General features: G+C 58.4%; 50 protein-coding genes (1 of these 50 running past the window's edge). 16 read left to right on the top strand and 34 right to left on the bottom strand.

Translation table 11 applies throughout. The features are described 5' to 3' along the window. The 4 genes from J5441_08185 to J5441_08170 form a co-directional block, all read left to right on the top strand. Positions 1-663, top strand: partial view of a spore germination protein gene (locus J5441_08185; protein MBO4935124.1) — the 3' portion only. It extends 753 nt beyond the left edge of the window; the window shows 663 of its 1,416 coding nt (coding positions 754-1,416); its start codon lies beyond the left edge, outside the window; the stop codon is at positions 661-663. Then, positions 660-1,775: a GerAB/ArcD/ProY family transporter gene (locus tag J5441_08180; GenBank protein MBO4935123.1), complete on the top strand. Its 1,116-nt coding sequence runs from the start codon at positions 660-662 to the stop codon at positions 1,773-1,775. Before J5441_08185 ends, J5441_08180 begins: the two co-directional genes overlap by 4 nt. Further along, a complete protein-coding gene (locus J5441_08175) occupies positions 1,757-2,872 on the top strand; it encodes a hypothetical protein (GenBank protein MBO4935122.1) in 1,116 nt (371 codons plus the stop codon). Before J5441_08180 ends, J5441_08175 begins: the two co-directional genes overlap by 19 nt. A gap of 89 nt (positions 2,873-2,961) precedes the next feature. Continuing rightward, positions 2,962-3,153 carry an alpha/beta-type small acid-soluble spore protein gene (locus J5441_08170; GenBank protein ID MBO4935121.1) on the top strand — a complete coding sequence of 64 codons (192 nt, stop codon included), beginning with the start codon at positions 2,962-2,964 and terminating at the stop codon, positions 3,151-3,153. A gap of 111 nt (positions 3,154-3,264) precedes the next feature. On the opposite strand, the gene acpP is transcribed toward J5441_08170, so the two are convergent. Beyond that, positions 3,265-3,492: an acyl carrier protein gene (gene acpP / locus J5441_08165; GenBank protein MBO4935120.1), complete on the bottom strand. Its 228-nt coding sequence runs from the start codon at positions 3,490-3,492 to the stop codon at positions 3,265-3,267. 82 nt (positions 3,493-3,574) lie between these two features. Beyond that, positions 3,575-4,063: a LemA family protein gene (locus J5441_08160; protein ID MBO4935119.1), complete on the bottom strand. Its 489-nt coding sequence runs from the start codon at positions 4,061-4,063 to the stop codon at positions 3,575-3,577. Between the two features lie 392 nt (positions 4,064-4,455). Here J5441_08160 and J5441_08155 point away from each other — a divergent pair, with 392 nt between their 5' ends. The 3 genes from J5441_08155 to J5441_08145 all read left to right on the top strand — a co-directional run bounded on the left by J5441_08155 (position 4,456) and on the right by J5441_08145 (position 9,161). Beyond that, a complete protein-coding gene (locus J5441_08155) occupies positions 4,456-6,099 on the top strand; it encodes an AMP-binding protein (GenBank protein MBO4935118.1) in 1,644 nt (547 codons plus the stop codon). A gap of 118 nt (positions 6,100-6,217) precedes the next feature. Further along, on the top strand, positions 6,218-8,377 hold the full coding sequence (locus J5441_08150) for a pyruvate formate-lyase (GenBank protein MBO4935117.1): 2,160 nt from the start codon (positions 6,218-6,220) through the stop codon (positions 8,375-8,377). Next, positions 8,361-9,161: a glycyl-radical enzyme activating protein gene (locus J5441_08145; GenBank protein MBO4935116.1), complete on the top strand. Its 801-nt coding sequence runs from the start codon at positions 8,361-8,363 to the stop codon at positions 9,159-9,161. The genes J5441_08150 and J5441_08145 overlap by 17 nt, the downstream gene beginning before the upstream one ends. Before the next feature lie 399 nt (positions 9,162-9,560). Here the strand turns inward: J5441_08145 and J5441_08140 are convergent, their stop codons facing one another. The 9 genes from J5441_08140 to J5441_08100 form a co-directional block, all read right to left on the bottom strand. After that, positions 9,561-10,103 (bottom strand): hypothetical protein, encoded by a 543-nt coding sequence (locus J5441_08140; protein MBO4935115.1) that lies wholly within the window; start codon positions 10,101-10,103, stop codon positions 9,561-9,563. A 43-nt stretch (positions 10,104-10,146) separates the two neighbouring features. Beyond that, positions 10,147-10,758 (bottom strand): hypothetical protein, encoded by a 612-nt coding sequence (locus J5441_08135; protein ID MBO4935114.1) that lies wholly within the window; start codon positions 10,756-10,758, stop codon positions 10,147-10,149. Positions 10,759-10,944: 186 nt separating this feature from the next. Further along, positions 10,945-11,574: an SIS domain-containing protein gene (locus tag J5441_08130; protein MBO4935113.1), complete on the bottom strand. Its 630-nt coding sequence runs from the start codon at positions 11,572-11,574 to the stop codon at positions 10,945-10,947. Then, positions 11,571-12,497: an ROK family protein gene (locus tag J5441_08125; GenBank protein ID MBO4935112.1), complete on the bottom strand. Its 927-nt coding sequence runs from the start codon at positions 12,495-12,497 to the stop codon at positions 11,571-11,573. The genes J5441_08130 and J5441_08125 overlap by 4 nt, the downstream gene beginning before the upstream one ends. A gap of 1 nt (position 12,498) precedes the next feature. Further along, positions 12,499-14,745, bottom strand: coding sequence for a hypothetical protein (locus J5441_08120; GenBank protein ID MBO4935111.1), 2,247 nt, complete (start codon positions 14,743-14,745; stop codon positions 12,499-12,501). A 52-nt stretch (positions 14,746-14,797) separates the two neighbouring features. Beyond that, positions 14,798-16,045, bottom strand: a complete 1,248-nt coding sequence (locus tag J5441_08115) for an adenosylhomocysteinase (GenBank protein MBO4935110.1) — start codon at positions 16,043-16,045, stop codon at positions 14,798-14,800. 15 nt (positions 16,046-16,060) lie between these two features. Beyond that, positions 16,061-16,879, bottom strand: coding sequence for a purine-nucleoside phosphorylase (locus J5441_08110; GenBank protein ID MBO4935109.1), 819 nt, complete (start codon positions 16,877-16,879; stop codon positions 16,061-16,063). Between the two features lie 120 nt (positions 16,880-16,999). Further along, complete coding sequence (locus J5441_08105) at positions 17,000-17,806, bottom strand: sugar phosphate isomerase/epimerase (protein MBO4935108.1); 807 nt, start codon at positions 17,804-17,806, stop codon at positions 17,000-17,002. A 19-nt stretch (positions 17,807-17,825) separates the two neighbouring features. Further along, complete coding sequence (locus tag J5441_08100; protein MBO4935107.1) at positions 17,826-20,894, bottom strand: N-acetylmuramoyl-L-alanine amidase; 3,069 nt, start codon at positions 20,892-20,894, stop codon at positions 17,826-17,828. A gap of 202 nt (positions 20,895-21,096) precedes the next feature. Here J5441_08100 and J5441_08095 point away from each other — a divergent pair, with 202 nt between their 5' ends. Then, positions 21,097-21,714, top strand: coding sequence for an SGNH/GDSL hydrolase family protein (locus J5441_08095; protein ID MBO4935106.1), 618 nt, complete (start codon positions 21,097-21,099; stop codon positions 21,712-21,714). A 317-nt stretch (positions 21,715-22,031) separates the two neighbouring features. Here J5441_08095 and J5441_08090 read toward each other — a convergent pair whose 3' ends face one another. From J5441_08090 to J5441_08070, 5 genes are all read right to left on the bottom strand, one after another. After that, entirely contained in the window at positions 22,032-24,620 is a 2,589-nt protein-coding gene (locus J5441_08090) for a hypothetical protein (GenBank protein ID MBO4935105.1), read from the bottom strand. Between the two features lie 181 nt (positions 24,621-24,801). Beyond that, positions 24,802-25,077: a sporulation transcriptional regulator SpoIIID gene (gene spoIIID, locus J5441_08085; protein ID MBO4935104.1), complete on the bottom strand. Its 276-nt coding sequence runs from the start codon at positions 25,075-25,077 to the stop codon at positions 24,802-24,804. 69 nt (positions 25,078-25,146) lie between these two features. After that, on the bottom strand, positions 25,147-25,659 hold the full coding sequence (locus J5441_08080) for a hypothetical protein (protein MBO4935103.1): 513 nt from the start codon (positions 25,657-25,659) through the stop codon (positions 25,147-25,149). 4 nt (positions 25,660-25,663) lie between these two features. Next, entirely contained in the window at positions 25,664-26,191 is a 528-nt protein-coding gene (locus J5441_08075; protein MBO4935102.1) for a hypothetical protein, read from the bottom strand. A 191-nt stretch (positions 26,192-26,382) separates the two neighbouring features. Then, positions 26,383-30,837: a metallophosphoesterase gene (locus J5441_08070; protein MBO4935101.1), complete on the bottom strand. Its 4,455-nt coding sequence runs from the start codon at positions 30,835-30,837 to the stop codon at positions 26,383-26,385. A 200-nt stretch (positions 30,838-31,037) separates the two neighbouring features. Here J5441_08070 and J5441_08065 point away from each other — a divergent pair, with 200 nt between their 5' ends. From J5441_08065 to J5441_08055, 3 genes are all read left to right on the top strand, one after another. Then, positions 31,038-32,087, top strand: a complete 1,050-nt coding sequence (locus J5441_08065) for an efflux RND transporter periplasmic adaptor subunit (protein ID MBO4935100.1) — start codon at positions 31,038-31,040, stop codon at positions 32,085-32,087. Positions 32,088-32,101: 14 nt separating this feature from the next. Further along, positions 32,102-33,262 carry an ABC transporter permease gene (locus tag J5441_08060; protein MBO4935099.1) on the top strand — a complete coding sequence of 387 codons (1,161 nt, stop codon included), beginning with the start codon at positions 32,102-32,104 and terminating at the stop codon, positions 33,260-33,262. Between the two features lie 116 nt (positions 33,263-33,378). Continuing rightward, a complete protein-coding gene (locus J5441_08055; GenBank protein ID MBO4935098.1) occupies positions 33,379-34,923 on the top strand; it encodes a cobalamin-dependent protein in 1,545 nt (514 codons plus the stop codon). 393 nt (positions 34,924-35,316) lie between these two features. Here J5441_08055 and acpS read toward each other — a convergent pair whose 3' ends face one another. The 4 genes from acpS to maf are packed head-to-tail and all read right to left on the bottom strand — an operon-like array spanning position 35,317 to position 37,607. After that, positions 35,317-35,688, bottom strand: a complete 372-nt coding sequence (gene acpS, locus J5441_08050) for a holo-ACP synthase (protein MBO4935097.1) — start codon at positions 35,686-35,688, stop codon at positions 35,317-35,319. Positions 35,689-35,736: 48 nt separating this feature from the next. After that, complete coding sequence (locus J5441_08045) at positions 35,737-36,261, bottom strand: hypothetical protein (protein MBO4935096.1); 525 nt, start codon at positions 36,259-36,261, stop codon at positions 35,737-35,739. Between the two features lie 25 nt (positions 36,262-36,286). Further along, entirely contained in the window at positions 36,287-37,063 is a 777-nt protein-coding gene (locus J5441_08040) for a TIGR00282 family metallophosphoesterase (protein MBO4935095.1), read from the bottom strand. After that, a complete protein-coding gene (gene maf, locus J5441_08035) occupies positions 37,041-37,607 on the bottom strand; it encodes a septum formation protein Maf (protein MBO4935094.1) in 567 nt (188 codons plus the stop codon). Before maf ends, J5441_08040 begins: the two co-directional genes overlap by 23 nt. Positions 37,608-37,705: 98 nt before the next feature. On the opposite strand from maf, the gene J5441_08030 reads away from it, so the two are divergent. After that, complete coding sequence (locus J5441_08030; protein MBO4935093.1) at positions 37,706-38,383, top strand: hypothetical protein; 678 nt, start codon at positions 37,706-37,708, stop codon at positions 38,381-38,383. Positions 38,384-38,635: 252 nt separating this feature from the next. On the opposite strand, the gene rpoD is transcribed toward J5441_08030, so the two are convergent. The 6 genes from rpoD to J5441_08000 form a co-directional block, all read right to left on the bottom strand. Next, positions 38,636-39,748, bottom strand: coding sequence for an RNA polymerase sigma factor RpoD (gene rpoD, locus J5441_08025; GenBank protein MBO4935092.1), 1,113 nt, complete (start codon positions 39,746-39,748; stop codon positions 38,636-38,638). Between the two features lie 14 nt (positions 39,749-39,762). Further along, positions 39,763-41,538 (bottom strand): DNA primase, encoded by a 1,776-nt coding sequence (locus J5441_08020; protein ID MBO4935091.1) that lies wholly within the window; start codon positions 41,536-41,538, stop codon positions 39,763-39,765. A gap of 13 nt (positions 41,539-41,551) precedes the next feature. Then, positions 41,552-42,550, bottom strand: a complete 999-nt coding sequence (locus J5441_08015; GenBank protein MBO4935090.1) for a deoxyguanosinetriphosphate triphosphohydrolase — start codon at positions 42,548-42,550, stop codon at positions 41,552-41,554. A gap of 15 nt (positions 42,551-42,565) precedes the next feature. Next, a complete protein-coding gene (locus J5441_08010; protein ID MBO4935089.1) occupies positions 42,566-43,183 on the bottom strand; it encodes a YigZ family protein in 618 nt (205 codons plus the stop codon). A gap of 165 nt (positions 43,184-43,348) precedes the next feature. Continuing rightward, positions 43,349-43,558 carry a 50S ribosomal protein L31 gene (gene rpmE / locus J5441_08005; protein MBO4935088.1) on the bottom strand — a complete coding sequence of 70 codons (210 nt, stop codon included), beginning with the start codon at positions 43,556-43,558 and terminating at the stop codon, positions 43,349-43,351. Positions 43,559-43,702: 144 nt separating this feature from the next. Then, positions 43,703-47,146: a discoidin domain-containing protein gene (locus tag J5441_08000; protein ID MBO4935087.1), complete on the bottom strand. Its 3,444-nt coding sequence runs from the start codon at positions 47,144-47,146 to the stop codon at positions 43,703-43,705. Positions 47,147-47,397: 251 nt separating this feature from the next. Here J5441_08000 and rplU point away from each other — a divergent pair, with 251 nt between their 5' ends. Genes rplU through rpmA form a run of 3 tightly spaced genes read left to right on the top strand, consistent with a single transcriptional unit; the run spans position 47,398 to position 48,331 of the window. Continuing rightward, the gene (gene rplU, locus J5441_07995; GenBank protein MBO4935086.1) at positions 47,398-47,748 is read left to right on the top strand and encodes a 50S ribosomal protein L21; all 351 of its coding nucleotides are present in this window, start codon (positions 47,398-47,400) and stop codon (positions 47,746-47,748) included. Further along, entirely contained in the window at positions 47,748-48,056 is a 309-nt protein-coding gene (locus J5441_07990; protein ID MBO4935085.1) for a ribosomal-processing cysteine protease Prp, read from the top strand. Before rplU ends, J5441_07990 begins: the two co-directional genes overlap by 1 nt. Continuing rightward, positions 48,053-48,331: a 50S ribosomal protein L27 gene (gene rpmA, locus J5441_07985; GenBank protein ID MBO4935084.1), complete on the top strand. Its 279-nt coding sequence runs from the start codon at positions 48,053-48,055 to the stop codon at positions 48,329-48,331. Before J5441_07990 ends, rpmA begins: the two co-directional genes overlap by 4 nt. A 186-nt stretch (positions 48,332-48,517) precedes the next feature. Here the strand turns inward: rpmA and J5441_07980 are convergent, their stop codons facing one another. The 8 genes from J5441_07980 to J5441_07945 all read right to left on the bottom strand — a co-directional run bounded on the left by J5441_07980 (position 48,518) and on the right by J5441_07945 (position 56,737). Beyond that, positions 48,518-50,788 (bottom strand): bifunctional 4-hydroxy-3-methylbut-2-enyl diphosphate reductase/30S ribosomal protein S1, encoded by a 2,271-nt coding sequence (locus J5441_07980; protein ID MBO4935083.1) that lies wholly within the window; start codon positions 50,786-50,788, stop codon positions 48,518-48,520. After that, on the bottom strand, positions 50,779-51,393 hold the full coding sequence (locus J5441_07975) for a 1-acyl-sn-glycerol-3-phosphate acyltransferase (GenBank protein MBO4935082.1): 615 nt from the start codon (positions 51,391-51,393) through the stop codon (positions 50,779-50,781). The genes J5441_07980 and J5441_07975 overlap by 10 nt, the downstream gene beginning before the upstream one ends. Continuing rightward, positions 51,393-52,055: a (d)CMP kinase gene (locus tag J5441_07970; GenBank protein ID MBO4935081.1), complete on the bottom strand. Its 663-nt coding sequence runs from the start codon at positions 52,053-52,055 to the stop codon at positions 51,393-51,395. The genes J5441_07975 and J5441_07970 overlap by 1 nt, the downstream gene beginning before the upstream one ends. Continuing rightward, a complete protein-coding gene (locus J5441_07965) occupies positions 52,055-52,528 on the bottom strand; it encodes an ATPase (GenBank protein MBO4935080.1) in 474 nt (157 codons plus the stop codon). The genes J5441_07970 and J5441_07965 overlap by 1 nt, the downstream gene beginning before the upstream one ends. A gap of 19 nt (positions 52,529-52,547) precedes the next feature. Beyond that, positions 52,548-53,027: a pantetheine-phosphate adenylyltransferase gene (gene coaD, locus J5441_07960; GenBank protein ID MBO4935079.1), complete on the bottom strand. Its 480-nt coding sequence runs from the start codon at positions 53,025-53,027 to the stop codon at positions 52,548-52,550. Then, the gene (gene rsmD, locus J5441_07955; GenBank protein ID MBO4935078.1) at positions 52,996-53,577 is read right to left on the bottom strand and encodes a 16S rRNA (guanine(966)-N(2))-methyltransferase RsmD; all 582 of its coding nucleotides are present in this window, start codon (positions 53,575-53,577) and stop codon (positions 52,996-52,998) included. The genes coaD and rsmD overlap by 32 nt, the downstream gene beginning before the upstream one ends. A gap of 138 nt (positions 53,578-53,715) precedes the next feature. Beyond that, entirely contained in the window at positions 53,716-55,548 is a 1,833-nt protein-coding gene (gene uvrC, locus J5441_07950; GenBank protein MBO4935077.1) for an excinuclease ABC subunit UvrC, read from the bottom strand. After that, positions 55,538-56,737: a CapA family protein gene (locus J5441_07945; GenBank protein MBO4935076.1), complete on the bottom strand. Its 1,200-nt coding sequence runs from the start codon at positions 56,735-56,737 to the stop codon at positions 55,538-55,540. Before J5441_07945 ends, uvrC begins: the two co-directional genes overlap by 11 nt. Before the next feature lie 127 nt (positions 56,738-56,864). Between J5441_07945 and upp the strand changes: the two genes are divergently transcribed. Continuing rightward, positions 56,865-57,500, top strand: a complete 636-nt coding sequence (gene upp / locus J5441_07940) for a uracil phosphoribosyltransferase (GenBank protein ID MBO4935075.1) — start codon at positions 56,865-56,867, stop codon at positions 57,498-57,500. The last annotated feature ends 171 nt before the right edge of the window (positions 57,501-57,671 follow it).

Below are 57,671 nucleotides of genomic sequence, written 5' to 3'. Positions count from 1 at the left end.
TGGGCGATAATCGCTCCGGTCAGCTTCACCGACTTCCTGAAAAGCCCCGAGGACAGCCACTCGCCGTGGATATACACGAGCCTGATACGGCTGCTCCGGCTCGTCAGCGTCGCGATAACTATAATCACTCCCGCGCTATACGTCGCGGTGATGTCCTTTCACCCGCGTATGCTTCCGGTCAAGCTGATGCTTTCGGCTGCGAGCGGACGCGCGGCGGTACCGCTGCCGGCGATAGCGGAGGTGGTGATAATGGAGATATTCATCGAGCTGCTCCGCGAAGCGTCGACCTCGATGCCGCCCAACGTCGGCTCCACGATAAGCATCGTAGGCGGAATCGTCATCGGCGAAGCCGCGATCTCCGCAGGGCTCGCAAGCCCCCTGCTCGTCGTGATAATCGCGATATCGGCGGTGACTTCGTTCACGATACCCGTCTACTCTATGGTCGTCTCGCTGCGGACGGTGCGCTTCTTCTCGCTGCTGCTCGCGAGCATATTCGGGTTTTACGGGCTGGTGATGTCGCTGATCTTTATGGCGATACACATGGCGTCGCTGAAAAGTATGGGACGGGATTACCTCTTCCCCGTCGCGCCTATGCGGCTGAAGCGCTGGAAACGCGATCTCGTGCGCTTTCCGCTGCGGTGGGTACGGGGTGACGGCAGATGAGAAGCTTGACGAAAAACGACGGGCTGTCCGTCTTCCAGCTATGCGCGCTGACCGCGATGGGCATGGGAATGGGCATGCCGAACGTGAACGTGACGTATATGTCACCCTATCGGCAGGGCTTTATCGCAAACAGCGCTGCCGCCGTCGCGCTGGCGCTCATCGCGCTCGTTCCGGTGCTGCTGCTTGCGCGGGCGTTTCCCGGGCGGACGCTTTACGAGTATTCGCCCGAACTGCTCGGAAAATACGGCGGCGCGGCGCTGAACGGCGCGGTCGTTCTCGTCGCGGTGTGGACCGCGGCGAGCGAGATACGCCCGACGATGAACGTTCTGCGCTCCTATCTGCTGCCGCACACGCCGGTAGCGGTGACGACGGCGCTGATAATCGCCGCCGCGTGCTACGCGCTGCGCGGAGGCGTCAACTCAGTAGCGCGATGCGGCGAGTTTTTCTTCGTAACGGCGGCGTTCTGTCTCGCGGTGGTGGCCGTAATGTCCGCTCCCTATCTCGATTTCACGTACTTTTCGCGCCACCTGCGGTTTGGCGGGATCGCGGAAAGCGCGTCCGCGGCGTTCTCGGTCTTTTCCGGTTTCTTCCCTACGTGGATGCTGCTGTTTTTCGCGCCGTTCGCGCGGCGCGGACGGTTGTTTGTCCCGGTCGGACTCACCGTCGCGGCCGCGGGCGCGGCGTTCCTGTTTCTGGCGGCGGTGGTGCAGTCCGTATTCGGCACGGTCCTGCCTACGGAGATGTTTTCGCCCCTGCTGGAGCTGTCAAAGCTTATCGGCGGCGATTCCGGGCTTATGCCCGAACGCTCGAACATCATCTTTATGGTGCTCTATCGCCTGCTGCCGCGCTTTTTAAGCTGCGTTGCGGCGCTTTACGTCGCCGCCCTCGGGTTGGTAAGCTTCTTTCCGCGGCTGAAACCGTCTGCGGCGGGAGTTATCGTTTCGCTGTGCGCGTACGGACTGCTGCTCGTTCCGCTGAACGACGCGGAAATGATTGCCGCGGAGCATCTGTGCGAGCTTGCGCAGACAGGATTCATTCCCGTGATACTGATACTGCTGATAATAAGGGCTTTTCGGAACAGGAGGAACAGACAATGCGCGTTCTGCGGCTGACTGCGGCACTTACCGCGCTGCTGATACTCGGCGGTTGCTGGGACAACGTGGATATCAGCCGCCAGAACTACGCGATGGCGGTTTGGCTCGGCGCCTCCGAAGACGGCGTGGAATGCCTCGTCCAGTGCTGCGACCCCGTCGCTTCCGAAAACGGCGACGGCTCCGCGAACGTCATCGACGTACCCGGCGGCGGTGCGAACATTTCGGATGCGCTGGCGCAGGCGACGCGCAATTCCGGCAAAACGATAACATATGAGCACCTGCAGCTTATTATCATAGATCGCTCCCTCTGCGAAGGAAGCGTCGCCGGGTGCCTCGACTTTTTTCTGCGTTCCGCCGACGTGCAGAAGACGGTCAACGTCGTCGCCGCGGAAAGCAGTCCGAACGAGGCGTTCGCGATAAAGCCGGGCGGCGAGGCGTTTTACGAATACGCGGTCGGGCTTCTCGCGTCCGACATCCCGTCGGAGTCCGAGTTGATACCGGGCTCGTCGCTGCTTTCGATATGCCGCCTCGAAAAGGACGGACATGCGCTTTTTATCAATAAGATTCGCTATGACGCGGAGGCGGAAGCGGTCTTCCCCGACGGCGTTTTCATCTTTTCGGGCGGCGTTATGCGCGGCAGTATCGCGGCGGACGAATGGGAAAGCTACCGCTTTTTTGAGAAAAAAGAGGAGGAGTTCAGCGTCACGTGCGGCGTTGACGGGTACGGCGATAATCTCGGCTTCCGCTGCATCTCGAGCGAATGCCGCTTCAAAGCGGAGCGGACGCGGTACGGATTTGCGCTGAAGGCAAAGGTCGAAGCGCGCTTCACGCTGAGCGAGGGCCCGGCGGGCGGCGCTTCACCTGCGCTCGATCCCGAATTCTACGCCGCCGCCGAGGAAGCGCTCCGCGCGGAGACGCTGTGCCGCTGCAAAGCGCTTGCACTGACCGCGCAAAGCGAGCTGAAAACCGACTTCCTCGGTTTCGGCAGGGCTGTCGAAAACTCATATCCCGAATGGTGGGAGCGGAATTATGAAAAATGGGACGAGCTCTTCGCCTCATCCCCGATAACCTATGATATTTCCTGCTCCGTCATCACCGGCGGCGACGCGAAGTAGTTTTTTACAAAAAATGCCGATTATATCGAGCGCGAAAGCGCAGATACTAAACTTGCAAACGCTAATCTGACGAAAAAGGAGAGGTATTTGTGAGCAGAAACGGAACGCTGGTTCCCCAGGCCAAGGACGCTCTTAACCGCTTCAAGATGGAAGCCGCTAACGAAGTGGGCGTCAATCTCAAGCAGGGCTACAACGGCGATCTGACCTCCCGCCAGGCGGGCAGCGTCGGCGGCCAGATGGTCAAGAAGATGATCCAGGCCTACGAAAACGGTATGAAATAACCGAACGTCCGCATATGCGCGACGTTGCGCCGTCCTGTTCCTCCGGCGGCGCGGCTTGAAAAAAAGAAAGGGAGTCCGCTCTCGCGGGCTCCCTTTCGCCGTGTTTTTATATTACTGCTTCGCTTCGATGTGTTTCACCACGTCGCCGACGGTCCTGATCTGTTCGATGACTTCGTCGGGCACTTCGACGTTGAATTCTTCCTCGATCGTCATGACTATGTCGACGATGTCGAGGGAGTCGGCTCCGAGATCCTCAATTATGAGGGAATCTTCGGTCACTTTTTCGGGGTCCAGATCGAGCTGGTCGCAAATGATGTCTCTGAGCTTTTCAAATACCACGTTGTTACCTCCGTTTCGATTATCGGTTATCTTGATTAAATGATACCGCCTCGGCCGCGATTTGTCAATACATTTTTGAAGATTAAAAGAGCGGCTTCTCCTCGAACGAGAAGAACTTGACGACCGGTTTCATTATCGGCGTTTTGCGCAGATTCTCGTATTCCTCCGTCGCCTCGTTGTACTTCGCGTACTTATCCGCGATCTCGCTTTCCAGCGCGGAAAGCGTTTCGCACAGTTCGGCTCCCCTGCCGGAAGAAAGCGCGTCCGCCTTCTCAGCCAGCAGCTCCGAAAGCGCGGCGGCCATGAGCTTGTCGTGCTCCACGCGCTCCTCCGCCCGCTTGGCGTCGATCGCCGCCTGCCGCTCGGAAGCAACGGCTTCGCCTCCGCCGACGAGCTCAAGCAGTTCGGGCAGCGCTTCGTAGCGCCTGATGAACGCTTCGTCGAGGTCGACGTATTTCCCCTCGGAAACGATCTTTTTGATCGTCAGCTTGTTGAACATTCTTATTGTCGCGAACGCGGCGATGAAAAGCAGCACCACGATGCACAGTATTATTATTCCTATCGGACTCACAAACATTCCCACCTTTCGGAACAATTATAACATACGGCGGCGAAAAATGGAAGATTATTTCAAAAAACTATTGACAACACCCCTTTATTGTGCTAAAATCCACACATATTCAAAGGCTGTGAAGAGGAGTAGTACCCCGCACCTTCGGAGCATAGAGAGCGGCGGACGGTGGAAGCGCCGCGTTCGGAAGCGGGTGAAGTAGCCTCGGAGCCGCGGATCGAACGGCGCGTCGCGCTCATTAGTCTCCGCTGCGGACCGCCGCCGCATTACCAAATGGCACGGAGTTTTCGCTCCGGATGAGTGCGTGCTTCGGCACGAATTCGGGTGGTACCGCGCTGACGCGTCCCGGCTGACTGGCCGGGATTTTTTTATTGCTTTTCGGAGGCATCGCTATGCTGGAAAAATTCATCAACAGAATCGAATACGACTCCTACGAGGATTTCAAGGCGAACTACGCCGTAAACTGCCCGCCGGACTTTAATTTCGCGACCCACGTCATCGACGAATGGGCTCGCACCGAGCCGGACAGACGTGCGCTCGTCTGGTGCAACGACGAGGGCGAAAGCCGCGAATTCACCTTCGGCGAGATCTCGGAGCTTTCCAAAAAAGCCGCCTCCTACCTCGTTTCGCTCGGCATCCGCAAGGGCGACATGGTCGTCACGATACTCCGGCGCAGGCCGGAGATGTGGATCACCGCAGTGGCGCTCCACCGTATCGGAGCTGTGCTGATTCCCGCGAACTACCAGCTCGCCGCGAAGGACCTCGTCTACCGTTTCAACTCCGCGCACGCGAAGATGGTCATCGCCGCCGAGGACGACTGGGTAATACAGCAGGTCGAGGCCTCCGCGCCGCAGTGTCCCTCCGTCGAGAACCTGCTCCTCGTCGGAAACAAACGCGAGGGCTGGATCGACTACCGCGAAGGCATCGCGAACGCGAAGCCCGACTATACCGTCAACCCCGATATAAAGCTGACCGACCCGATGCTTCTCTACTTCACGAGCGGCACCTCCGGAATGCCGAAGATGGTCGTGCATAACTACCGCTACCCGCTCGGGCACATCGTGACCGCGAAGTACTGGCAGCAGGTCGTCGACGGCGGTCTGCACCTGACGAACGCCGACTCCGGCTGGGCAAAGTTCGCGTGGGGTCTGATCTACGGCCAGTGGATCTCCGGCACCGCGCTGCTCGGCTACGATCAGGGCAACAAGTTCTCCGCCGCGAAGTTCCTCGACGTCATCCGCACCTTCAAGCCGACCACCGTATGCGTGCCGGGCACGATATACCGCTTCCTCATAGTCGAAGGCCTGAAAAAAGAGGACTTCGCCTCAGTCGTGCACTGCTGCACCGCGGGCGAGCCGCTCGCGCCGGAGATAATCACCGAATTCAAGGAAGAGACAGGGCTCGAAATACACGAGGGCTTCGGCCAGTCCGAGAGCAGCGTGCTGATTGCGAATTTCCAATGGTTCAAGCCGAAATACGGCTCGACCGGCAAGCCCTCCCCCGTCTACGATCTCGCCATCTGCGCCGAGGACGGCTCTGAATGCGGCGTCGGCGACGTCGGCGAACTCGTCGTCCGCAACGCGAAGAAGGACAGCCCCTTCGGCCTGCTCTGCGGCTACTACGACGGCGAAAAGATAATCGACCACTGCGATGAAAACGGCCGCTACCACACCGGCGACCTCGCGTGGAAGGACGAGGACGGCCACATCTGGTTCGTCGGGCGCAACGACGATATGATCAAGTGCTCCGGCTACCGCATAGGCCCCTTCGAGATCGAGAGCGTGCTGCTTTCGCACCCCGCGGTCAAGGAATGCGCCATCACCGGCGCTCCCGACCCGCTGCGCGGGCAGGTCGTCAAGGCGTCCATCGTGCTCCACAAGGGCTACGAAGGCACCGACGAGCTGACGAAGGAGCTTCAGACCTACGTCAAGAAGATGACCGCGCCGTATAAGTATCCGCGCATCGTCTGCTATATGGACGCGCTCCCGAAAACCGTCACCGGCAAAATAAACCGCAAGGCAATCAGAAACGAATAAAACTCCGCAATATGAAAAACGCCCGTCTCCCGGGCGTTTTTCTTTTTCGATATTTCTCAAAAACGCATTGACAAATGTGAAATACCCGCTATAATTCGAGGTGAACGGAGGCGATACCATGTTTACTCCAAAAGACCACGCCGAGTATATAATCTCGTTTATAAATACGTTCCTCGAGCACGGGAACGGCCCGAAGGGCGCGCGCGAGCTCGCCTGCCTGCGCGTTTTCGCGAAAGCGTTTTTCCTGCCGTTTGACGACGGGGATATTTTCGCCGGAAGATACCGCGAACTCGCCGTCGGCTTCACGCCGCAGGAGCACGAGTATCAGGGCTATTATATGTACCCCGAAAAGGTCGAGGCCGTCGCCGCCGAGGTCGACGAAGCGACCGCGAAGCGCCTCCGCGAAGCCGCAGACCGCTTTCGCGGCAGGACCACGACCGCGAAAACGATAACCGCATATCCGGAAAAGATAACCTCACTGCTGCCGCCTATGGCGGACTACGAGGACGCCGCTTCCCTGCTCTACCGCATCGGCGGCACGTTTCCCGACTACGAAAAACTCGTCACGCTCGGCATTCCCGGGCTGAAGGCGGAGATCTCCGCGCGCGCCGCGAAAGGCGGCGACGCCGACTTCTTCGGCTCCATGCTCGGCGCGCTCGACCTGCTCGCAGAAATCGCCTTAAGCTGCGCCGAAGCCGCGCGCAAGGCGGGCAAGGACGAAATGGCGGCTTCGTGCGAAGGCATCGCCGCGCACGCGCCCGAGAATATGCACGAGGCGCTGCAGCTCATCACGCTTTTCGCGCATATTTCCGGCAACCTCGACTATGGGCGGCTGGACGATATCCTCGCCCCCTTCGCCGACGGGCTCGACGACGAGGAGATAATCCGCCTGCTCATCGGTTTCTACAAGCTCGTGGTTTTCCGCGGCTGGATATGGGACGGCCGCGTCATCGTAGGCGGACGCGCGCGCAAGCGCGAAAAGGCCGCCGACCGCGTCGCGCTGCTCGCGATCGAGGCGAGCCGCCGCTACCGCGAGGTACTGCCGCAGCTGACGCTCCGCTTCTATGACGGACAGGATCCCGCGCTTTTGGAAAAGGCGTTCGACAATTTCGCAGACGGCTACATCTACCCCATGCTCTATTCCGACGAGGTCAACGTCCCCGCCGTCGAAAAGTCCTTCGGCGTCAGCCGCGAGACCGCCGAGCATTATATGCCGTTCGGCTGCGGCGAATACGTGCTGGAGCACTGCTCGCTCGGCACCCCCAGCGGCACGATAAACCTGCTGAAGGTACTTGAAGCGACGCTCTTCGGCGGGCGCGATATCAGGCGCGGCAAGCAGATACTCCCGAAACGCGAATTCAGCGATTTCGAGACGCTTTTTGCCGCCTATTCCGCGAACGTCGACCTGCTTATGGAGGCGCTCGCGCTCCAGGAAAAGATCGAATACGACGTCACGGGCGAGGAAGCGAGCTTGCTCTATCTCTCCATGCTTTACGACGACTGCGTCGAGCGCGGGAAGCCGCTGCTTTCCGGCGGCGTCCGCTGGCTCGGCGGCACGATTGAGTCATACGGCAATATCAATACCGCCGACAGCTTAACGGCGATAAAGTCCGTCGTCTACGACCGCAAGCTCGCCACGCTCGACGAGCTGAAAGCGGCGCTCGCCGCGAACTTCGAGGGATACGAAGACCTGCGCCGCGCGCTGCTCGACTGCCCGAAGTACGGCAACGACGACGATGAGGCGGACGCGATGGCGGTCCGCGTTCACGAGCAGGTATGCGCAAGCGCGAACGCGCAGGCCGTGAAGGTCGGACTGCACACCTACAAGGTCGTCGTGATAAACAACTCCATGAACACTACCATGGGCGTGCTCACCGGCGCATCCGCGGACGGACGCGGCGCCTGCGAGCCGATGGCGAACGGCAACAACCCGACGGGCGGCCGCGACGTAAGCGGCGTCACCGCGATGCTCAACTCCCTCGTGAAGCTCGACCCGTCGATCCACGCCGGCGCGGTGCAGAACATGAAGTTCACCACTGAGATGTTCAACAAGTACCGCGAAAAGACGAAGGCGCTGCTCGCCGCATACTTCCGCAGAGGACAGCAGGCGATGCTGAACGTGCTCAACAAGGGCGACCTTGAGGACGCGCTCGTCCATCCGGAAAAATACCCCGATCTGATAGTCCGCGTCGGCGGCTTCGCGGCGCGGTTCGTAGAGCTCGACCCAGACGTTCAGCGCGAGATAGTTTCGAGGACGCTTTATGGGAACGATAATTGATATCGAGCGTTTCTCGCTCAATGACGGCCCCGGCATACGCACGACGGTCTTTTTCAAGGGCTGTCCGCTGAACTGCCTATGGTGCCACAACCCCGAATCGAAGAGCCCGCGCCCGCAGCTCTCCTATAACGCCGGCGCCTGTGTCGGCTGCGGCAGATGTGCGGAAGCTTGTCCGCGCGGCGTCCACTCATTCGCGGACGGGCACGCGGTCGATTTCTCCGCCTGCGCCGCCTGCGGAAAGTGCGTATCCGTCTGCCCCGCGAAGGCGCTGAAGATATACGGATACGAAGCGTCCGTGGAGGAGATAATGCGCGTCGTTCTGCGCGACAGGGCGTATTACGAGACCTCCGGCGGCGGACTGACCGTTTCCGGCGGCGAGCCGACCTTTCAGTTCGCGTTTCTGAAGGAACTGCTGACGCTCGCGAAGCGCGAGGGCGTTCACACGGCGGTCGAGACCTGCGGCTTCGCGCCGACGGAGCGCTTCGCGGAGCTGCTGCCGCTTTGCGATCTGTTTTTGTTCGACCACAAGGCGCCGACTGAGCTGCACGAAAAGCTGACCGGCGCGCCGGACGGCCTCATCGTCAAAAACCTCGCTTTCCTGCTCGACAGCGGCGCGAAGGTGATACTGCGCTGCCCCGTCGTTCCCGGCGTCAACGGCACGGACGAAGAGCGCGAAGCGTTCGCCGCGCGGTTCCCGAAGCTGCTCGCGGTCGAATACCTACCCTACCACGATCTCGGCAGGACGAAGGCGAAGCGCATCGGCGTTGACTACCCGACGTTTTGAGCGTCTCCCGACTTACGCTTGCACGTACAGTGATATTGCTTCGCAGTGGTATTTGCCTGCGGCAAGTGATATTGTTTTTTCAGAAAAACAGTGATATTGCGCCTTCGGCGCAGATAAAACAGAACGCGTACTGCACAGCAGTACGCGTTCTGTTTTATTCAGCGGCAGAATCCGCGGGGCTGTATCGGAGTCTGCTGACAGCGGCGGCATCCGCAGCAGAGCGTTCTGCGCAGATTGCACGCTCCGCGCCGCAGGCATCTGACGAAATTACACGGCGTCAAGTTGCACACACAAATCACCTTCGTTGGTATTGAGGTTTTATCCTCGGTCCATTATATGCGCCGTCGTCCGTTTTGTGTCCTGTTTGATAAACTCGCCGCTGCCGATGAGCTTGTCACCTTATTTTGCTTTACCTGTTCCTATTTCTTTTTCATAATCATAGAAGGTTACGGATTTCCCTTTCAAATCAATACCATCTTCTTTTATTAAAGAAATCGTAACCGCATCTTCATCTATCAACTCTATTATTGCCGGATACCTTCTGTTTTCACATTCAATCTCCAAAACTGAATTACCGCAAAAGAATAATCGCGGAAACTTAACACATGGCGAAACATCAAAACTGCATATGTATTCTCTTCCTGTCGCATCTAAGCCGTCGCGCCTAACAAATCTTGTTAACAAAATAGTTAATGCATAAAAAAGAATGTTTAATAAGAGAAATATAGCAAGAAATACATAAGATTTAAAAACAACAGAAAGAATCATTGATATAGTAGATCCAACCAATGTCATATATACGCTCCAATGACTAATCAGGGCTACCACATTACCGCAACTGCTACATCTTTTACTATAATTCGTAAACTCCAACACCCCAAAAATTTTTTGCCCTATTCTTAAAGATCTGCTCCCGCAGTATGGGCAATAATACTTTTTCATTTAATACCCCTTTTAAGTAATCCCATTCCTAACTTTTTCCAACTCAGCCAGCGATAAACTCTCCGCTGCCGACGAGCTTGTCGTCGTCGTAAACCTCAAACTTTCCGGCGTCGATAAGTCCCGCCGCTTTCCGCGGCTTAATAAATCTCACGTCGCAGGTTCCGTCCTCCCGCGAATAATTCGACAGGGCGGCGATATACATAGAGCCGACGTTGACTTTGTTTTTGTATTTCGCCCGTATGATATAGATTTTTTCTTCTGTGAATCCGCCCTTCAGGTCGATATTCGCTCTCGCCACAACGTCGTCTTCCGTGTTTGCTTCCATTCTGGTGAATATGCTGTATTTATAATCAGCAATACCGATCATTATCGCAAGTATCGCTGCCACGGCACAAGCGCAATACACAAACACATTCATTTTCAGCACTACAAAAACGATAACAGCGACCATAGAAACAATCAAACCCGGTATCAAAAAGCTGTATATCTTATTTCCTTTTACCTCTGTGCGCTTATACACTTCCTTGCCGCAGCTGGGGCAGGAAAACCAAAGCTTATTTACTGCTTTATTCCACCATGCAGGCACTCTTTTCCCCATAAATCTTTGATTACCAGACAAAGACCTTTCGCCGCAATACGGGCAGTATTTTTTCATTCTGTTCACCGCCTTACAAGCAACATCATACTCGGGAATTTTTCGTTTGTCAACCCAACTATTTAAAAAACTTAAGCAGAGATAATAAACGGCGGCAAAAACTTATTCACAGATAACAAAAGACGCCCTTTCACTAAAGAAAAGGCATCTTTATTGCTGAATTATCGTTTCTTAAATTATCGTTTCTTAGGAGAAGAAGCGCGCCTCCGCTTCCGCGCAGAGCGCGTGATAGATGGGCAGGTGGAGCTCCTGCACCTTGTAGGTTTCCTTTTCCGGCGCGATAACGGCGATATCCGCGAGCTTCGCGAGTTTTCCGCCGTCACCGCCGGTCAGCGCGAGGACGAAAACTCCGCGGGCGCGCGCGACCTGCGCGGCGGCGCAGACGTTCGCGGCGTTGCCGCTCGTGGAAATGCACGTCAGCATATCGCCGATATTGCCGAGCGCCATCACCTGCTGCGCGAAGACGTTATCCGCGGCGCAGTCGTTGGCGACGGCGGTCATCAGCGGCGCGGCGGCCGGAAGCGATACCGCCGGAAGCCCCTGCTGGAGCGAATCGAGCAGCTCTTCCGGAATATCCGGACAGCCGCGCTTCATTATCTCGCGCTCCTCCGCGGCGAGCGGACGGCGGGAAAGGAAGCCCTTGCAGAGTTCGCCCGCGATGTGATCGCAGTCGGCGGCGCTTCCGCCGTTGCCGCACAAAAGCAGCTTTCCGCCGTGTTCAAACACGCCGATGAGCGCTTCGGCTGCGGCATTGAGCGTGCCCTCGATCCCGGCGAGGGCGGGGTATCTTGTTATCAGTTCAGAGATATACTTCATTTTTCATCACCCATTGCAACGCATATCGCGGCGTAGTCGCCAAGCTGTTCGCCCAGCGCGGCAGGCAGTATTTCCAGACCCTCGAGCGAATGGCTGAGCGCCTCGCGGCGCAGCACGCGCTCCATATGCGGAATAAGAAGCTCTCCGCTCCGCGCGAAGATCGAGCCGATGACGATACGCTGCGGATCGAAGAGGTCGACGAGGATCGCGAGCGCCGCGCCGAGCTTTTCGCCGCTGACGCGCCAGACCTCGAGCGCCGTTTCGTCGCCCGCCTTCGCCGCCTCCGCGACGCTTTTCGCGTCGCAGCGGTCGGGATACCATTCCGGCTTGACGGCGGCGCTCTCCGCGATCGACGCGGCGAGCCGCTTTATGCCGCCTCCGCTGCAGAAGCCCTCGCAGGAGCCCGCTTTGCCGTAGCCGACGGGGCCGTCCTTCTCGAGCCGGACGTGCCCTATCTCGCCCGCCATATCATGCGAGCCGGAATAGAGCCGCCCGTCGAGTATCAGTCCCGCGCCGAAGCCGGTGCCGCAGGTCAGGAAAATCATATTTTCGCACCCCTGCCCCGCGCCGTAGCGCCATTCGGCGAGCGCGCAGGCGTTCGCGTCGTTCTGCAGGCGGACGGGCACGCCGTAACGCTTTTGCAGTATATCGACGACAGGCACGTCCACCCACAGCGGCAGGTTCGGCGGAGCCATTATCCGCCCCGTTTTTGACGAAAGAGGGCCTCCGCAGGACACGCCTATTCCGTCAACGCGCCCCAGAGTGTCCAAAATCGCGCAGAAGCGCTCGATAACGTTTTTCGGGGGTTGGGTTACGTCTGTGAGAAAACGCTCTTTTTTGAGGATTTCAACGCCTTCCGCGTTCGCTTCCCCGAGCGTGACGGCGCACTTCGTGCCGCCTATATCAATTCCGGCGTATCTCATATCATTTCTCCGGTATCAAACCCGCCTTGCGCATCAGCGAGGCGTATTTTCCGGGATCGAACGGCGGATCGCCGTGGAGGTAGTGGTTGATCCCGTGCCTTTCGGCCGTAAGACCGCTCGAGCGGTAGTCCCATTCAAGCAGATAGACCTCGCCCTTTTCCGCGGCGGGCAGTTTGCAGACGGGAATGCTCGAGTTGTACGCGACGGCGATCCTGCCTTCGGTCAGCGTTCTGCCGCTGCCGACGTCGCTGACGCGGTATTCGGCGTAGGATTCGTTCTCGGTGTTGTTTATCACGCGCAGCGTCATTTCGTCGTCTATCAGCAGGCACAGCGGCTGCTGCAGGCGCTTTATGAAGTGATAGACAAGCCGCTTATCGAAGTTGTAGTCGACCGCGGCGTTATCGAACTGCGGCCATCCGTCGTAAAGGTTCCACCAGAGGAACCCCGTCCGGCGCCACTTCTGCGCCAGAAAGCGCTCAATAAAGTGCTTTACCGCCTCCGCCTGCGAGACTTGACTGGCGAAAGAGAACTGTTCGAGAGTCTCCGGCCGCTTGCCGAAAATGCGGTCCGCCTGCTCGTTCATCTTTATATTATAGGTCGGATCGGGCGTTTTCCGTGTATCCGTCGAATGGGTCACCCACTGACTGCCGTAACGGTCGCCGAGCGCGTCCGGCGTGATGAACTCGCGGATATAATCCGCGGCAGGGCTTCCGTAATAGCCCGCTTCGCTGACGAACTTCGCAAGTGCGCCGTGATAGAACCCGGACCGGTAGTAGTCTCTCGGGCCCCAGAGGTGATTCTCGGGGCAGTACTTCGTGCCTTTTTCGACGCATTCGCGGTCGAAATACGGCGACGACGGGATATAGACGCGGGAACGGTCGAGACGTTCAATGACGTCCGGAAGCACCTGACGGGTAAGCTGATTATCCTCGGGGTCGAGCTGTTCGTCGTACCACTCGCGGCGTATCGCGTCGCCCTCGTTATCGCCCGCCCAGATGATCAAGCAGGGATGGTTGCGAAGGCGGCGCACCTGGTATTCCGCTTCGCGGCGCAGGTTCGCCTTGAACTCCTCCGTTTCGGGATAGACGGCGCACGCCATCATGAAATCCTGCCACACGGCGATGCCGTGGGCGTCGCAGTAATCGTAAAACTCGTCCTCTTCGTAAACGCCGCCGCCCCAGACGCGGACGGTGTTGCAGTTGAGGTCGTCAAGCAGCTCCAGCACCTTCGGCAGACGCTCCTTCTGCCTCGAAAGCACCGCGTCGACGGGAACGTGATTCGTGCCGAGACAGAACATACGGTTGCCGTTTATGCGGACGCAGAACTCGCCGTTTCCGCTTTCGTCGACGACGGAGGTGCGGTCAAGCTCCGCGACGCGGATGCCGGCCGAAAGCTCGCGCGTTTCGACGGCTTCGCCGCCGCGGACGAGCTCGATTCTGACTTTGTAAAGGTTGGGCTTGCCCATACCCTTCGGCGCCCAGAGCAGCGGGTCGGGAACGTCGATATCGACTCCGCCGGTTCCCGCCGGCGCGGACGCGCGGAACGCGCTTCTGCCGCATACGCCGGAAACGACGACTTCGCCGCCCTCTTCCGTTTCGTATTCGACGCGTACGACCGCTTTGCGCCAGACGACTTCTTTGGTGAAAAAGTAGACGCTCTTTATCAGCTCGGGCGTTTTATTAACGAGCGAAACGCCCTTGAAGAGCGCGCCGCACATAAGGCGCGGGAATATGTCCCAGCCGTGAGTGAACGGCGGCTTGCGCAGCGTCACCGCTCCGTCGCGGTAGTTCGGCATACCGTATTTCCAGCACGACGGCGCTTCCGCCTCAAGAACGGCGGAAGGCAGTATATGCACGAGCAGTTCATTTTCGCCCTCGCGTATTCCTTCGGCGGCAAATTCGTGCGGGATGAAGGCGTTATCCGTCTCGCCGAGCTTGACTCCGTTGAGGAAGATTTCCGCGACGGTGTCGACTCCGTCGAATCGGAGCGTCGGAACGCCGTCCGCGGGGACGCAGTCAAAGTTTTTCGCGTACCAGAGGTGCTTCGTTTCGTACTCCTGCGCCTTCAGCACGTTATCGCCGACGAAAAGCTCGGGGAGTATTCCCAGACGTTCCAGCGTCGCTTCGAGGGTTTCGGGTATAAGCGCGGTCAGCGGAGTAATATCCGCAAGCTCCGCTTCCCTGCGCGCCTCGCGCGGCCCGTCGCTTATATACAGGCGCCATTCGCCGTTAAGATCCGTCTTACGCATTGTCACAATCTCCTGAGTATTCCAAAGGCGGTCTGACGACCGCCTTTTCATATTATTCTCCCCAGCTGTCGAGGTACGCCTTCTGCGCGTCGGAGAGGCGGTCGTACTCGATGCCGAGCGCCTTCAGTTTCGCGTTCGCGACGGCGACGTCGATCTCGGTCGGGACGCTGATGACGCCGGGCTTCAGTTCGCCGCGGTGCTTGAGCACGTATTCAGCGGAAAGCGCCTGGAGCGCGAAGCTCATATCCATTATCTCGGCCGGGTGTCCGTCGCCGGCGGCGAGGTTGACAAGCCGACCCTCGGCGATGACGTTCAGCGTTCTGCCGTTTTTCAGCGTGTAACCCATGATGTTGTTGCGGCGCAGTTCCTTCCTGACCGCGATCTTCTCGAGCTCCGCGACGGCGACTTCAACGTCGAAGTGGCCGGCGTTGCACATGATCGCGCCGTCCTTCATAACGTTGAAATGCTCGGGGGTGATTACGTCGCGGCAGCCGGTTACGGTGATGAAAAAGTCGCCGATCTCGGCGGCCTTCGCCATCGGCATGACCTCGAAGCCGTCCATATACGCCTCGATCGCCTTGATAGGATCGACCTCGGTGACGACGACCTTCGCGCCGAAGCCCTTGGCGCGCATAGCGACGCCCTTGCCGCACCAGCCGTAGCCGGCGACGACGACGGTCTTGCCCGCGACGATGAGGTTGGTCGTGCGGTTTATGCCGTCCCAGACGGACTGGCCGGTGCCGTAGCGGTTGTCGAAAAGGTATTTGCAGTTCGCATTGTTGACGGCGATCATCGGGAATTTAAGCTCCCCCGCCTTCGCCATCGCCCTGAGGCGAACGATGCCGGTGGTGGTCTCTTCACAGCCGCCGTAAACGTTCGGAAGCAGGTCGGTGCGCTTGGTGTGGACCATATTCACGAGGTCTCCGCCGTCGTCTATGATTATGTTCGGGCCGTGGTCGAGCGCGGCTTCGATATGGGTGGCGTATTCCTCGGCGGTCGCGTTATAGAACGCGAAGGTCTCTATCCCCTTCGACACAAGCGCGGCGGCGACGTCGTCCTGCGTGGAAAGCGGGTTGCTGCCGGTCGCGCGGATGTCGGCTCCGCCGGCGGCGAGGACGGTCACGAGGTATGCGGTCTTCGCCTCGAGGTGGACGGAAAGCGTCACCTTCGTTCCGGCGAAGGGGCGCTCTTTCACGAAGCGTTCCTCGATTGAACGGAGCAGCGGCATATTGCTGCGCACCCAGTCGATCTTGCGAAGTCCGCTGTCTTTCAGGTCAATGTTTCTGATAATCGACATAATGTTATTCCTCGCTTATCAAAGTTTCGCGATAACGGCGGTGACGAGCTTGATGAAATCGCCCATCACGCGGTTCGCGGTATCGAGCACCTCCTGATGAGTGAGCTCTTTGCCGGTGATTCCGGCGGCCATATTGGTTATGCAGGAGATCGCGAGCGTCTCCATGCCGGCGTGGCGCGCGGCGATGACTTCCGGTACGGTGGACATTCCGACGGCGTCGGCGCCGAGCAGCTTATACATACGTATTTCAGCGGGGGTTTCGTACTGAGCGCCCTTGGTGTAGGCGTAGACGCCCTCGCAGAGCTTCACGCCCTGCTCCTTGGCGGCCTCGCGTGCCTTTTCCATCATTTCGCGCGAGTAGGCGAAGGTCATATCGGGGAAGCGCGGGCCGAGCTCCTCGACGTTCGCGCCCCAAAGCACGGGAGGAGCGTTGAATCCGAGGTGGTCGGTTATCATCATAAGCGCGCCTTCGGAGAAGTCGAGATTTATGCCGCCGGCGGCGTTAGTGAGAATGAGTTTCTTTATGCCGAGCTTCGCGAACGCTCTGACCGGAAGCACGGTGTCAAGCACGTCGTAGCCCTCGTAGCAGTGCAGACGGCCCTTCATCAGCAGCACTTTCCTGCCGCCGATCTCCTTGAGCACGAGTTTGCCGCTGTGACCGGGCGCGGTCGACTGCTTGAAAGCGGGTATTTCCGCGTAATCTATCACCTGTATGGCTTCGCCCTCGGCGAGCGGCGCGAGCCCGGAACCGAGCACTACGGCGCAGTCCGGCACGCAGCCGAGCTTTTTGCGGAGAAACTCCGCGGCGAGATTGAAGCCGAAAACGTGCTGTCTCATTTTTTCCTTCATTTTTTTACCCCCGTATCCTTTGCTTTTTCCGCATCGAATAAAAGCAAATCGACACGGATAACATCACGTGTCGATTATACCATAAAGAAATCTATTATGCAACAGGTTTTACAGCGCGTTTTCGGAAATAGTGCGGCGCAGGAAGTTCGCAGCGTGCGCGATGTCCTCCTCCGGCCTCTCCCCGACTTCGCGCTCGATGGTCAGGAAGCCGCGGTAGCCGATATCCTTCAGCGCTTTGAGGTAGTTCGGGAAGTCGACGCCGCCTTCGCCGAGCGGAAGCTCGCGCCAGCCCCACTGCGCGGCGGGATCCGGAACGCCGTCCTTTGCGTGAGTGTGGACGATGTAGTCCTTCACCGTATAGACGCCCGCCACCGGGTCGTCCTGTATGCACATCCAGAGGTTCGCCGGGTCGAAGTTGACGGCGACGCCGGTGGAGCCGAGCCCGTCGAGGAAATCCCTGAGCACGACGCAGGTCTCCTTGCCGGTCTCCAGCGCGAAGTGCGCGTCCATCGTGTCGGCGTACTGCGCGAGCTCGTAGCAGGCATCCTGGATCATCTTGTAATTCTCGTCGTTCTTATCCTCCGGGATGGTGCCGACGTGAGTGGTGACGATGTTAGTGCCGAGCTCGACGGCGAGCTCGAGGACGCGGCGCGAAAGCTCGATCCTCTGCGCACGGAACTCCGGCTCGGCAAAGCTGCCTATCTCGCCGCAGACCGCGGAAAGCGTCAGCCCGTTCGACTTGATGATATCGACGAGCTCGCGGCGCTGCGCGGCCGTCATATCGGGCGAGACTTCGCCGCCCGTTCCGTAGATCTGCACGCCCTGAAGACCGAGCGCAGCGGCCTTTTTCAGCGCGGTGCGCACGTCGGTGCGGAAGCCGTCGGCAAGGCATCCTATCTTGAAGGTTTCGCTCATAAGTGTCCCTCTTTTCTGTTTATTTAGAGAAGTATTCAACAACGCCGGAGGCGATCGCCTTGGCGAGTTTTACGGTGTTGCCCTCGGTAGTGAGCCATTGCGAGTCGGAGGGGTTGGAAAGGAATCCGCATTCGAGCAGGACGGACATAAAGTCGTGGTTGCGGTAGACGAAGACGTTCTGGTATTTGCCGCCGCGGTTCTTCATTCCGCTCACCTCCGCCATACTGTCGGAAAGCGTCTGCGCGAGCTTCTGGTTGAAGCCGTAGAAATACAGCGCCTCCGTGCCGTTGCCGGAGCTGGCGGGACTGTAGTTGTGATGCACGCTGATGAGGATATCCACGCCGAAGGAGTCGATAAGTTCGAGCCGCTTCGGACGAAGCGTTGAGGAGGTTATCGGCGTGCCGTCGACGTAATACTGGTTATTCGTGCGCGTCATATATACGGTAGCGCCGAGAGATTCAAGTTCGGCGCGCAGCGCGAGCGCGACCTTAAGATTCTCGTTAGCCTCGTATATGCTCCTGTCAAGTCCTCTGGCTCCGACGTCGTTTCCTCCGTGACCGGGATCGAGGCAGATGCTTATTCCGTCAAGCCTGCCGCCGGCCGCACGGATCGGATTGCGCAAGCGGATAACGAGCTTCCCGTTATCGTCGAAGTAACTCGTGAAACCGTAGAAGCCGCCGTTTTTGTTCAGAGTGAACGAATACGTGACCGTATGCGCCTCCGCGTTAGCCGACGCAGAGGTAAAGCTCATAAGCGGCGACGAGCCGCTGACGGAAGCTTTTTTATCCGTGCCGCAAATCACAAAGTCGAGCCTGCTGAAGCCGCCGGAGGACGCGGTAGTCGCGCTGTCGTTCCCGGACGGGAACAACCCGTGCATAACGAGCTTGTACGGAACCTTCTGCGAATTCGCAAACGTCAGATACGTGTACTTGCCGGAATCCGTAACCGTAACTCCGGAGGTCTCGTTTATCGGCAGCTCGCCCTCCTCGACGTCGACGTCGCTCTGATAGACGCGCAGGCCGCAGCGGAGGGTGTAATACTTCTTTGTAACGCCGTCTCCGTTGTACTCCGATTCACCTGTGATGTAGTCGCGCGTACCCTTCGGCAGCCAGAAGTATTGCGGCAGACTCGTATCGCTGTTGGCAGGCTCGGCGCGGAAGCTCTCCGCCTTCGCCGCCTTGACTACCGCGATCTTGCCGACCGTCGGCGGCAGCGGCTGAACGACCACGTTCGCGCCTGTCAGACTCTTGACAAAGTCGCCGTAAGACGCGGTTATTCTCGCGGAACCTATGGAGTACTGCTCCTCGCCGGATTCCGGAGCGGTAAAGTACCCGACGAACGAAGCGAACAGATTCGACGAGCCTGCGGCTTCGTAAGGCAGGGACTGCTCGGTAAAGCGCACCGTCTCGCCGTTCAGGCTGCCGGTGACCTTCGCGCCGCTGCGCGCGGTGACCGTGTATTCCACACGGCTGCCTCCGGTGACGGTTATCTGTCCGGTCGGAGCAACGTCCTTTATTATCACGATGTTATAGTTGACGGTGCGTAAGATCTTCTTTCCCTTGTGCTCGACCGTTATCGTGTTTTTCCCCGCGGAAAGTTCGATATCCGTCGCGAAAAATCCGCGCTCGGTAGGCTCGATCTTCCTGCCGTTGACCATGATGTCGAAGTTGTTATCACACGTGCCGCTTACGGCGACGGTCGGAACGTCCACGGTTACGTTGTCGGCGGGCGAAGTCAGCGTCAATTCCTCATCCGCAATGCCGAAGTCTATGGTGTTGTTGAACACCATATAGAGCAGCTCGGCTTCCTCCGAATGCTCCGCCAGCGCGTCGTAGTCTTCAAAAACGCCGTCGGCGCAATTGGCCTTCGCGGCGTAATCATACTGGTTGGCAAGCTCATAGTAGCCGCTCCACTCGGGCGTCGTGTTTATCATATTCGCGTCATAACCGCATATCAGCTTGACTCCGGTTCGGCTCTCGACGTTCTTCCACCAGTCGAGCGCGATCATGAAGTCGTTGTTCTCAAGCATCGAGGAGCGGTTGTCGATCACGACGAAGTCTACGTATCCTTTTTCACACCATTCGAGCGTGTCCGCGCAGCCCTTGCCGTAATCGGAATACGACGAGTTTATATCTATGCCGCGCGCGTCGGCAGCCAGAGTCTTCCAGACGCGGTCGGCGCGGATCCCGAAAAGCGCGTCCGGCGCGGCTTCGCGCATCATTTCGGAGATCGACGCGGTAAGCAGTTTCGTGCAGCGGTGGTGGAGCTCCTCTCCGGTCATACCGGGGAAACGCTTGAACGCGCTCTGTTCGGAAAGGTTGCGCACGTTGTATATCGGCGTATCCAGCAGAAGCATATCGGGCGCGTACTTTTCCACGGCGCGTCTCACCTCGCCGACGACAAAATCCCGCGCGCCGTCGTAAGAAGGATTGAGCCTGCGCGCGCCGTCGTCGGCAACATATATCCATTCGGGATCTATCCCGTAAGTAACGACCTTACGGGATGAGCTTGAGGGATAAAGCAGACGCTGCAGAAAGCCTCCGCGTACGGTCTTGTACTCCGGCGTGAAACGCGCCGCGGCAAACGCCGCCTCGTCGTTCTCGTTGTTGAGAAGGAGCGCGTCCGTCTCGAGAATGAGCTTCATACCCATACCGCTGACCTGCTCGCGCAGATAACCCGCAACGTCGTAGTCCTTATCACTGAACAGCGACGTTTTGTATAAAACATGCGTGTATCCGCTGTTGACCGCATAGTCGAGCTGAACGTTAAGCAGAGGCAGGGCGTAGTCCGCATAGGCGCCGTCCTTCACCTCGCGCATATCGCGTTCGGGAACGGTAATGCGTATCGCTCTGACTCCGCCCGTTTCACGAGGCTGCGCGGAGTAGCTTTCCGCAAAGGCGTCGTCTTCCTCAACGCGTTTCACGGTTTCGTCGTAATTGACAAAATTGATGAATTTCTCATACAATGACGTCACGACTCCGCGCGCATAGCTGCTGAAAAAGACGGCTGCCGACGCGGCCGCTACTACAGCTATAACGACGATAAACGCAATAAGGCCGTGTTTTTTCTTTTTGACCTTGTCTTCCATCTGCAGCTCCGTTCATATACATACCCGCAGGAAAAAGCGCCGTCAGATACCTTGCCGGGCTTTCCGTGCCGGTCATATATCTTTCTTATTTGATTATACCATATCCTCGGCATTACGCAAGGACTTTTTTTGCAGACGGTGTTTACAATATCAGGATATAATGCTATAATAGCGGAAGAAAAAGAAAGGAATGAATAAAACCATGCTGCTCAAAGATAATATGAAGGTCCTGTTTCAGGGCGACAGCGTCACAGATTGCGACAGAAGCCGCGAAGACGATTCCTACCTCGGATACGGCTATCCGGCGTTCATAGCGGAAAAACTGAACGGTAAGGGTATAACGTTCATCAACCGCGCCGTCAGCGGCGAGCGCGTCAGCGACGTTTATAACCGCAGAGAAAAGGATATTTTCGAGGTCAAGCCCGATCTTTTCAGCATTCTCATCGGCGTCAACGATACGTGGAGGCGCTATGACGAGAACAACCCGCGCAGCGCGGAGGAGTTCGAGGCGATATACCGCGGCCTGCTCAGCGAGATCAAAGAGCGGCTGCCCGGCGTTCCGATCGTTATGATGGCGCCGTTCGTGCTGGAGGTGCCGGATAAGATCCACTGGCTCGAAGAGGATCTGATCCCCAAGCAGAACGCCGTCCGCCGCCTCGCGAAGGAGTTCGCCGACGTCTATATCCCGCTCGATGAGATATTCAAGGCGGAATTCGACAAGTATGAGGATATTTATTACCTCTCCCCCGACGGCGTGCATCCGAACGAGACCGGCCATAAGTTGATCGCGAACTGCTGGGTCAACGCGGTAACGGAATAGAATAAAAAGCAGATCTTTTATAATCGAAGACAGCCGCATACGCGGCTGTCTTCTTTTGTTGTCGCGCCTTTCACACAATGCGAAGCAGATGCGAGATCCTTCGCTGCGCTCAGGATGACGGAAGGAAGCGTGAGATCCTTCGACTCGCGCTTACGCGCTCGCTCAGGATGACAGAAGATAGCATCAGCGGTCGCTGCGCACAGGATGGCAAAAAGGCGAAGCTTTCGAAAACAATAAAAAAGCAGCCCCCGCTGCAGAAGCAGCGGGGGCTGTATAACACCATTGTGCTAATCAATCATTAATCGCTCAAGTTCCGATTATCTCGCAAATCTCTTTTTGCGGGCGATAACCACGACGGCAGCGGCGGCGATCAGGGAAACGATCGCGATGCCGGCGACGGGCAGATCGGAGGTGTTGGGCTGATCAGGATTGGTAGCGGAGCTATCGGTGACCTTGAACTTGATCGTGGTGGTCTTGTCGCCGTTGGTGACAACGAGCGTGTAATCACCAGCCTCAGTGATCGCGGTGCCGGCAGTGTAGGGCTTGCCGTTCAGAGTCGCGGTAGCGTCAGCGGGCTCCCAAGTCGGAGCGGGCTTATCGCCCTTGCCGAGATCGAATTCCTGACCGTCGGTGATGCCGGTGACGGCGGGAGCGGTGGGCTCTTCAGGATTCAGCTTCGGAATGGTGACTTCCTTGGTCTGAGTCTCGAACGCCGTATTCGTGAAGGTCGCGGTGTAGACGGTCTTGCCCTCAGCCTCGGTGGTAGCAGGCGTGGTCTCGGAAGTAGCGTTGACCGTCTCGGTCACGACGTGAGAAGCGTCATTCGCGCAGACCATAGTCGCGGTGCAGGTGCTGTTGTCATCAGCCCATTTATAGGTGGGCGCGCCGTAAGCGTGAGCGTTGGGATCGATGTCGATCGTCACTTCCTTGGTCTGAGTCTCGAACGCCGCATTCTCGAAGGTCGCGGTGTAAACGGTCTTGCCGGTCTCGGTGCAGGTCGCAGGAGTGGTCTCGGAAGTAGCGTTTACAGTCTCGGTCTCGGTCTCGTCACAACCATCAGCGGTGCAGACGCGGGTAGCGGTGCAGGTGCTGTTATCGTCAGCCCAGATGTAGGTGGGTTCACCGAAGGTGTGCTCGTGAACCGGAGGCTCGGAGCCCTTCTCTCTCTTCTCAATGTGAGAAGGATCGTTCTTACAGACTCTCTGCTCGAATCCGGGCTCGTCAGCGCAGTCTTCCCACTCGCCCCAGTCGTGAGCGTCGGGATCGATGTCGATGGTCTCTTCCTTAGTGTGATCGGGATCGTTTTTGCAGACATAATAGACTGTACCTTGATCAACGCAGGTCGCGGGAATTCTGCCGTTCTCGACCCAATCGTGAGCTTCGGGATCGATTTCGATCTCTCTGGTTTCGGTCGCGTTGCAGCCTTCACGCTGGCAGGTTCTGGTCTCTTCACCCTTCTCGGTGCAGGTGGCGGGAGTGGTGACTTCCCACTCGCCCCAGTCGTGGTTGAGAGGATCGATGGTCTCTTCCTTGGTCTCCTGGCACTTGGAGCAGGTGTAGGTTATGCTGCCGGCTTCGGTGCAGGTCGCGGGGGTTCTGCCGGTCTCGACCCAGTCGTGCTCGCACTCATCAGCGCCGAGCTTGATTCCGCCGTTGGTGAGAGTATACTCAACATCACCATCGGGGTCGACAAGCTTGTCGACCGTAGCGGTAACTTCATAGAGACCATCCTCAAGTCCTTCAGCAACGTCGAATACGAGGATACCGAAATAATCGTATGCGGTATCGTCGTCAACGTCAACATTGTAATAACCTTCCTTGCCGTTAACAACAACAGCGGACGCGAAGGAAACGATGACTTCGCCGGAAGCGGCGTTGTTCCTGTTCAGTGCGTAAACATTGGCTTCGCCGTCTCTCGCCTGATGCTGGACAGCAAGGTTCTGCTCGAATCTCTTGAAGGTCAGCTTCGCGGGATCGAAATTAAAGGTAAAGCCGACTCCGGACCAACCGGTGGGCATAAATACCTTGACACCGACGTTCTTCGCGCCGGCTTCGGACTCGACGGTCTCGATGACTATCTGGAGAGCATCGGGATTGACCGGAGGCTCAACGCTCTTCTCTCTCTCTTCGACGTGAGAAGGATCGTTGGCGCAGACTCTCTGCTCCCAGCCTTCCTTATCGGAATCCATCCAATCGCCCCAGGCGTGAGCGTCGGGATCGATGTCGATCTCTTCGGTCTCGGTCTCCTGGCACTTGGTGCAGGTTCTGGTCTTCTCGCCCTTAGCAACGCAGGTCGCGGGAGTGGTCACTTCCCACTCGCTCCACTCGTGGTCGCAGGGATCGACCGGGGGCTGTTCGCCGCCGGGCAGCTGGATACCGCCGTTGGTGAGAGTAAACTCAATATCACCATCGGGGCCGACAAGCTTGTCGACCGTAGCGGTAACAGCCTGAAGGCCTTCCACGCCTTCGGCAACGTCGAATACGAGGATACCGAAATAATCGTATGCGGTATCGTCGTCAACGTCAACGTTGTAATAACCTTCCTTGCCGTTAACAACAACAGCGGACGCGAAGGAAACGATGACTTCGCCGGAAGCGGCGTTGTTCCTGTTCAGTGCGTAAACATTGGCTTCGCCGTCTCTCGCCTGATGCTGGACAGCAAGATTCTGTTCAAACCTCTTGAACGTCAAAGCCGCGGGATCGAAATTGAAGGTAAAGCCGACTCCGGACCAACCGGTGGGCATAAATACCTTGACTCCGACGTTCTTCGCGCCGGCTTCAGACTCGACAGTCTCGATCGTGATCGCGATTTCGTCTTCCGCCGCAACACTCGCTACCGGGATCGCCATAGCGAACAGCATGGCAATAGCGAGGACGACAGACATGAGTTTTGCAAATTTCTTCATAACTGCATTCCTTTCTTTTAGTAAGATTGATTGCACTTTATGGCTTCCCATACCATACGCTAATAGTTTACATTACTATTTTCAATTTGTCAATAGTTATTTTTGTGAAAAATACAGCATTTTTTCAAGGATTTTCCGCCGCTTTTCGTCAGAGAGATGACAGAAAATAAAAAAACCGCCTTCAATCGGCTTTTGCCGACGAAGGCGGACGGTTTGAAAGATATTTGCGGCGCGTCGCTTCGCCGCCGCGGATATGGCGCTCGGATTTGTTTTTATCCAGCACCGCCCTCACCTGCCGGTAAAGCGACGGATCGACCGCGAGCAGGCGCTCGGCGACATCTTTGTGAACCGTGCTCTTGCTGACGCCAAAGCGCTTCGCCGCCGTGCGCACGGTGGCGTTGCTTTCAAGTATGTACTCGCCGATCTCCGCCGCGCGGCGTTCATATGATGCGTTCATAAATGACCGACCTGCCTTTCGGTCATTTATATGCGGCGGAGAGAACCGTTATGCAATAATCAGCAGGCGCTACCCCTGCTTATCCGGAGCGAGGTAACGCATCATCAGATAATCAAGGTCTATTTCCTTAGTGTAGAATATGTGATTGAAGCCTTCTGCGCCGCGGAAGCAAAAGTACAGCCGCTCGCCGTCCCAGACAAGTTTCAGCTTCGCGCCGTTGCCGTAGTCGATCTCCACTCCGTCGCCGTCCGGCTCCCTGAAGCGTTCCCTGCCCGGGCCGTAGACGCAGACGCACTGGTAGATATCGTAGACGTTGCCGCGCTCGAGCTTGTACCTCAGCGTGCCGCCGTCGGATCCGGTTTCCGCGTAGGCGCAGTCGTTATCGTACGCGTACAGCGTCGCCGCCGAAATCTCAGAGCTGAGCTTCGCGTAACGCTTCCAATAGGACATATACCACCAGAACGAGAAAACCATCCCGATGAAAAACATCCCCACCAATATTATTATAATGAAGGTTTTTTTGTCGTTCGCCAAGCGGCGCTTTTCTTCATGCCGCCTTACCGGCTCGTACATATCTTCCATACTATCACGCTTTTACTTCATTTTTGCTCCGCGAAAGGTATCGCGATACTATATAAGAAAGGCGAACGTTCTCGCCGCGGAACACGTGGGAGTAACCGTCGGCGTCGGAATAGCAGAAAAACAGTTCCTCGTCCTTGCCCTCCCCGACTTTGACAAGCTTCAGCGAGGAGCCGTTGCCGTAGGTCACGGTAACGCCGTCGCCTTCCGGCGCGCTGCGGCGTTCCTTGCCCGGGCCGTAGACACAGACGCACTGGTAAAGCTCGTATAGATTTTCCGTCGTGAGCCCGTAGATTCCGTCGGCGTCCTCTACGGCGGCGGAGTCGTGCTCGTAAGCGTAGGTAGTGCTTTCGGAAAGCTTGCCGCAGAATTCGCTGAAGCGCCGGCCGGCGGTCATGTTACGCCAGAGCAGTCCGCCGATCACGGCGAGAATCGCGACCGCGACCGCAATGAGCACGGCGATCTTCCATTCGACGCGCCGCTTTCCTTTGCGCTTGTTTTTGCTGTTTTGCACGAATTCGTACATTTCGGACACGGCGATGTCCTCCTTTTATATTCATCAATATGTATTATAGTTGAAGCGAACGAAAAAGTAAAGAGAGATTTTTGCAGTGATACCGGATCCTCGCAACGCAGCGTTCACCGCCGCGTCTTTATTCAGCGCACGAAAAGGCGCCTCCCCCTAAATCCTAGGGAGGCGCCCGAAAGAACGTTTTGCGCGAAGAGTTACGCGTTGAGGCTCTCCTCTGTCGCGAGCTTCGCCGCGACGCGGAGGATCTTGAGCGCGTCCGCGACGGTGATCTCTCCGTCGCCGTCGACGTCGCCGATGTCGAGGTCCTGCGCGGCGGGCTCGACGAGCTTCGCCGCGATGCGGAGCGCCTTGAGCGCATCCGCGACGGTGATCTCTCCGTCGCCGTCCATGTCGCCCTTCTTGAACGCGGGCGCGGTGTCGACGACCGTGAAGTTCACGGTGACTTCCTTCGTGCCGTTGACGACTACAAGCGTGTATTCGCCGACTTCCGTGATCTCTGTGCCGGCGGCGTATTCTTCGCCATTCAGCGTGGCGGTCGCCTCTTCGGGAGTCCAGGTTATCGCGAGAGGCTCAGCCGCGTTGTAAAGGTCGAACTCCGCGCCGTCTTCAACGCTGACGACCGGCACCATGAAGTTATCGACAATCGTGAAGTTTACGGTCACGCTCTTGTCGCCGTTGGTGACGACCAGCGTGTATTCGCCGACTTCGGTTATCTCGGTACCGGCGGCGTAAGGCTCGCCGTTCAGCGTGGCGGCCGCTTCTTCGGGAGTCCAGGTCGCGCTGACCGGATCGCTGGGGATGCCGAACTCCGCGCCGTCTTCGATGCTGACGACCGGCTCTTCATACTCGATATCGAGGGTGAAGTAGACCGCGGTGGATTCGTACTTGTTCTGTACGAACAGACGATGCTCGCCGGGGGTGTTGACGACGGAGCCGTTCTCGAACGGCTCGTGGTCGAGCTCGGCGTTGGTTCCTTCGTCCCACGTGATAGTGACGGGCCCGGTGTAGGTCTCGCCGTCGGCGACTCCGCTGACAGCGGGCGCGTTGAGCTCGGGCAGCTCGATGGCGACGCCGAAGTCGGCGAGCGCTTCGGCGACCGCTTCGCTGCGGAGCACGGTGTTGATATACGCCTCGTTGACGCTGACCGCGTTGAGCGCGGCTTCGAGCTCGACAAGATAGTTGTTGAGGATTTTTTTGGCGGATTCGTTCGCGTTCGCGTTGAGCGCGAGCGCCTCCTTCACGGCTTCGTATTCGTTGTAGATCGACTGAACGTATTTATAGTTCCAGCCGTTCTCGAATTCCACGGCGCGGTCGGCGGCGTTATCGGCGGTGATATTAGCGCTGCCGAGTCCGACCTGATAGACGACGCCGTCGAAGAAGTCGCCGTAGGTCGAGCCGGTCACGATATGCGCGGCGACGGTGTAGCCGACGTTGGTGTTGTACTTCGCGTTGCCGGAGACCTCGGCCTCGCCGGACTTGCTGCCATCAAGGTAAAGCGTGAGGACGCCGGACTGGAAGTTAAGCATAACGCTGTGGTATTCGCCGGGGTTCACGGTCGCTTCGGAGACGACGGAGTACTTCGCGGTCGTGTACATATCGAAGGCGATACGGCCGTCCGCGGTCAGATAGAGCGAGAAGCCCTTGTCATCCTTGCTGCAGCTGAAGATGTACTGCTCCGTGCCGACAGAACCGACCTCGAACGCCGCTTCGATCGCGAACTTGCGAGCCGTCAGCGTCGCGGCGGACGACGGGGCGAAGATCGTCATGCGGCTGTCGCCCGCTCCGGAGAAGCCGTATTTCGTCTTGTGCTTTATCGTGTCGCCTCTCGTTGTGACCGAGAGGCCGTTGAGTCCGGTGACCTGCGGTTCGCCGGTGATGAAGAAGGCGTTTATCAGGTTCATTCCGGACGGCGTTTTGATATCCGGCGCGCCGACGATGGAGTTGAAGACGATCGGCTCGGACGTCTTGCCTCCCGAGTCAACGGCGTAGACCGCGAGCTCGAAGCCCCTGTCGCCGGACGCCGCGGTGTAGGGAATCAGTCTTCTGTAGGATTTCGGCATATCCCTGACCTGCGGATAATTGTAGAATTCGGAGAAGCTCTTGGCGCTCGTCTTTCTGCCGCTGGGAATGCCGGTGATCTCGAAGACGTAGCGGTGGACCATATCGTCGTCGTTCGCGGCGGTGAAGTTCGCCTCGACGTTGCCGCCGTTTATCGTCGCGGTAACGGTCGCATCCTCGGGGAACACGGGCGCTTCGTTGGCTTCTTCGAAGCGGTAGTCGTCGTAATACATCAGGTTGGTCTTGTTTTCAAGATCGGGAGCCGGAATGTAGAACGGCTGCTTGATGATCGCGTCTCTGCCGAAGTCGATTCGGGTGATCTTGACGTTGCCGTCAGCGTCGATCTGAAGCATAAGTCCGTCGGAAACAGCCCAGGAGTCGGGGTCGATCGTGGTTTTGCTTCCGCTCTCGAGGTAGCCGTTCTCGATCGCCATATACTGAACGCTGCCGCAGTTCAGCGAGGTGAAGTCGCGCTGATAGATGGTGCGTTCGTCCTCCAGCGGGAAGTGGACGTGTCCGCCGAAGGTCACGACCTCGGGGTAATCCTTGAGGTGGTCGTATATGCTCCTGCTGCCCCACCAGGAGCCGGTGTAAAGATCCGAGCCGTAGGTCGTTCCGTAGACCGGCGCGTGGGTGTAAACGAAGATGTGCTTGCCGGGCGCCGCGGCGCGGGCGGCGGCAAGCTCGGTGTCGAGCCATACGAGATCCTGCGGATCGAAGCGGGCTTCCTGGCTGTTCCAGTAGTCCATCATGTTGACGCCGATGAAGTGGTAGCCGTTGATGACCATGTGGCGGTTGCCTCTGGCAAGGTTGGTGCCGGGCTCGTCCTCGGTGCAGTAGCTGCCCAGCTGGGTATAGAAGGAATTGATGTGATTCCACTCGCTTCCCTGCGCGTCGTGGTTGCCGGTGATGAAGAAAGACTTGATGTCTTCGCCGAAGACTTCGTCGTTTATGCTCTTGTACGCCTGCGGGATATTGTCGTTGTAGCTGCTCTGCGAGAAGTCGCCGTCGACGGTTATCGCGTCGATGTTGCCGCCGGAGTACTTCTTCAGCAGCTGCGCGGCGTTAAGGTATTTATTGGTAGTGCTCGAACCGAGCGTGCCGTCGATATGGATATCGCTGACCGCGCCGAAGGTGAATACGATGTTGTTTTCGTCAAACTGCACCGCCGGCAGGGTTTCGCGCATAAGTCTCTTCAAAATTACCACCTGCTCGTTGATCATTTCCTGCGTGGCGTCCAGGTTATCGAGGACGGCCTGCGCCGCAGCGATAACGTCGGGGTTGTCCAGCGCCGCGTCCGTTCCCTCGAGGGCCGCGAGCGCGGATTCGAGCGCGGAGTAGTCTACGTCGCGCTTCTCGCGGTAGGCGAGGAAGTCGGAGAAGTAATACTCCGTGTAAGGACCGTCGTCAAGCAGGAATGAAATGCCCTGCGCGCTGTCGAGCTCCTTCATCATGGCCGTGTAGCCGCTGAAGCCGGTGAACGGGAACATATAGTAGCCGTCTTCGGTGTATTCGTAGCTGTTCGTGCTCATATAGAAGACGCCCCAGCCGTTGAGAGCCGGACTCGTAAGAATGCGGAGTCTGACCTGACTGGTAACGGGCATATTGCCGTTCGCGTCCTTGACCGCAATCATAACGCCGTCGTAGTCCGAGAGCTTGCTGACGCCGTCGGAGGGTTTCCAGGGCGACGGGCAGCAGATGTCGTTCGAGTCGTACGCCTTGTTCACAAGGCAGTTGAAGCCGCCGGACTGCGACTTGACCGCCTTTATCGACTGAGCCGCCGCTCCGGCGAGCTGCTGATCGGAAAGCGAGTAGGTCGCGGTGACGTTGTTGACGTGACCGTTGTTGGCGGAGGTCTGCGCAAGGTGCGCCTGCGTCCACTTCTGCACGCCGTCGAGCTGGAGGTATTCGTATTCCTTCTCCTCCGGCGGCTCTGCGGGATCGCCCTTCGTGTAGGCGCATATGTCGGAGATGTACGCCTTGTCGCCCGCCTTAATGCCGTCCTTGTAGAAGAGCGCCGAAAGGACGGAAATGCTGTCTATCGCGCCGTTCGAGAGGTTCTTATAATCGTCGAATTTCAGGTGATAGTAGCCGTTCGCGTAAACGACGTTCATATCGTAGTAGTTGCCTTCGTACAGCCAGTAACTGCCCCAGTCGGTCGCATCGCGCATAAGGCGAACCTGGAACTGGGTCAGCGGGATCTCGTTGCCGTCCGCATCCGAGAAGGCGATTGCGATGCCGTCGAAGTCGGAGAGCTTATACCCCTGCGAAGCGTCCGCAAACCTAAACGGATTCTTCGCAAGGAAGCCGCTGCTCGTCTTGCTGGCAAGGCAGAAACGGGTCAGGTTATTCGTGACCGTCAGCTCGACCGACTGCGCCGCGTTTCCGACAAGGCCCTTATCGGAAAGCGCAAAGTCGGCGCCGAAGGTCGTCAGACTCGCCACGTCCGAGGCGGTCCAGTCCTGGACGCCCGTAAGCTGAACGTAGGTGTAGGAGTCGTCGGTCTTTGCCGCGCTTGAGAAAAGCACGACGCCGCTGAGCAGGCCGATAAGCATGCAGAGGGCCAGCAAAGTTGATAACGTCTTCTTCATAATCATACCTTCCTTTCGGAGATTCGGCGCGGGAACAATCCCCCACCGTAAGTGATAACACTCCATATATTCATTATAATGAACGCGCGCGAAATGTCAACGGTAAATTAAGTGATAATCCGTGTTTTTTTGCGATTTCCCATCGCTGCGCTTCGGTATATTTACGCGCAGTCACGGCAAAATAGAAACGGGTGAGAAAAATGAAGAAAGCGAGAAAATACATCATAACTCTGCTGCTTACGGCGCTTTTCATCGGAGCCGCCGCCGCGGCGCCGACGGTAGTGCGTTCCACGCTGCCGACCGTTATCGCGAAGCGCGTTACGGGCAGAACGATAGAGGACACCGTGGAATGCACCGGAACCATCGAGCCGCGGTACGCAAAGGATCTTTACACCGCCGCCGGACTGACCGTGGACGAGGTCTACGTTAAAAACGGACAGCGCGTCAGGGCGGGCGATCCGCTCTTCTCCGTCGACAAGGCCGCGACGGTTTCGCTCTGGGAGGCCGCCGAAAGCAACTCCCGCGAAGACGGCGAACAGGTCTCGAAGCTGCTTGACGGGCTTATAGCCGATTACTTCACAAACGCGATCGGAAACATGTTCTCCTCCTTCTCCGACGAATCCGCGGGCGGAAGCGCAAACGGCGCGACGAGCGAGCTGCTCGTGCTTATCCCCGACATAGTCACCGCTTCCGCCGACGGAGTCGTCGCTAACCTCGCGATCGAAAACGGCGCGTACGCGGACGGCTCCTCACCCCTGCTGCGCATATGCGACGCCTCAGCGCTTTTCGTGCGCTGCGAGCTTCCCGAAAGCTTCGCCTCGTCTCTTTCGGAAGGGCTTAACTGCGTCGTAACAGGCGACGCCTTCGAAGGCGAATATACGGCGACGCTTAAGGAAATCTCGCCGGTGGCGAAAAGTGTTTCCGGCGGGCGCTCCACTGTGGAATGCGTAGCGGAAATCGACTTCCCCGACGAGGCTTTGAAGGCGGGCTACACCGCCGATATGAAAATCGTCGTCTCACGCAAGGCCGGAGCCCTGACGGTACCGTGGTCCGCGCTTAACGAAGACGAAGACGGCAGGTTCGTCTGGATGCTGCTCGGCAGCCGCGCCTACCGCCGCGGGGTCGTCACCGGCGCGGAACTCGACGACTGCGTAGAGGTCAGCGGAATTGAATCCGGATGTCTCGTCGTCTCCGAAGCCGACGGAACGCTCCGCGCCGGCGGTCAGGTCAGGATAAGAAGCATCAACTGAAACGGTTTGTAAAAATGGATAAGATAAGCGCATACGTCAGAAATCTCAAACGCAAGAAGCTACGCACCGCGCTCGCGGTCATCGGCATAGCCATCGGGGTTTTTTCGGTCATAACGGTCGTTTCCGTCGGCATGACCGGAAAAGACATCATACTCGGTGAGATCGACAGCCTCGGCATCAGCGGTCTTTCGGTCGAAAGCGAAAAGTACCCGCTGACAGAAACACAGCTCGCGAAGGTGCGTTCAGTCGCGGACGGCGCGACTCCGATAATCATCCGCTACGCCTATTCCCGCCTGCGGAACACGGACCTCAACACCGTGCTTATCGGCGCAGGCGGCAACGTCTGCCGCGTTACAAAACTGAACGTGCTCCACGGCAGAGCTTTCACCGAAAAGGAGGTGCGCGAGCGGGCGCGGGTCTGCGTGCTTTCTGCGGACGCGGCTGCGCAGGCCTTCGGCCGCGAAAACGTCTGCGGAAACGAGCTCGTTCTGCGGATAAACGGGAAAGATATTCCGTTGAAGATAGTGGGAGTGGCGGAAGCGGGCACCGGTACGATCGCAACGCTTACCGGGCAAAACTTCCCCGCCTTCGCGCATCTGCCCTACACAACGCTGAGCGATATCGCCGGAGTCGGCGGCTTTGACCGTATAAGCGTCGACGTCGAAGCGGAACGCGCGGAAGCGGTCGCGGCCTCCGTGCTGAAAAAGCTGAATACCGCCGCAGGGGATAACGGCGCCTATTCCGTCACCGACATCGACCGCGAACGCGCGAAGTATTCGCGCATAATCGACGCCGTTACCGCGGTCGTCAGCGGGATCGGCGGTATTTCTCTGATCGTCGCGGGACTTATGATAATGACGCTCATGCTCGTTTCGGTCAGCGAGCGCGGGCGCGAGATCGGGATCAAGAAGGCGCTCGGAGCGCGAACAAAGCACATTGCCGCCGAATTTCTTACCGAGTCCGCCGTCATCTCCGCGCTCGGCGGCGCGGCCGGAGTCGCGCTGGCTTTTTCCGCGGCGCTCGTTCTGAAGCTGGCGACCGGCGCGTCGCTTCATATATCCGCCGGGGTCGTGTTCGCAGGGTTGCTGCTTTCCTGCGGTACGGGGGTAGTCTTCGGAGTCTACCCCGCGCTGAAGGCGGCGCGGCTGCGGCCCGCCGAAACGCTGCGGAGGTAAATTTGCGGAAGACGGAAAACCCGCGTTTTTCGTCTTCTTTTTTTGTCTTATTTAATTGACATTCCGCCGGATAAGGTATATAATGGTTGCGTATGAATACTACCCGGAGGCAAATAATGGATAACGAACTTACGAAAGTACTTCTCGTATACCCCGATTTCGTCAGCGCCGCTTCCGAAAAGCGCAATACCGGCGGCAACTGGAGCGAAGGCCTCGCTTCCATCTCGGCGGTGCTCAAGCAGGGCGGCCACAAGGTCAGCCTGATGCATATCGTCTATGAATACGATGAAGAAACCTTCAAGAAAAAGCTCAAGGAATTCGACTACGATCTTATTGGCATCTCCTGCCGCACGACCGCGTTCGAATACGTTTCCGACCTCGTCAAGTGGGCGAAGGAGGCCGACCCCGACTGCTTCATCTGGATAGGCAGCTATCACGCGACGATCGAGCCGGAAGAGGTCATTAAGGTCCCCGGCGTCGACTGCGTCTGCATAGGCGAAGGCGAATACCCCGCCCTCGAGCTCGCGCAGAGATACAAGACCGGCGACTACTTCGATATCCAGAGCCTGTGGTTCAAGAAGCCCGACGGCGAGATCATACGCAATCCCGTCCGTCCGCTGCTCGAGAATCTGGACGAGCTCCCGCTGCCCGACTTCGATCTTTTCGACTACAAAAACCTCGAGTGCATGCGCCTCGACACCGCGCTTGTCATGATGTCGCGCGGCTGTCTTTTCTCCTGCACCTACTGCGGAAACTCGCAGTTCCGCAACGTCTACCCCAACAAGAAAAAGTACGCGCGTTTCCGTTCGCCCGAGAACGCGATGCTCTATCTGGAGACGCTGCTCAAGAAGTTCCCGAACATAAAGTTCTTCAACTTCCGCGACGCGATCTTCAATATGTACGACGACTGGTTCTACCCCTTCATGGAGATGTATACCGAGAAGATACACCTCCCCTTCACCTGCAACCTGCGCCTCGATATCATGACCGAGAAGACGGTCGAAACGCTGAAGAAGGCGGGCTGCTATCTGATCGACGTCGGCGTCGAGAGCGGCAACGAAGAGATCAGAATGAAGTACTGCAAGCGCATGATGACCAACGAGCAGATGATCAACGCTTTCTCGTGGTTCCACAAGTACGACTTCACTACGATGACCTACAACATCGTCGGACTCCCGCACGAAACGCTCGCGAAGACGCTTGAAACGATCAAGCTGAACGTTCAGCTTAATCCCGACAAAGTCATACCCAACATATTCTACCCCTACCCGCACACCGTGCTCGCGGATATCGCGAGCAAATGCGGCTCCTTCCCTGACGTCATCCCTGCGGATATGAAGGTCCCCTTCTATCAGGAGGACTACCCGCCGCACGAGGTGCTCTACGCCTCCAACTTCTTCCACAAATACATCAAGCGCTACAAGCGTTGCGCGAAGTACCGCCCCAGATGGCTCGGAAAGATGTTCGAGAAGATGTACGACCATCGTTTCACCAGCAAGCTCGTGCCGCGCAAGTTCCTCAACTGGCAGTACGATCTGCGCCACCGCGCGATCCTCCGCACCAAGCGCTTCGTCATCCGCAAGATGCCCAAGCTCTACCTCTTCCTGCGCCGCAAGCGCAACAGAATCAAGGAAAACGGCGAAGCGAAGGCCGCGAGCTGAAAAACCCGATAAACGTAAGAAATCCCCGCCGGCATCGGCGGGGATTTCTTTATGCTTTCGGGCGGTTTCTGCTCTTTTGCGGTTTTCGCGTCGCGGAGGCATCAATTTCTGCGTCTCCGACCTTGTTATCGCCTCTGAAGGAGTGTTTTTCGCTCACGCGTGCGATACCGCGAAACGCGGCGCCGTTTTCCGTAAATATAGCCGAATAACCTATATATGAACGCTATTTATATGAATATTATTCATATAGGTTGTATTCATACGGTGTTCCGACGGGCGCAAAACGTGGCAAAAAAGCGCCGTATCGGGTGACAATTATCATCCGATACGGCGTGAAAGCGCACTGTTACGGGGTTTTTCCGCCTTCGCAAAAACGCGCGGCGCGGGTTGACGTTATTCCTTCTCGATAACACAGAAAGCGACGGCCGTTTGGGCGGTATGGCTGAGGGAAAGATTCCATTTCAGCCCCTTATCCTTCAGCTTTTCGCCGAGCTGACCGCTTATACGGTAATACGGGCTGCCGAGCTCGTCGCGGAGCACCTCGATATCCTTCATCGTAATACCTCTGAAGCCGGTGCCGAGCGCCTTGACGAACGCCTCTTTTGCGCAGAAATTGCCGCAGATCGTCTCGGGGTTGAAGCGCTTCTGGACGAACAATTCGCCTTCAGCTTTCGAGAAAAAGCGTTCTATAAAGCTTTCTCTTCCCTTGATGACGGCCTTTATCCTGCCGACCTCTTCAATATCGACTCCTATTCCGTAAATCATCATTCGTTCTCCTTTCAACCGTGCGTATTCTGTGTATACTCCGAAAAACTATCTGAAAAGTCTGGGCGCGACCGCGCGCATCTCGGCGAGCATCTCCTCGCTCGGCTCGAAAACGAGCAGCGTGATCTTGTGCTCGTGGCGCAAAACGGCGTAGTAACAGTCGGGATTCTCCGGCGCGGAGCACATGAACCAGCGCTTATCATAGTCGTTTTTCAGCTGCTGCTTCGTCTTCTTCAGCTCGGAGTATTTGCCGAACGCCTCGAAATCGCGCACGTTGACCGTCGCGACTCTGCGGCGGCGGCTTTTCGCGGTTATGACGTCGAGGTCGATCTCGCCGCCGAAGTAGTTATATTCGTATTCTGTCCGCATTGTGCCGATGAGATACCACGCGCCGACGACAGCGCCGACGGAGAGGAGCGGCACGAGCATACTCAGCCCGTAGCGCGAAAGCAGTCCGGCGGAGATTATCGCCGCGGCTATAAGTATCAGCGTGGCCGCGACTATAAGCGCGACGCGGACGTAATCCGCGGCACGCCAGACGCGTCTGACTATTTTTTCGTAATAATTCTGCATATCTGCCTCTTTCCGACGCGGAGCGTCAGACGGTTATCTGTATTCTTTCTATGCTTTCGGCCCTGCCGGTCGCCTCGTCGATGCGGATGACGACGCCGCAAAGCGCCGTTTCCCCTTCAGCGACGGCGAAGCGCGTCGGCATTCTGTTGAGCATAAACTCTATCGCGAGTTCCTTTTTGACGCCGAGGACGGAGTCCGTCGGCCCGCACATACCCGCGTCTGTGATGAAGGCGGTGCCGCCTTCAAGGACGCGCTCGTCCGCGGTCTGAACGTGGGTGTGGGTGCCGATAACGGCGGAAACCCTGCCCGCGAGATATTCCGCGAGCGCACGCTTCTCGCCTGTCGTTTCCGCGTGGAAATCGACGACGACCGCCTTGACGAAGGGATCAAGCGAGGCGAGCAGCTCGTCCGCCTTGCGGAACGGATTGTCGCAGGGATCCATATACGACGCGCCGACGAGGTTGATAACGGCGACGGCGGATCTGCCCATATCGTAAACGCAGAGACCCTTGCCTGGCGCGGATGGTGAAATATTTGCCGGACGCAGCAGGTAGGGCGCTTCCGCGATGTAATCGTACGCCTCGCGGCGCTTGAAGGAGTGGTTGCCGCCGGTCACGACGTCGACTCCGGCGGAGAAAAGCGCCTCCGCGGACGCCTCTGTGACTCCGTCGCCGTCGGCGGAGTTCTCGCCGTTCGCTATGCAGAAGTCTATCGCCTGAAAGCGCCTGAACGCCGGCAGCTTCGCGGCGACCGCTTCCCTGCCGGGCCTGCCGACGACGTCACCGAGAAATAATACGTTCATTAAAAAGTTCCTCTTTCAGCCGCGCGACGGGCATACCCATCACGTTGTAAAAATCTCCGTTTATGCGGCGCACGAGCGTTGAACCCGCGCCCTGTATGCCGTACGCGCCCGCCTTGTCCATCGGCTCGCCGGAAGCGACGTAGTCGGCGATCTCTTCCTCGCGCAGTGCGCGGAACTCGACCTCGGTGCGCTCGGAGAAGCCGAATCCGCCGCCGGCGAAGGCGACGTAAACGCCGGTAACGACAACGTGCGTCCTGCCGGAAAGCTCGCGGAGCATAGCGGCGGCGTCCGCTTCGCCGCAGGGCTTGCCGAGCGCTTTGCCGTCGATGACGACGACGGTGTCGCAGCCGATGACCGCGGCGTCGGGAAAGTGCGCCGCAACCGCCTTCGCCTTCAGTGCGGCGAGGTAGGCGGGGCATTCCTCCGGCGGCATACCGTCGGGGGTTATTTCTTCAATATCGGCGGGGACGCATAACGCCTCCGGCGCGATAAGCTTTATCAGTTCAACGCGTCTGGGCGACGCGGAAGCGAGCACGATTTTCATCCGGCGTCACCTTTCGCAATTCTATCTCGTATAAATTATATCATCTTATATCAAAAATAGCAATATCTTTTCCGCGCAAGTTGTGTTATGATACTGTTATGGTTATTGTGAACGGAAATCTGCCGGCGGAAGCGATCCGGCGGCTCGAAAAACTGACCGGTAAGGTCGTGAAGGTCCCGGCGGCGAAGGCGCTGCCCGGGGCGCTTGCCGCGCACCCGGATATGCTTATACACGCCTCGCCGGACGGACCGATATGCGCGCCCGAAGTACTCGCCGCGCTCCTCGCCGAAGGCGTTTCCGCGCGGGCGGGAGACGCGGATCCCGGAGCCGTCTATCCCGCCGACGTGCGGTATAACTGCTTTACGCTTAACGGGGCGCTGATATGCAATATCGCGCACACCGACGGCGCGATACTTTCGTATTACCGCGAGCGCGGCGCGGAAATAATCGACTGCAGACAGGGGTACTGCTCCTGCTCGGCGCTGCGGCTGCCGGGCGGAGTCGTTACCGCGGATAAAAACGTCGCCGCCGCTTGCGAAAAAGCGGGTGTCGAAACGCTCCGCATCGCCCCCGGCGGCATACTGCTGGAGGGGTACGCCTACGGCTTCATAGGCGGGTGCGGAGGCACGGTCGGCGGCAAGCTCGCGCTTTTCGGCGATCCGCTGACGCATCCGGACGGCGAACGCATCCTCGCCTTCGCCGCCGCGCGCGGAGTCGAGGTCGCGCCGCTGTGCGACGGCGTCCTGACAGACTACGGCGGGATAATCGAGGCGTGAAAACAGATATAAAGACAGCCCCTCGGAGCACGCTCCGGAGGGGCTGTTGTTTGTTATTCCGCGGGCGATCAAGATCGCCCCTACGAGATGCCGCTTCGCGGCTACACCTCATCCGGCTTTTGCCTTCGGCAAAACCCACCTTCCCCTCAAGGGGAAAGCTTGCGGGGGGAGCGATGCTCGCCCCTACGGAGACGCCGCCTGTTCCGGCGGAACAGGCGGCGTTTACGGCTTTATTGCAATTATCGCAGGCGATCAGTTATCGAGGAAGTCCTTGAGCTTCTTGGAGCGCATCGGGTGGCGGAGCTTACGGAGCGCCTTGGCTTCGATCTGTCTGATGCGCTCGCGGGTGACGCCGAACTCGTCGCCGACCTCTTCAAGCGTGCGCGGTCTGCCGTCGACGAGGCCGAAGCGCAGGCGCAGCACCTTCTCCTCTCTCGGAGTCAGCGTGAAGAGCACCTCGGAGATGGTCTCCTTGAGCAGCTCGCGGGAGGCGGCGTCGGCGGGCGCGGGAGCGTCCTCGTCCGGGATGAAGTCGCCGAGGTGGCTGTCCTCCTCCTTGCCGATAGGCGTTTCGAGGGAGACCGGCTCCTGCGCGATCTTCATTATCTCGTGGATCTTCTCGACGGACATGCCCGCTTCCTCGGCGATCTCGTTGGCGGTCGGCGTTCTGCCGAGCTCCTGCACGAGCTGGCGCTCGATGCGGACGATCTTGTTTATAGTTTCGACCATGTGGACGGGGATGCGGATGATCCTCGCCTGGTCTGCGATGGCTCTGGTTATCGCCTGTCGGATCCACCACGTCGCGTAGGTTGAGAACTTATAGCCCTTGGTGTAGTCGAACTTCTCGACGGCGCGGATAAGTCCGAGGTTGCCCTCCTGAATGAGGTCGAGGAAAAGCATTCCGCGGCCGACGTAGCGCTTCGCGATGCTGACGACGAGGCGGAGATTCGCCTCGGAAAGCTTTTTGCGGGCTTCGACGTCGCCGTTCTGCATCTTGATCGCGAGCTCGACCTCTTCTTCGGCGCTCAGCAGCGGCACGCGGCCGATCTCTTTCAGGTACATCTTGACGGGATCGTCGTTGGTCGCCGCTTCGGCGAGCGCCTCTTCCTTTTTCTCCTCGTCGTAGTCGTCGAGGATTTCCTTGTCGATGTCCTTGTCGGGATCGAGGTCGTCGATGGAGTCGTCGAGCTGGATATCCTCGATGACTTCAATCCCCGCCTCCTCGAAGGCCTCGTACATACGTTCGATCTGATCGACGTCGAGATCGGAATCGTCGAGGACGTCCATTATCTCTTTGCTCGTCAGCGAGCCCTTTGCCTTTCCGTATTCAACGAGTTCCTTGACTATGTTTCTTTTTTCGCTCATGATCCTCTTCCCTTTCATTCTTCTTCCGGCTTGCGCCGGCCGCCCTTGCCGAGCCCGGATATGTAGTCTTTCAGCTCTTCGGGCGACATCTCTCTGATGCTTTCTCCGGTCAGCTTGCCCTTTTCTTCTTTGAGCGCCGAAATCGCTTTTTTAAGCGCAGCCTTTTCAAACGGCTCCTTATCGGCGTCAAGCATTATGCGCGTTATCGCGCTCATCTCCGTGACAGGATCGAAATCCGCGTTGAAGTCCGACAGGCCAGGCTTTCTTCCGTCTGAAACGACGCTGACAATACAATCAAATATCCTGCGGTCAAACTCCGTGACGAAATCGGAATCCGTCAGTTCGGTTTTAATAACATCGTAAGCCGAGGGGTTCGCATACAGACAGCGCAGTATTTCTTCTTCCGCCCGCGCGGCCCTCAGATTAGCGCGCTTTTCGGGGTTGGCTTTGTCGTCCGAGCCGAAGGAGGCGCGTATGCGCTGCTTCTGCTCCCTGACGAGCTCACGTTTGCCCTCGCGCTTGCGGCGGTCTTCGATCTCGGTCAGCACCGTCCGCTTGTCTACTGCGGTCTGCTCCGCGACGCGCGAAGCGTATATCTCGCGTTTCAGCGGACTGTCCTCCGCCGCGATCACCTCGACGGCGGCGTTTATATAACGCACCTTGCCGTCCGGTTTCGTAACGTCGTTGTCGCGCTTCAGCAGCTCCAACCGGTAGTCGACGTAGCTTCCCGAGCCGTAAAGCAGCTCGCCGAAGGCGTCCGCGCCGTAGCGGCGTATGAATTCGTCCGGATCCTTCGCGCCCTTGTAGTCGAGGACGTTGATCGAGATGCCTGTCGGCTTGAAAAGCTCGATAGCTTTCGACGTGGCGGTCCTGCCCGCTCCGTCGGAGTCGTAGGCGATCGTTACTTCGTCGAAGTAGCGCGCGAGAAGCCGCGCCTGATCCGCGGTTATCGCGGTGCCGCAGGTCGCTACGGCGCCGGTGAAGCCCGCTTCGTGCAGGGACACCGTGTCAAGATAACCCTCGGTGAGGATGAGCTTGTCCGCGCCTTTGGCGAAGTTGAGCGCAAATACCGTCTGTCCTTTGCGGTAGACCGGCGTGTTGGACGAGTTGATATACTTGCGCGGATCCTCGTCGCCGACGCGCCTGCCGCCGAAGGCGACGACTCTGCCGGTCACGTCGATTATCGGAAAAATCACGCGGTCGCGAAAAATGTCGTAGCAGCCGCCTTTCTTTCCCTTTGAAGCAAGGAACGCGGAGATCATTTCCTCTTCCTTGTAGCCCTTTGATTTCAGGTGATTGGTCAGCGCGTCCCAGCTGTCCGGCGCGTAGCCGATGCCGAAATGCGTTATCGTCTTCTTTTTAAGCCCGCGCTTTTTCAGGTATTCCATACCGCGCGCGCCGGCTTCTGAAACGAGCGTCTCATGGAAGAACCGCGCCGCGTCCTTATTCATGGCGAGCACGCGGGCGCGCAGACGCGCCGCCTTCTCCTCTTCCTCATTCTGCTCGAGGCGCACTCCCGCGCGGTCGGCGAGCAGCTTGACCGCCTCGGGGTAGTCGAGGCTCTCCTCGCGCATAACGAAGGTTATCACGTCGCCGCCCGCACCGCAGCCGAAGCAGTAAAACGACTGCGTATCGCTGAAAACGGTGAACGACGGCGTCTTTTCGCTGTGGAACGGGCACAGACCGACGAACCTGCTGCCGTTCGGCTTCAGGGTGACGTAGCGTGAAATTGTCTCCTCTATCGGGCACCGTTCCTTGATGCTCCGCAGGACGTCGTCCGTTATCCTCATAATTATTCCTTCGTCACTTATAGCTCTTCGGAATGTAGATATCCTCAAATACGCTGATAAGATAGGTGTCCGTCATGCCCGCGATGTAGTCGCATACGACGCGCTCAACGCCGTCTGACTCGATGTAGCTTTTGTAGCCGTCGGGCAGCTTGTCCGGGTTTTTGCAGAAGTGCTCGTAGAGGCGGATGATCGCGGCTTTCGCCTTGTTTTCCTCGCCCTTCGCGAGCGGATTGTAATAGACCTTTTCGTAAAGAAGCGTGTGGAGCTCGTCGTAAAGTTTCTTTATTTCCGGCTCCATGGTGATTATCTCGCTGTTCCCGCTTGCGCGGACGAGCGAGATTATCATAGTCGTTATGCGGTCGGAATGCGACCTGCCGAGCCCCTCGAGAATATCGGCGGGGATGTCGCCGGGCTTGAGGATGCCGGCGGTCTCCGCGTCGTCGATGTCGTGGTTCATATACGCGATATGGTCGGCATAGCGGACGATCTGACCTTCGAGCGTCGCGGCAAGCGGATCGCAGGTGTGTCGGACGATGCCGTCGCGCACTTCGTAAGTCAGATTAAGCCCGTTGTGATTGCGTTCGAGCACGTCCACGACGCGCAGCGAATGTTCGTAATGCTTGAATCCGGTCGGCGATACCTCGTTCAGCGCCGCTTCGCCGGAGTGTCCGAAGGGTGTGTGGCCGAGGTCGTGGCCGAGGGATATCGCTTCCGTAAGGTCTTCATTGAGGCGGAGCGCACGCGCGATGGTGCGGGCGATCTGCGCTACCTCAAGCGTGTGCGTCAGGCGGGTGCGGAAATGGTCGCCCTCCGGCGCGAGAAAGACCTGCGTCTTGTGCTTGAGACGGCGGAATGACTTGCAGTGGATGATCCTGTCGCGGTCGCGCTGAAAATCGGTGCGCAGCGGGCAGGGATCAATCGGCTTCTGTCTCCCCTTCGTGTCGCGGCTCTTGACGGCGCGGGGCGAAAGGAACTCGTATTCAAAGTTTTCGTATTCGATTCTCGGGTCCATCTTTTCTCCACTGCGCTAAAGCGCGACGAATTCGGCAGAGGCGGAAACCTCCGTTTCCGCTGTACCGTTGGTCGCTTCCGTGACGGAGGCGACGTATTTCTCAACGTCCTCGTTCCTGACGAGACAGGCGAGGGCGACTTTGTCGCTGTAATCGATGCCGTCGAGCTTTCCGGCGGCTTCCGCGAGCAGAGAAACTCTGCCGTGGTAGGAGTATTCATAGCAGGAGCGAACTCTGCGGCACTCGGTCATCGTGACCTTCTTCGCCGCCGCTACCGCTTCCGCAGCCGCCTTCGTGTAGGCGCGGACGAGCCCGGGCGCGCCGAGCAGTATGCCGCCGAAATAGCGTGTGACGGTGACGACGACGTCGGTCAATCCGGCGTTTTTCAGCACCTCGAGACAGGGCATCCCGCCCGTTCCCTGCGGCTCGCCGTCGTCGGAATAGCGGACGGCGCTTCCGCCGGAGGCGATATACGCGAAGACGTTGTGGCGCGCGTCGCGTTCAAGCGCGCGGATACGCGAAACGAACGCTGCGGCTTCCCTTTCGTCCGCGGCGTGAGCTATTCTGCCTATGAATTCGGAGCGCTTCTCGGTGTGGCGGGCTTCCGCTTCTTCAAAAACGGTTATATACTCCATACCGGCACCCCTATGCGAAAACGCAATTATTTTTACTATGCCCGAAAAGCACAAGCCGTATTGAGCTTGTGCTTCGAGAACTCGTTGTATTCTTCAATAGGTCGGCTTGATAAACTATCGGCATATCCTCCCGTAATTATTTACGTCGGAGCGATGCTGAACAGTTTATTTATTGTTATTAAGGCCGAACTTCTTGTTGAACTTATCAACACGTCCGCCGGTGTCGACCAGCTTCTGCTTGCCCGAATAGAAGGGATGGCACTTTGAGCAGATGTCAACGCGCAGATCCTTCTTGGTGGAGGAAGTCTCGATGACTTCTCCGCAGGCGCACTTGATGGTCGTCGGCTGATAGTTAGGATGGATTCCTTCCTTCATTGCACAAAACCTCTTTTCCTTGGCTGATCGGCGTAAAGTACGATCAGCTCTTAATCAGCAAGAGTCATTATACTATATGGTTCTCATAAATGCAAGTATTTTTTTCAAAAAAACGCGTTTTTTTTGAAAGCGCCCCGAAAGCCGCTAAACGAGCCGTTCCCGCGCGAGTCCGACGGCGCAGCGGAGCGCGGAAAGCGCGTCTGCGGCGGTGATCCTTCCGTCGCCGTCGAAATCGCCCGCGGACGCCTGCGCATCCGAAGGCGCGAGCAGTTCGGCCGCGATGCGAAGCGCAAGCAGCGCGTCGCTGACGGTGACTTTTCCGTCTCCGTCAAGCTCGCCGAGCTTGACGGGAGCCTCACCGTACCAGTAGACCTCAAACTCCGCGATCTGCATACGCCTCCTATTATTATTGAACGGGTTGCCGCGGAACTTCGTGCCCTCGAGTTTCACGTACTGCGCCTCGACGCCGTCGAAGTCGAGGATAAAGAAGTCGGTCGGGCGTTCAAATCCGGTCTCTTCGCGGACGACGCGCCAGTTTTCGCCGTCGTCGCTGACGCTGACGGTGAAGTCCTCGGGTATGCCGAAGCCCGCGTCGTCGCCGTATGCCCGAGGATAGATCACGAGCTGGTTTATAGCCTTAGGCGCGCCGAGGTTGACGTATACCCACTCGCTCCTGCCGCCGCTGACGTTTTTCGACGACCAGCCCTCGTTCTCGCCCGGGCGCGTGTCGCGGACGCCGTCGTTGACGAAGCGCTGGCGAAGCGCGGCGTCGCTTGCGTACGCCGTGGAGACGGCGGTGCGGCAGCCAAGCGCGTAGTTTTCGCTGAACGGCAGCGAGGTCGGCGCGAAGCGAACGTTCAGCTCCGCGTCGGCATCCATCGTCAGCGTAAGAGCGCTTTCGCGCGAGCCGAGCGTGCCGTCGAAGCCGGCGAAGCAGTAAGCGCGCGCAGGTATCGCTTCGACCGTCACCCGCGTTCCGGCGGCGAAGACTTCTTCATACGGCAGCGCGACCGGCGTTCCGTTGACCTCCGCCCTGCCGTTTTCCGTTTCGTTTATCTTCAGCGTGAAGCTGTCGCCGGACGGCTTCGGCGCGGCGTACGAGCCGACGCTCCATTCGCCCGGACCGACGTTGAAATAAACGTGACTGTAATCATCATAAGCGTAGGTTATACCCTCTGCGCCGGTATTCGCAACACCGTTATTCCATATCGTCACGCCGCAGGAAACGACCGCGGTCGCGCCTTCGGCGCGCGGAACGGCGAGCAGCGCGGCGCTGCCCTCCGGCACGTTGACTGTCATAGTGAAGCCGCCGTCATTCTTCTCGGCCTCCACCTCGATCAGACCCTTGACGGACGGGATCCCGGCACTGACCTTCGTTATCCGCCCGCCGAGCTGCGGCTTGACGATGAACTTTTCGTAGCCCGCCTCGAGCGGACGCACGCCCGCGGCGTAACCGGAAAGCGAAACGAGTCCGCCGCCCGCCCAGCCGTGGTTCGCGCTGCCGTCGGTCCACCGCTCCGGCAGAGTCGGATTCGGCGACGTAACGGCGTCGTAATAGCTCTCCTTCATCCGCTGTTCCGCGGCGTCCGGATAGCCCATGATATATAGCGCCTCGATGCAGTACTTGACCATATACGGACTTGCGAACTTGTTATTCAGCAGGATATCGCGCAGCGCCGGGAACTTATCGGGCGAAACGAGACCCGCGAAGACCGCGAGCGCCTGCGCTCTGTCGTCCGCGGGGCCGGCGTAGGTCGAGGAGCGGTATTCGCTCCCGTTCCAGAAGAGACGGTCGAACTTCGACGCCATGACGCCGCGGACGCCGGAGTAATACTCCGCGGTCTCCGCGTCGCCGAGGGCGATTGCGAAATCGACAACGGTCTTCACGCCGATATACGCCCAGATATTGAGGCACAGGTCCGTATCTACGTTGTTACCCCAGTCCACCCAGCTCAGATGCTGCGTATTAGTGCCGTTGCGGCGTTCAAACGGGACGGTGAAGGAGGTCTTGTCGAGTCTGAAAAGCGAGATATACTTCAGCAGCGCGGGGTACGCCTTCTCAAGCGTGAGGCGGTCGCCCGAATAGAGATAGTACTGAAACCACGACATCACGCCCGCGAGCGACTGTCCCGGCAACTCCGCCCATTCGTTGTAGCGGAGCGACGCCGGCGCGGTGGAGGAAATTACCCCTTCCTCGTTCTGCCAGTTTATGCGGACGGAGATATCCTTGCGGAGCGCGTCGAAAACGCGCTCGTCGAGCGTGTAGTACGCGATCTGCGCCTCGTTGACCATATCGCCGAGCCACGGTGCACGCTCGGAGTCGGGGCAGTCCATGAACGTGTCGCGGATGTTGACGTAGACGGTATCCGCCGCCTTGCGCCAGAGCGCGTCGTAGAAGTCGTCGTTGCAGTCGAAGTAACCGACCTCCTCGGCGTTGTAGCCGGAGCGGCGGTAGCCGAGCTCAACGACCTCCACGCCGGAGGGTACCGCGAAATCCGCGTACCACCAGTTTATCCACGCGGGCGACTCGTATTCCTGCTCGACGGCTTCGCCGTTTTCGCCGCCCTTCGTCACGTAGGTGACGGAGTATCTGCCGGCGTTCGGGCAGGAGACCTTTATCGTTTTGCCCGCCGGCGCGATCACTTTAAGATACGCGCCGAAGTGTATGTTCGTCGGGAAAAGCACGCGGTAGCCGCCGCTTATCTGCTGAACGTGCTCGGTATCGGCGACGGGATAGCTTTCGCGGTCCCACACCTTCCACTCGGGTATCGGGCGCGGCCACAGCTCGTTCCACGGCTTATCGCCCGCCTCGCCGAGTTCCGCGGCGTTCTCCCAGCCGGACGCGTCGAACTCCGGCTCGTAAAAACCGTCGAAGCCCTGCCGCGCGTCGTAGACGATATGGAACTCCTGCGCGTGGACGTTTACGCGGCTCGACGGCTGATAACCCATATGCCTGCTGACCTTCCAGCTCGAATCGGAGACGACGAGCTCGCCGCCCATCCGCGACTCGAACAGAAACGCGCCCTTGCCGCTGCCGACGTGGGAGTGTCCCTCGTTGCCGTAATACCACACGAGCGCGGCGATGACGTTTTTCCCCTCGCGCAGGTACGGCGTCAGCACTACCTCGTCGCAGTAGGTCGCGACCTCGGTTATCATTTCGTCAAGGTCGGGCTGTTCGTCGCTGCCCTGCGGGTAGATGTCTTTTTTCAAAAGCGCGGCGCCGCGCTTGAGCTGCCCTTCGTAGACGGCGAGCTCGCCGTTTATCCAGAGCCAGTATTTCGTATCGGCGGCGATCTTCGCGGTTATTTCGCCCTCAAGGTCGGAGGCGGTCAGCGTTACGTCTTTGCGGAACGCCATCCAGCGGTTCTGCGCGCCGTCGTCGGAGGGCGACCATATCCACTTCGCCGAGAAGGCATAGTCGCTCCTGCCGAAAGCGTCTTCGCCGCGCGCGACTATCGCCCGCGCGTTGTTCGCGGAAAAGTCCGGCACGTCCGCGCGCGCGAAGGAAGCGGACGGGAGCGTTCCCGCCAGCAGCGTCAGCGCGAGCGCGAAGGCGCATATGCGTTTTGTTATCGCGGCGTATTTCATGGCCGTACCCTCCCGAAATTGCTTGCGGATATATTTTAGCACGCTTCCGGCGTTCCGTCAATACGGACGAAACGCCCTTTTGCATTATATATATGAATAAAAATGTCAAAAACGGCAAAAAAACTCTTGACAAACGCGCGGCGGCAGTGTAAAATAGCACTTGCCGCGTGTTGAGGGCGTGTTTTTTGCACGCAATAAAGGCGTTTCGCCTGCCCCCGAACAGCGAGTCCTAATGAAAGAGAGGCTTTGTAATGTACGCTATTATCGTTACGGGCGGAAAACAGTACAAGGTTGAAAAGGGAGATCAGATCTACATCGAGAAACTCGACGCCGCCGAAGGTGAAGAGGTAACCTTCGATCAGGTTCTTTACGTCGGAGACGGCAAGAAGAGCAAGGTCGGCACCCCCACCGTCGCGGGCGCGACCGTCACCGCTTCCGTTCTGAAGAACGGCAAGGGCAAGAAGGTCACCATCCTGAAGTATAAGCCCAAGAAGGATTCCCGCAAAAAGCAGGGTCACAGACAGCCTTATACGAAGGTCGAGATAACCGCCGTTTCCGCCGCCGCCAAGAAAGCGGAGAAGACGGAAGAAGCCGCCGAGTAATGATCGCCGCGGTTTTCACCAGATCGGGCGGGAAATACGCCGGATTTGAGATCAGCGGACATTCGGGGCTTGCCGACGCCGGCAGCGACGTGCTTTGCGCGGCTGTTTCGGCGGCGACCGAGCTGGCCGCCAACCTCGCCGGAGGCGAGGCGAAGGCCGACGAAAAAAACGCGAAGGTCACGGTCCGTATCCCCTCCCCCGACGAAAACAGCGAGCGCGTGATACGCGCGCTGCGCGATCAGCTGAAGGGCTATTCGGAAGAATATCCGAAGAACATCAGAATCACAGAACAGGAGTGTGTGTTATGATCAGATTAGGAATACAGTTTTTCGCTCATAAAAAAGGAATGGGCTCCACCAAGAACGGCAGAGATTCCCACTCCAAGCGTCTCGGCGCGAAGCGCGGCGACGGTCAGTACGTCCTCGCCGGCAACATCCTCGTCCGCCAGAGAGGCACCAAGATCCATCCCGGCGCGAACGTCGGCAGAGGTTCCGACGACACCCTTTTCGCCATGATCAGCGGCAAGGTCAAGTTTGAGCGCGTCGGTAAGGACAAGAAGCAGGTCAGCGTCTACGAGGCGTAATTTGCTTTGAGTTGAAACCAAAGCGGGACAGACGAAAGTCTGCCCCGCTTTTGTTATGTGTTTTTGTCGTTCCGAGGAGGCAGCTCCCGCTTCGCGTTCATATTGCGAAGCGGTGAAAGTCAAAAAACGAGCTCCGAAAGGGCGCGCCCTTCGGAGCTCGTTTGTACCTTTTTATTATCGGCCGGATTACTCGGCGGCTTCTTCGGCCTTTTCCTCGACAGCGGCGGCGGCTTCCTCGACGGGAGCGGCGGCCTCTTCGACGGCCTCTTCGGCGGCGGAGGCGGCCTCTTCGACCTTCTCTGCGGTCTCTTCGGCGGCGGCGACGGCTTCCTCAACGGGAGCGGCGGGCGCCTCGGTCTCCGCGGGAGCTTCTATCGCGGCGGGATCCTCGGAAGCTTCGGAAACGGTCTCGACCTCTTCGGCGGGAGCTTCTTCGGTCTTCTTGGGGAGCAGCGCTCTGATGGAGAGCCCGACCTTGTGATTCTCGACGTCGATCGAGGTGATCTTCGCCTTGACCTGCTGGCCGACCTTCAGCTCGTCGGACGCCTTCTCGATGCGGCGGTCCGCGATCTGCGAAATGTGGATCAGTCCGTCGATGCCCGGAACGATCGAGACGAACGCGCCGAAGCTCATCAGGCGGTTGACCGTCACGTCGATGACGTCGCCGACGGCGAAGTTATCGGTGAAGGTGTTCCACGGGTTATCCTCTTCCTTGCGGTAGCCGAGGGAAATACGCTTCTTCTCGGCGTCGAAATCCTTGACGTAGACTTCGACTCTGTCGCCGATTGTGAAGATGTCTTCCGGCTTCTTGCCGCGCTCCCAGGACATCTCGGAGACGTGGACCATGCCGTCCACTCCGCCGATGTCGATGAAGGCGCCGTAGCTGGTCAGGGACTTGACCTTGCCGGTGTACTTCTTGCCGACCTCGATCTCGGACCACAGCTGCGCGGCAAGCTCCTTGCGCGTGCGGCGTTCGCCCGCCTTGATGGAGCCGATGACTCTGCGGCGGCGCGGGTTGATCTCGAGGATGACTATCTTCTGCGTGGTGCCGACCAGTACGGACAGGTCGCCGTCGCGCGGAATGCCGGTGCGGGACGCGGGGATGAATACGCGCACGCCGTTGACGATGGCGATAACGCCGCCGTTGACAGCGTCGGTGATCGTGCCTTCAAGGGGCTCCTGAGTGCCGACGGCCTTCTCGATCTCTTCGTAGCCTCTCATGGCGTCGACGCGCTTCTTGGAAAGCGTGACCATACCGTCAACGTCGTTGACTCTGGTGACGATGAGATCCAGCTCGTCGCCGACGGAAACGAGCTCTTCGGGCGACTTGGTGGTGTCGCTGCTGAGTTCGGAAAGCGGAACAAAAGCGTAGTGCTTGGTGTTCAGCTCGATCTGAACCTCCGTCGGAGTTATGCCTATAACTCTGCCGGTAACCCTTTCCCCGTTATATAAAGTCTTGAACGTGTAATCGACTGCTTCAGCAAAGCTCATCTCGTCAAGGTTTACTTCCTTAACAGGTTCTTCCTCCTTGACTTCAGTTTCAACGGCCTCGGCCGCTTTGGTCTCCTCGGCTATAGCCTCGGGCTCCTGCGATTCGATGATCGCGTCTTTTTCTTCGTTCATCTTGTGAACAACCTCCTCAATTATTCCCGACGGAGTGGACGCCCCGGCGGTAATCCCGACAATATCGGTATATGCATACCTGCCCATGTCAATTTCGTCCGCTGTCTCGACAAGGACGGTATTGTCGCAATGACTGCGGCAAAGCTCGTAAAGCTTCGCCGTGTTGGAGCTGTTTCTGCCGCCGACGACTATCATGGCGTCGCACTTCGCAGCAAGCTCCGCGGCTTCGGTCTGCCGCGCATCGGTGGCGCTGCAGATCGTGTTCACTATCTTCGCTTCCGGCAGCAGCTCCGCGGCGAGCGCGGTGCATTCCTGCCACTCCGAAACGGAAAACGTAGTTTGAGCCGCTATAATTATGCTATTATACTCTACTTTTTTTGATTCGTAAAGAGTTTTTTTGAAATTTTTTTCATTTTTGAAGACAAAGACGGAACATTTTGCGTATTTTCCTATCCCTTGGACCTCGGGATGCGTTTCGTCTCCCGCCAGAAGCAGCAAATCGTTCTCGCCGAGCGATTTCGCGAGCTCGTGGATGCGCTTGACGAACGGACAGGTCGCGTCCGCTACCTTCGCTCCGCGTGCGGCGAGCGCCTCGTAAACGCCGGGGCCTTCGCCGTGCGAGCGGATGACGACCGTTTCACCTTCCCGCGCTTCCTGCGGCGAGTCGATGCGGCGCACTCCCGCTTCCGCAAGCTCGCGGGTAACGACGGGGTTGTGTATCAGCTCGCCCAGCGTCGCAGCGGGCGCACCGGAATCGGCAAGCTCGCGGGCAAGCTTCACCGCGCGCGCTACGCCGAAGCAGAAGCCGGCGGTACGGGCGAGAATTACCTCCATTTTTCCGGTACCCTTTCCTTCAGCGCGAAGAGCTTTTCCATAAGTTCCTTCGACTTGCGGCGGTAATCCAGCATCGAGCCGCCCTCGACCGAGAATTCGGACGCGGGTATCACGTCGCCGATAACGACGACGTTGCGCGAGAAAGCGCGTACCTTGCCCTTTTTATTAAAGACGTAAACGGGCAGGACGCCGACTCCCGTCTTGTCGGAGAACATCGCGACGCCGGGCTTGCCGTCGTCCGGGTCCTCCCTGTGCGGAAGCCGCGTTCCCTGCGGGAAGAGCGCGAAGGTCTTGCCTTCGTTAATAATTTCATAGACGCGGTTGGTGGCGTCCGAATCGCGCATCCCGCGGTGCACCGGGAACGCGCCGAGCGCCTTTATCAGCGCTCCGAACGGCTTGAAGCGGAAAAGCTCCGCCTTGCCCATGTAATACAGCCGCTTTTTGCACGCCATGCCGATAAGGATCGGGTCGATGAAGGACGTGTGGTTTGAGGCGACTATCACCTGTTCATCCGTCGGGAAACCCTTTTTGTTGATAACGCGCTGCCCGTAAAACAGCTTGAAGAACGGGTAAACGATAACCTTGGCTACCGCGTAAAAGCTCATCAGACAAGCTCTCCTATCATTCGGGAAATAAAGGCGACCACCTGCTCAAAGCTCATATTCGTGGAGTCAATGACGCAGGCGTCGGGCGCGGGTTTAAGCGGAGATATTTCGCGGGTGCTGTCCTGCTCGTCGCGCTGCCTGATCTCCTCGACGACGGTGGCGTAGTCCGCTTCGATCCCCTTCTCCGCGAGTTGCTTGACGCGCCGCGCGGCGCGTTCCTCGGCGGAGGCGGTGAGGAATATCTTGATATCCGCGTTCGGCAGGATCACCGTGCCGATGTCGCGGCCGTCCATGATGCAGTCGTTCTTCGCGGCGATGCCGCGCTGAAGCTCGAGCAGGAACGCTCTGACCGCCGGCATCGCGGATATATCCGACGCCGCCATGGCGACCGGCTGAGTGCGTATTTCGTCGCTGACGTCGCGCCCGCCGAGCAGCACGCGCTGCTCGCCGTCGGTGAAACGCAGGGATATCTCCGTTCCGGGAAGGAGCGCTTCCACCGCGGCTTCGTCATGCGTATCCGCGCCGCTTTCAAGCACGCGCAGGGCGACGGTGCGGTAAAGCGCGCCGGTGTCGAGATAGAGCATCCCGCGCCGCGCCGCGACCTCCTTCGCAACGGTGCTTTTGCCTGCGCCGGAGGGTCCGTCAATCGCTATATTGAGCATTATTCAGCCTCTGCCGGCGCTTCGCCGCGGCCGATGTTCTTCATATTCTGACGCGCCTTGCGGATCTCGGTGAGCTCCTGAGTGAGCACCTCGTCGGTGTTCTTGAGCATGTTCTCGATATACTCGTTGGTGGAGCGCTTCAGCTCGGCGGACATCTTGTTCGCCTGGGCGACGGTCTCGTTCGCCTTCTGCTGCGCGGCCTTGTAGACCTCTTCCTGCGTGACCATGAACGCCGCCTTCTCCTCGGCTACGCGGATAACGGTATCCGCTTCGCGTCTGGCGTCGGCGATGATCTTGTTGCGGTCCGCGACGATGGTCTTCGCCTGGCGGATCTCGGCGGGCATGTTGAGGCGGATATCCTGGACGACGTCCTTTATCTGCTCAACGTCCACCATGCTCTTGGAGGAAAGCGGCACTTTCCACGCCTTGTCAATAAGCTCGTCCATTATGTCGAGCAGGTCGTCAATGTTCATATCCATAGTCTTCTTCTCCTTACGCTCTTATTTTTTTAACAACGTCATCGGCAATCTGCTCGGGAAGCGCGTCCCGAACGAAGCCGCCGTTGCGAATAACTTCTTTAACTATGCTTGAGCTGAGGTACATATACTCCGCGCTGGTCGTCAGGAAGACGGTGTCGGCGTCGGGATAAAGCTTGCGGTTCGTCAGCGCCATCTGGAACTCGTATTCGAAATCCGAGAGCGCGCGCAGGCCTCTGACTATGAAGCCGGCTCCCTGCTGACGGGCGAAATCCGCGAGCAGTCCGCCGTAGGAGGTCACCTCGATGTTTTCGATCCCCGCGGTCGCGCGCTTGATAAGCTCGACGCGCTCATCTGGCGTGAAGACGGGCGTCTTCTTCGCGTTGGACATCACGCAGATTATCAGCTTGTCAAACATCACCGAGGCGCGCTTGATGATGTCTATATGCCCCATCGTTATCGGGTCAAAGCTGCCCGGGTAAACCGCTATCCTCATCGGCGTCGGCTCCTTTCTCGGAAATCTTTTCAAACAGGGTGACGACCGCCCTGCCGTAAACGTAGGTCTTGCGGAGGCGCAGCCCTTCGGCCGCCTCCGGACGCGGCTCCGCGCCGTCGGTCTCGCAAAGCAGTACGCCGCCGTCGTCCAGCAGCTTCGCCGCAAGCGGCAGCAGCTTCGCCGTCCAGCCCTTGTTGTAAGGCGGGTCGCTGAAGATGATATCGAAGCGGTCGGAGCAGGAGTTCAGGAACGCGATCGCGTCCCTGCGGACCACCCTGCCCTCGAGCTTCGCTTTCGCGAGGTTGTTTTTTATGCAGCGCAGGGCGTTAAGGTCGATATCCACGAAGACGCAGGACGCGGCTCCGCGGCTGAGCGCCTCGATGCCCATTCCGCCGCTGCCGGCGAAAATATCGAGCGCCCTCGCGCCTTCGACCTCGCACTGTATCGCGCTGAAAACGCCTTCCTTCGCCTTGTCGCTCGTCGGGCGCGTGGTCATTCCCTTCGGCGCTTCGAGCAGCGTGCCCTTGGCGCTTCCGCTGACAACTCTCATCGTCTCACTCCGTTTTTACAGCGTGAACGGGCGGAAACAGCACCGAAGTCCCACTTTTCCACCTTAATAATATATGTTATCATATTTGGCGCTTTATGGCAAGCGGTTTTTTGGATTTTCGCCCGATTTTTTCGCGGATCACGCGTCGGCGGGGATGGCGTCGAAGAACTTGCGGACGTTCTCCGCGGCGGCGCGGCTCATGCCCTTGACGGCGGCGAGTTCGTCGACCGTGGCGGCGCGTACTCCGTCTACGCTTCCGAACGCTTTCAGCAGCGCGGCGGCGCGGCTTTCGCCCACGCCGTCTATCACGCGGAGCTGCGACGTTTTCAGCTCCGCCGAGCGCGCGGCGCGGTGGTAGCTTATCGCGAAGCGGTGCACCTCCTCGGAGACGGCGTAAAGCAGACGGAACGCCCGCGTCGTTTTGCCTATATCGAGCTCTCCCTCCGGCGAAACGAGGCCGCGGAGCGAGTGCTTGTTATCCTTCACCATGCCGAAGAAGGGGATATCCACGCCCTTCTCTCTGAACAGCTCGCCGACGACGGCGACGTGCTGGGCGCCGCCGTCGAGCAGGATCACGTCCGGACGCTCGAAGCCCTTCTCGCCCAGATGGGCGAGGCGGCGCGAAATCACCTCCGCGGTGGCGGCGTAGTCGTCGCCGCCGGTGACGGAGACGCGGAAGCGGCGGTAGTCGCTCTTTTTAGGCGCGCCGTTCTCGAAGACCACCATGCCGCCGACGGTCGTTTTGCCGCCGGTGTGGGATATATCGTACGCCTCGATGCGCGTCAGCTCGCCGGTCAGCCCGAGGTACGCCTTCAGCTCCTCGGCGGCCTTCGTTTTCTTACCGCCGCGGCGGACGCTGTACTGCACAAGCGCCTCCTCGGCGTTGTCGAGGCAGATGCGCGCTGTCTTCGGCAGGTCGCCCCTGCCCTTGCAGCGCAGGGAAACGCGCCTGCCGCGCTTCGCGGAAAGCCACTCGCGCAGCAGCGCGAAGTCCTCCGGCTCGGACGCGAGCGCGACGACGGGAGGCACCTCCCTGTCTTCGGAATAATACTCGCATATGAAGCTCGTCAGCAGTTCGGGGCCGCTCTCGGTCTCGTCGCAGTCGAAGAAGCTGCTTTCCTTCAGCTTCACCCTGCCCTCGCGGACGTTCAGCACGCAGACGCACTGCGTGACGCCGTCGGAGGTGATGGCGAAGGCGTCGTGCTCGCGGCAGTCGTCGGAAACGACTCCCTGCCGCTGCCAGATGCGGTCCACGGCGGCGATACGGTCGCGCAGCTGCGCGGCCTTCTCGTATTCCATCGCGTCGGAATACGCCTTCATGCGCGCGGTCATATCCTCCACCGCCTGCTTCATGCCGCCGTTTATGAACGCGAGCGCGTCTTTGACGTTCTCGGCGTAGCGCTCCGGCGGCACCCTGCCGGTGCAGGGCGCGCAGCACTGCTTTATGAAGTAGTTGAGGCAGGGGCGCTCCGAGCGCTTCCCGTACTCGAGCTTGCGCGTGCAGGTCGGCAGCAGGAACAGCTTTGACGCGAGCTCCAGCGTCTGCCGCGCCGAACCGGCGGACATGAACGGGCCGAAATACTCCGCGCCGTCGTCCTTTTTGTGATAGACGACGGTGAAGCGCGGGTACTGCTCCCGGCTCTGCCGAATGAAGCAGAAACCCTTGTCGTCTTTAAGCAGGATGTTGTACTTCGGGCGGTGCTGCTTTATCTGCGAGCATTCGAGCGTCAGCGCCTCCAGCTCGGAGGTGGTCAGTATGTAGTCGAAATCGTATACGTTCTCGACCATGCGGCGCGTCTTGCCGGTGTGGCTTTCGAAGCGCGCGAAATACTGGCTCACGCGGTTGCGGAGCTTCTTCGCCTTGCCTATGTAAATGATTTCTCCCTCGCGGTTTTTCATGATGTAGACGCCGGGAGTCAGCGGAAGCGAATTCGCCTTTTTCAGGCACGCTTCAATGCGATCATTTTTCAAAAAGGTACTCCTCTTCGATATTGTCGGTGACGACCTTGTTCAGATATTTCAGCGAGAAGCCGGAATAGGTCTTCGCCTTGCAGCCGTGGGCGGAGGCGAGCTCCTCGGTGTATTCGGAAAGCGGATATATGCGGACGTTTTTCATTCCGCGGTTATAGTGCGTGACGAGCGGAACGTAGCAGATATTCTCTATCGAGATCTCGCCGGTGTTGTTGTTTTTGCGTATATCGAGGTCGACAAGCCCGCCGAGCATATTGCAGGGGCCGTTCATCGCGGAGACGAAGTTGCCGAGCGAGTAGACGCAGAAGGTCTTTCCGCCGTCGGCGCGGTCGAGCCACTTCATCGGCTGGATGACGTGCGGATGCGTGCCGATTATCAGGTCGACGCCCCAGTCGGCGAGCTTCTGCGAAAGCGTCTTCTCGAGCTTCGTCAGCGCGGTCTTGGTGCGCTCGGAGTAGTTCTCGTCGCCCCAGTGCGCGGAAACGGCGACGACGTCGCATTCCGCCTTCATAACGTCTATCGCCTTCTTGATGACCGCCTCGTCCTCGGCGTAGACGATGCGCTCTGTCATGGAGTCCGGCGCGACGAGTCCGTTGGTGTGCTCGGTGAAGCCGAAGAAGCCGATCTTGACGCCGTTTTTCTCGATATAGTGGCAGGAATATAGGTCGGCCTCGTCCTTATACATACCGCAGACGCAGATATCCTTATCCGCCTGCGTATCCCAGTACTCGAGCGTGGCGGCGATGCCCTTGCGCCCCTTGTCGAGCATGTGGTTGTTCGCGTGGTTGAAGACGTTGAAGCCGACGTCGAGCAGGCAGTCGCCCATCTCCGTCGGAGTGCAGAAGCGCGGGAAGTTCGACGGCTCGAAGTATTTGCCCGCGAGGACGGTCTCCTGATTGATGAAGGCGACGTCCGCCTTCTGAATTATCGGCTTGACGTGTTCGTAGACGTAGGAGAAATCGTATTCCAACTCCGCGGTGCCGCGCTCCTTCGCCTGATTGTAAATGACGTTGTGGATGAGGTTATCCCCCACCGCCATAAGGCGCACGACGGAGTCCGGCTTCGGCGCCGACGGCTCCGCGGACGACGCGGACGTATCCGCGGGCAGCGGCTCCTTCGCGCCGCAGGCGGCGAACGCGAACGCGACGCAAAGCAGAGTTATCAAAGCGGCGAGACGTTTCAGCTTCATACTATCACTCCTTATACGCTTGATTTTATCACACCCTGTCGACAAATGCAAATATTATGTCATTATTTTGTTGCATTGAGTCGAAGCTTGTGCTATAATGAAAAAAACACGAGAGGGGCAAAAGAAAATGCATCACGAAAATCCGACTATCTTCAATCATCCGCTGATCTCGCACAAAATCACCCTCCTGCGCGACGTGAACACCGGCAATATGCAGTTCCGTCAGCTCGTTGAGGAGATCGCGATACTTATGGGCTACGAGGCGCTCCGCGACCTGCCCACCGAAAAGATCGAGATCGAGACGCCCATTACCAAGACCGTCTCCCCCGTCATCGCCGGCAAGAAGCTCGCCATCGTCCCCATCCTCCGCGCCGGTCTGGGAATGGTCAACGGCATCCACGCGCTCGTGCCCACCGCGAAGGTCGGACATATCGGTCTTTATCGCGATCACGAGACTCTTGAGCCCCATGAATATTACTGCAAGCTGCCCGAGGACATCGACAAGCGCCTCGTCATCCTGCTCGATCCGATGCTCGCGACGGGCGGAAGCGCCTGCGCCGCGGTCGACTTCATCAAGCAGCGCGGCTGCAAGCACATCAAGTTCATGTCCATCATCGCCGCCCCCGTCGGCATCAAGCGCCTGATGGACGCGCATCCCGACGTTCAGCTCTACTGCGGCTGCCTCGACGAGAAGCTCAACGAGAACGGCTACATCGTCCCCGGCCTCGGCGACGCCGGCGACCGTATCTTCGGCACGATGTAAAACAAAACAAATACGCGAACGCCGCTCCTTTAAAGGGCGCGCAAATTAGGGATAAGTCGGGTTTTGAACGGCTGTTTCCCGCCCATGCTTCACAAAAAACAGCGGCCATACATCAAGTATGACCGCTGTTTTGTTGTTTTGCCTGAACGATAAACATCTCGTTCAAAACTG

It is taken from the genome of Clostridia bacterium (assembly GCA_017620395.1).
Classification (GTDB): Bacteria; Bacillota; Clostridia; order Oscillospirales; family RGIG8002; genus RGIG8002.
The sequence above is the reverse complement of the archived record's forward strand: the minus strand, read 5'-3'. Positions and strand labels throughout refer to the sequence as shown.

Bases quoted from the DNA above. Each gene is read 5' to 3' on its own strand.
- J5441_08060 (MBO4935099.1), top strand. From the start codon at position 32,102: ATGGATAAGATAAGCGCATACGTCAGAAATCTCAAACGCAAGAAGCTA.
- J5441_08175 (MBO4935122.1), top strand. From the start codon at position 1,757: ATGCGCGTTCTGCGGCTGACTGCGGCACTTACCGCGCTGCTGATACTC.
- J5441_08065 (MBO4935100.1), top strand. From the start codon at position 31,038: ATGAAGAAAGCGAGAAAATACATCATAACTCTGCTGCTTACGGCGCTT.
- J5441_08080 (MBO4935103.1), bottom strand. From the start codon at position 25,659: ATGGAAGATATGTACGAGCCGGTAAGGCGGCATGAAGAAAAGCGCCGC.
- rsmD (MBO4935078.1), bottom strand. From the start codon at position 53,577: ATGAGAGTTGTCAGCGGAAGCGCCAAGGGCACGCTGCTCGAAGCGCCG.
- J5441_08105 (MBO4935108.1), bottom strand. From the start codon at position 17,806: ATGAGCGAAACCTTCAAGATAGGATGCCTTGCCGACGGCTTCCGCACC.
- acpS (MBO4935097.1), bottom strand. From the start codon at position 35,688: ATGATTTACGGAATAGGAGTCGATATTGAAGAGGTCGGCAGGATAAAG.
- J5441_08000 (MBO4935087.1), bottom strand. From the start codon at position 47,146: ATGAAATACGCCGCGATAACAAAACGCATATGCGCCTTCGCGCTCGCG.
- J5441_07965 (MBO4935080.1), bottom strand. From the start codon at position 52,528: ATGAACATTGACGACCTGCTCGACATAATGGACGAGCTTATTGACAAG.
- J5441_07975 (MBO4935082.1), bottom strand. From the start codon at position 51,393: ATGAGCTTTTACGCGGTAGCCAAGGTTATCGTTTACCCGTTCTTCAAG.
- J5441_08090 (MBO4935105.1), bottom strand. From the start codon at position 24,620: ATGAAGAAATTTGCAAAACTCATGTCTGTCGTCCTCGCTATTGCCATG.
- J5441_08135 (MBO4935114.1), bottom strand. From the start codon at position 10,758: ATGAAAAAATACTGCCCGTATTGCGGCGAAAGGTCTTTGTCTGGTAAT.
- J5441_08120 (MBO4935111.1), bottom strand. From the start codon at position 14,745: ATGCGTAAGACGGATCTTAACGGCGAATGGCGCCTGTATATAAGCGAC.
- J5441_08145 (MBO4935116.1), top strand. From the start codon at position 8,361: ATGGGAACGATAATTGATATCGAGCGTTTCTCGCTCAATGACGGCCCC.
- J5441_08130 (MBO4935113.1), bottom strand. From the start codon at position 11,574: ATGAAGTATATCTCTGAACTGATAACAAGATACCCCGCCCTCGCCGGG.
- J5441_08015 (MBO4935090.1), bottom strand. From the start codon at position 42,550: ATGGACCCGAGAATCGAATACGAAAACTTTGAATACGAGTTCCTTTCG.
- J5441_08070 (MBO4935101.1), bottom strand. From the start codon at position 30,837: ATGAAGAAGACGTTATCAACTTTGCTGGCCCTCTGCATGCTTATCGGC.
- J5441_08010 (MBO4935089.1), bottom strand. From the start codon at position 43,183: ATGGAGTATATAACCGTTTTTGAAGAAGCGGAAGCCCGCCACACCGAG.
- J5441_07990 (MBO4935085.1), top strand. From the start codon at position 47,748: ATGATCGCCGCGGTTTTCACCAGATCGGGCGGGAAATACGCCGGATTT.
- J5441_08140 (MBO4935115.1), bottom strand. From the start codon at position 10,103: ATGAAAAAGTATTATTGCCCATACTGCGGGAGCAGATCTTTAAGAATA.
- J5441_08100 (MBO4935107.1), bottom strand. From the start codon at position 20,894: ATGGAAGACAAGGTCAAAAAGAAAAAACACGGCCTTATTGCGTTTATC.
- J5441_08020 (MBO4935091.1), bottom strand. From the start codon at position 41,538: ATGAGGATAACGGACGACGTCCTGCGGAGCATCAAGGAACGGTGCCCG.
- J5441_08155 (MBO4935118.1), top strand. From the start codon at position 4,456: ATGCTGGAAAAATTCATCAACAGAATCGAATACGACTCCTACGAGGAT.
- J5441_08055 (MBO4935098.1), top strand. From the start codon at position 33,379: ATGGATAACGAACTTACGAAAGTACTTCTCGTATACCCCGATTTCGTC.
- J5441_07945 (MBO4935076.1), bottom strand. From the start codon at position 56,737: ATGAAGCTGAAACGTCTCGCCGCTTTGATAACTCTGCTTTGCGTCGCG.
- rpmA (MBO4935084.1), top strand. From the start codon at position 48,053: ATGATCAGATTAGGAATACAGTTTTTCGCTCATAAAAAAGGAATGGGC.
- coaD (MBO4935079.1), bottom strand. From the start codon at position 53,027: ATGAGGATAGCGGTTTACCCGGGCAGCTTTGACCCGATAACGATGGGG.
- J5441_08095 (MBO4935106.1), top strand. From the start codon at position 21,097: ATGCTGCTCAAAGATAATATGAAGGTCCTGTTTCAGGGCGACAGCGTC.
- maf (MBO4935094.1), bottom strand. From the start codon at position 37,607: ATGAAAATCGTGCTCGCTTCCGCGTCGCCCAGACGCGTTGAACTGATA.
- J5441_08030 (MBO4935093.1), top strand. From the start codon at position 37,706: ATGGTTATTGTGAACGGAAATCTGCCGGCGGAAGCGATCCGGCGGCTC.
- rplU (MBO4935086.1), top strand. From the start codon at position 47,398: ATGTACGCTATTATCGTTACGGGCGGAAAACAGTACAAGGTTGAAAAG.
- J5441_08040 (MBO4935095.1), bottom strand. From the start codon at position 37,063: ATGAACGTATTATTTCTCGGTGACGTCGTCGGCAGGCCCGGCAGGGAA.
- rpmE (MBO4935088.1), bottom strand. From the start codon at position 43,558: ATGAAGGAAGGAATCCATCCTAACTATCAGCCGACGACCATCAAGTGC.
- upp (MBO4935075.1), top strand. From the start codon at position 56,865: ATGCATCACGAAAATCCGACTATCTTCAATCATCCGCTGATCTCGCAC.
- J5441_08110 (MBO4935109.1), bottom strand. From the start codon at position 16,879: ATGAGACAGCACGTTTTCGGCTTCAATCTCGCCGCGGAGTTTCTCCGC.
- J5441_08180 (MBO4935123.1), top strand. From the start codon at position 660: ATGAGAAGCTTGACGAAAAACGACGGGCTGTCCGTCTTCCAGCTATGC.
- J5441_08150 (MBO4935117.1), top strand. From the start codon at position 6,218: ATGTTTACTCCAAAAGACCACGCCGAGTATATAATCTCGTTTATAAAT.
- J5441_08125 (MBO4935112.1), bottom strand. From the start codon at position 12,497: ATGAGATACGCCGGAATTGATATAGGCGGCACGAAGTGCGCCGTCACG.
- J5441_07970 (MBO4935081.1), bottom strand. From the start codon at position 52,055: ATGCTCAATATAGCGATTGACGGACCCTCCGGCGCAGGCAAAAGCACC.
- J5441_07980 (MBO4935083.1), bottom strand. From the start codon at position 50,788: ATGGAGGTAATTCTCGCCCGTACCGCCGGCTTCTGCTTCGGCGTAGCG.
- rpoD (MBO4935092.1), bottom strand. From the start codon at position 39,748: ATGAGCGAAAAAAGAAACATAGTCAAGGAACTCGTTGAATACGGAAAG.
- J5441_08045 (MBO4935096.1), bottom strand. From the start codon at position 36,261: ATGCAGAATTATTACGAAAAAATAGTCAGACGCGTCTGGCGTGCCGCG.
- spoIIID (MBO4935104.1), bottom strand. From the start codon at position 25,077: ATGAACGCATCATATGAACGCCGCGCGGCGGAGATCGGCGAGTACATA.